This is a genomic window from Streptomyces sp. P13-3-3, from assembly GCF_050571355.1.
Lineage (GTDB): Bacteria > Actinomycetota > Actinomycetes > Streptomycetales > Streptomycetaceae > Streptomyces > Streptomyces althioticus.
The window spans coordinates 3638086-3694630 of the sequence record NZ_CP192228.1; the positions used below are offsets into that span (position 1 = coordinate 3638086).

Consider the following 56545-nt stretch of genomic DNA (forward strand, 5'->3'; position numbering starts at 1 on the left):
CTCGGAGGCGTACACCCCCTGCGCGCTGCGCAGGATGCATGCGGGGGCCGTGTCGGGCCGGTCCCCGTGAGGGGAGGGGTCGTGCTGAACGACGACGAGAGCGCCGCGCTGGCCGCGGTGGACGCCGCGGCGACCGCGCGGACGCTGATGGAGCTGATCTCCGTGCCGAGTGTCACGGGGAGCGCCGCCGAGTCGGAGCTGCAGCATCAGCTCGCCGGGCGGCTGGAGTGGCTGGGCCTCGACGTCGACCTGTGGTCGATGGACCTGCCCGCGCTGCGCGCCGAGCCGGACTTCCCCGGCACGGAGGCGCCGCGCGAGGAGGCGTGGGGACTGGTGGGGACGACACCCGACGGGGGCGACGGGCCGACGCTGATCCTCCAGGGCCACGTCGACGTCGTACCGCCGGGGGACCTGGCCGCGTGGGACGGGGATCCGTTCGTGCCGCGCGCGGAGGGGGACCTCGTGCACGGGCGCGGGGCGTGCGACATGAAGGCCGGTCTGGCGGCGCACCTCGCCGCGCTCGCCGCGATACGGGCGGCGGGGGTCCGGCTGCGCGGACGGGTCGCCGTGCACTTCGTGGTCGGCGAGGAGGACGGCGGCCTCGGCGCGTTCGGCACGCTGAAGCGCGGTCACACCGGGGACGCCTGTGTCATCGCCGAACCCACCGCCGGAACGCTGATCACCGCCAACGCGGGCGCGCTGACCTTCCGGATCGCCGTGCCGGGCAAGGCCGCGCACGGCAGCTCCCGCGACGGGGGCGTCAGCGCCGTCGACGCCTACCTCCCGCTGCACCGGGCGCTGGCCGCGCTGGAGGAGGAACGCAACCGGGACCCGGACCCGCTGCTCGCGGAGTACCCGCTGCCGTACGGCCTGTCGGTGGGCACGCTGCGGGCGGGGGACTGGGCCAGCAGCGTGCCGGACCTGCTGGTCGCGGAGGGCCGGTTCGGCGTACGGCTCGGTGAGGACCCGGCGGAGGCGCGGGCCGCGCTGGAGCGGTGCGTGGCCGAGGCGTGCGCCGCGGACCCCTGGCTGCGTGACCACCCGGCGACGGTGACCTGGCCGGGCGGGCACTTCGCGAGCGGCACGCTGCCCGAGGGGCACCCGCTGGCGGACACGGTCGGCGCCGCGCACGCCGACGCGACGGGCGGGGGCGTGCCCCGGCGGCGCGGGGCGACGTACGGCAGCGACCTGCGGCACTACACCGGCGCGGGGATACCGGCCCTGCAGTACGGGCCCGGCGACATCGCGGTGGCGCACAGCGCGCGGGAGCACGTGAGCGTGCCGGAGGTGGTGGAGACGGCGCGGACCCTGGTGCTGACGGTGCTGCGGACGGTGGGCACCAAGTGAGCGGTCGGTCTGCCCGCCGGGCCGCTCCGTGACAGACTCGACCCGTGATCATCGAACGTGCGTACGCCCATGTGGGTGCGTACGACGCGGGGGAGTGGCCCTGGTCGGTCCCGTGCGTCCGCGCGCTCCTCGACGGCGGTCTGCGGTTCACCGCCCCGGTCACCTTCGTCGTCGGCGAGAACGGCTCCGGCAAGTCGACCCTGGTCGAGGCGCTCGCCGAGGGCTTCGGCCTGGACCCGTGGGGCGGCTCGCACGAGTGGCGGTACGCGAGCCCCCGCGCCAAGTCGGTGCTGGGCGAGCACATCCGCTTCGACGCGGCGCCCCGCGGCCGCCGCATGCTCGCCTCCTGGTCCGCCCGTCAGGGCTTCTTCCTGCGTGCCGAGACCGCCCTCGACGCCCTCGGCCGGGAGGGCCTCGCGCCGGACGAGCGCAGTCACGGCGAGGGGTTCCTCGCGGCGTTCCGCGACAAGTTCCTGCGCCCCGGCCTGTACGTCATGGACGAGCCCGAGGCCGCCCTGTCCTTCTCCTCCTGCCTGGAACTGCTCGGCCACATCGACCAGCTGACACGGGCCGGCGCGCAGGTGGTGTGCGCCACCCACTCCCCGCTGCTGACCGCCCTGCCCGGCGCGGACGTCGTCGAGGTCGGCGACCACGGCATCCGGCGCACCGCCTGGCAGGACCTCGCCCTGGTCGACCACTGGCGCCGCTACCTCGCCGACCCGACGGCGTACCTGCGGCACGTACTGGGGTGACCCGGCCCCGGCGGCAGGGGCGTGTCACTCGTCCGGCTTGCGCTCCGGCGCCTCGCAGACGTAGCCGTCGGGGTCGGTGAAGGGGCCGGCCGGGCTGACGAGGGCGATGCGGTGGGAGCCGCTGCCCTCGGTGGACACGCCCGTGACCTTTCCGAGCGCCTTGCGCTTGTACAGCGACAGCTTGACGCTGCCGGGGTCGCCCTTGAACTCGACGTACTTGCCGCCGAAGCTCTTGCCGACGGTCAGCCCGCGCTCGACGTAGAACTGCCTGGTCGCCTTCACGTCCTCCACGCCGAGCAGCAGCACGATCTCGTCGATCGCCCGGGTGACCGGGCCGGTGTTCTTCTTCGTCGAGGTGACCAGCTGCCAGATCGTGCCGTCGGGCGCCTGGACGACGCCGCCGTAGCCCCACAGGGACTTCTCGGCGGGCTTCAGCCGGGTGGCGCCCGCGTCGAGGGCGGCGCGGTGCAGGGCGTCGACGTCACCGGGCTGGGACACGACCAGCGAGAGGGTGAAGCCGCGGAAGCCGCTCGTGGGCTCGTCGGACGGGCGCAGGCGCACCCGCTCCCGGTCCAGGCCGAAGGCGTCGGAGTAGAAGCGCGCGGCGGCCGTGGGGTCGGCCACCTCCAGCGTGACGGAGTCGATGGAGTTCATGCGGTCGACGGTAGGACCGCCCCGGCCGCCGGCGCTTCTCGGAAACTGACCGGTTGCCGGGACGGCCCGAGCCGTCGGGTCAGCCGCCGGCGAGTTCGCCGCTGAGCGTCTTGTGCATCCGCGCGCTGGGCTCGTTCAGCCCGACGATCTCGACGGTCTTGCCGCGCTGGGCGTACTTCGTCTCGACGGCGTCGAGCGCGGCCACCGAGGAGGCGTCCCAGATGTGCGCGGCGGACAGGTCGATCACCACGCGGTCGGGGTCGGTGCCGTACGAGAACTGGCCGACCAACTCGTTGGAGGAGGCGAAGAACAGCTCCCCCGTGACCCGGTAGACCACAGTGCCACCGTCCGGGTCGGTGACCGCGGTGACCTCGGCCAGCCGCGCGACGCGCCGCGCGAACACCACCATCGCGGTGATCGAGCCGACGACGACGCCGATGGCGAGGTTGTGGGTGGCGACCACGCAGACGACGGTGACCAGCATGACGACGGTCTCGCCGAGCGGCATCCGCCGCAGCGTCCTCGGGGCGATCGAGTGCCAGTCGAAGGTGGCCACGGACACCATCACCATGACCGCGACCAGCGCCGCCATCGGGATGTCGGAGACGACCGGCCCGAAGACGATGCACAGCACCATCAGGAACGCGCCCGCGAGGAACGTCGACAGCCGGGTCCGCGCCCCCGACACCCGCACGTTGATCATCGTCTGGCCGATCATCGCGCAGCCGCCCATGCCGCCGAAGAAGCCGGTGACGATGTTGGCGACGCCCTGTCCGACGGACTCACGGGTCTTGGAGGAGCGGGTGTCGGTGATGTCGTCGACCAGCTTGGCCGTCATCAGCGACTCCATCAGGCCGACCAGCGCCATGGCGAACGCGAACGGCGCGACGGTCGTGAGGGTGTCCAGGGTGAACGGCACGTCCGGCAGCCCCGGCACCGGCAGCGACGACGGCAGGTCCCCCTTGTCACCGACCGTCGGCACGGCGATCCCGGCGGCGACGGTGATCACGGTGAGGATCACGATCGACACCAGCGGCGCCGGGACCACGGTGGTGAGCTTCGGGAAGAACACCATCATCGCCAGGCCCGCCGCGATCAGCGGATAGACCGGCCACGGCACGTCCGTCATCTCCGGCACCTGCGCCATGAAGATCAGGATGGCGAGGGAGTTCACGAAGCCGACCATCACGCTGCGCGGCACGAACCGCATCAGCTTCGCCACGCCGAGCGCGCCCAGCACGATCTGGAACACACCCGCGAGGATCACGGCGGTCACCAGGTACCCGAAGCCGTGCTCGCGGTTGAGCGGCGCGATGACCAGGGCGACAGCGCCGGTCGCCGCCGAGATCATGGCGGGCCGGCCGCCGACGAGCGCGATCGTCACGGCCATGGTGAACGAGGCGAACAGACCGACCGCCGGGTCGACCCCGGCGATGACCGAGAAGGAGATCGCCTCGGGGATCAGCGCCAGCGCCACGACCAGACCGCCGAGCACCTCGGTGCGCAGCACCTTCGGGTCGGAGAGCCAGGACGGGCGCCGGGAGCCGCGCAGCCAGGCGGACGGGGACAGTGCGGAGGGCATGGACAAGGGAGGGAGAACCTGTCGTCGTTGCTCGGGCGCACCCGGGACGGGGCGAGCGGGAGGGGCGTGGGGCGACCCCGTGCGGAGGGGGTCCGGGCCGGGATCAGTGGGCGTGGGGCCCGGGAGCCACGGCGGCGCGGCGCGGAGGGACTCCCGACGCCGGCCGGGGGCGAAGGGTCACGGCGGGAAGGCAGCGGCGCGGGTCGTCACGGACATGCGCTCGCTCTTTCCTGCGGACTGCGGTCTTCGCCGGGGGCTTCGTCGGCCCCGACACGGCTGACCCGACCACTTTACCCGCCGCCCGCGCCCGCCCGACTGCCGTGCGCCCCGCCCGACTGCCGTGCGTACGGCCGCCCCCAGGCTGTGGACGGCCGGACGCAGTGGCGCCTTCCCGTGCACCCGGCGCCCGTGCGTACGGCGCCCGGGGACCGCCGACGGACGCGGGCGCCGACTGCGGGGCGGGACTCAGTGGTGGGCGTGGACCACCGCGTGGCCCTTGCCCCGGCCGATCATCCACTTGTTGACCGGGGTGGTGACGAGGAAGGCGACGGCGAAGCCGCCGAGCAGCGCGTACCAGAACAGGCCCTCGGACAACTGGGCGTCCATCGCCCCCGGCGTCAGCGCGATGATGGCGTTGTCGACCAGCTCCATCACCGCGATGGAGACGGTGTCGGCGGCCAGCGCGATCTTCACTGCGGCCTTCGGCGACACCCCGGCGCGCACCACGGCGAAGAGGGTGAAGGAGTAGCCGAAGACGAAGGCCAGGCCGATGGCCAGGATCATCGTCGGGACGTTGCCCCACAGCAGGGCCGTGCCGATGGCCATGCCGAGGATCTCGCCGACGGCGCAGCCGAGCAGGCAGTGCAGCGTCGCCCGGATCGCCGTCGGCCAGGTCGCGCCGGGTGCGGCGCCGGTGTGGTGGTGCATGGCGTGGTCCATGACCTCATCCCCCTTCGAGGCGTCACGGGGACGGTGCCGTCCCCACGCACACCTCGAACGGTATACCCCCCAGGGGTATTCCGGCCAGGGCTGATTCCTCTCACCCCGGTCCCGTCACCGGGTCAACAGGTCCCGGATCGCCGCCGTCACCTCCTCGGGCGCCTCCTCGGCCATGAAGTGCCCGGCCTCGGTCAGCCGGTGGTCCAGGTCCGGCGCCCAGGCCCGCCACACCGCCGAGGCGTCGTACCCCAGCTGGGCGCCCCAGTCCTGCTGGAGGACCGTCACCGGCATCGTGAGCCGGGTACCCGCGTCCAGGTCGGCCCGGTCGTGCTCGATGTCCACGGTCGCCGAGGCCCGGTAGTCGGCGACGATCGACGGCACCGCGGCGCGGCTCGCCTCCAGATACGCGGCCCGCACCTTGGGAGGCAGCGCGTCCGGTCCGGTGGACCAGACGTCGAGGAACGACCCGAAGAAGGTGTCCGCGCTGCCCGCGATCATCGCCTCCGGCAGGCCGGGCGGCTGCGCCATCAGATACAGGTGGAAGGCGACCGCCGCGGAGACGCCGTGCAGGACGTCCCACATGTCGAGCGTCGGCACGACGTCGAGGATGCCGAGGTGCGTGACCGTCTCCGGGTGGTCGAGCCCGGCACGGAAGGCGACGAGGGCACCCCGGTCGTGCCCGACGAGGGCGAAACGGTCGTGGCCGAGCGCGGCGGCCAGCGCCACGACGTCGGCCGCCATGGTGCGCTTGGCGTACACGCCGGAACCGTCGGCGGCCGGCTTGCCGCTGGCGCCGTAGCCGCGCAGGTCGGGGCAGATCACGGTGTGGTCGGCGGCGAGCCGCGCGGCGACGTGCCGCCACATGAGATGCGTCTGCGGGAACCCGTGCAGCAGCACGACGGGACTGCCGTGCCCGCCGACGGCTGCCGCCAGCTCGACGCCGTCCACGCCGGGAAGGCGGAGGTGCTCGAAACCGGGGATGGTGGGGGTCATGGGGGTGCGTCCGTTCTCCAGGGTGCGGGGACGGGAGCAGCGTGGGGGAGGCCGATGAGCAGCGGATCAGCAACAACCCGTCCGGCGTTCGAGGACGAGGCCCGAAGGGCCGAAAAGGGGGGCTGAGGGCGCAGCCCCCGGGGACGGGAAGGGAAGGGGCGGCGGGGCGACCCGAACCAACCCGCACCCGCACCGCGAGGATGGACCGATGCGCATCGAGGTCCTCGGCTCGATCCGAGCCACCCAGGACGACGGCACCCCCGCCCCCCTCGGCGGCCCCCGGCACCGTGAGGTCCTCGGGCGTCTCGTCGCCGCCGAGGGGCGGATGGTCACCACCGAGACGCTCGTCGACGATCTGTGGGCCGAGCGGCCGCCGGCCCGTGCCGTCGGCGCCCTGCGGACGTTCGTCGCCGCGCTGCGCCGCGCCCTCGAACCGGACCGCCCGCCCCGCACCCCGCCCCGCCTCCTCGTCACCGAGGGCCCCGGCTACGCCCTGCGCCTGCCACGCGAGGACGTCGACGCGCACCGCTTCCAGGACGCCCTGGCCCGCGCCCGGCGCACCCCCGGTGAGGTGGCCGCGCTCGGTGAGGCCCTCGCGGCCTGGCGCGGTCCCGCCTACGCCGACGTGACCGGCTCCGCGTGGGCGGACCGCGAGCGCGCCCGGCTGGAGGAGCTGCGGGCGGAGGCGGTCGAACTGCGCGCCCGCCTCCTCCTCGACCGGGGCGACGGCGCCGGCCTGGTGTCCGATCTGCGCGACCACGTCGCCGCGCACCCGTGGCGCGAGCCCGCCTGGACGCTCCTCGCCCGCGCCCTGCACCACGCGGGCCGCCGCGCCGACGCGTTGGACACCCTCCGCCGCGCCCGCGCGACCCTCGCCGACCAGCTCGGGCTCGACCCGGGCACCGAGTTGCTGCGCCTGGAGACGGACCTCCTCAACGGGGCGCCCCCGTCCGCTGCCCCGGCCGCCACCTGGACCGGCCCCGGCGTCCTGCTCGGCCCGCGCACCACCGTGGACGTGGCCCGCACCCTCGCCCTGGCGGGCGGCGACGCGCTGGTCCGCTCCCGCAGCGACCGCCTCGCCGCGATCACGGCGGCGGAACGCTCCGGCGACCTCGCCCTCACCGCCCGGATCATCGGCGCGTACGACGTGCCCGCCCTGTGGAGCCGGGCCGACGACCCCGCGCAGTCCCGGGCGGTCGTCGAGGCCGCCGTCCGCACCCTCGCCGCGCTCGGCCCCGGCGCCCCCGCCGATCTGACCGTCCGGCTGCTGGCGACGGTCGCGGTCGAGAGCCGCAGCGCCGATCTCACCCCGACGGAGCGGGACCGCGCCCGGGACGCGGCCCGGCGGGCGGAGGCACTGGCCCGGGACCTGGGCGACCCCGCCCTCCTGGTGTTCGCCCTGAACGGGGTGTTCCTGCAGTCCTTCACCCGCCCCGGACTCGCGGCGGCCCGCGACCGCACCGGCGCCGAGATCCTCGACCTGGCCACCGCGCACGACCTGCCCGCCTTCGCCGTGCTCGGCCGGCTCGTACGCCTCCAGTCCGCCTCCGCCCTCGGCGACCTGGACGCCGCGTCCGCGCACGCGGAGGCAGCCGAACGGCTCGCCGCCGCCACCGAGGCGCCCCTCGTCCCCGTCCTCACGGCGTGGTTCCGGGCCCGGGCCGCGGCGGCCCGCAGCACCGAGCCGGGCGGACCGTCCCCCGCCACGGTCGCCGCGCACTACCGCACCGCCGACGAGGCCCTCCGCACCGCGGGCATGCCGGGCCTGCACCGGGGCCTGCTCCCGCTCGCCCTGCTGGGCCTGCGCCTGCTGCACGGCCGGCCCGCGCCCGCCGACCCCCGCCTCGACCGGGGCCCGTACCGCCCCTGGACGCAGCCCCTCCTCCTGCTGGACCAGGGCCGTGACGCCCAGGCCCGCACCGCCCTCGCCGCGGCCCCCGCACCACCGCCCGACCACATGCAGGAAGCCCTGTGGTGCCTGACCGCCCGCGCCGCCGTCCGCCTGGGCGACCGCGACACCGCGGCGCGCGCGGCGACCGCCCTCCGCGATGCCCGTACGGAACACGCGGGCGCCGCCTCCGGCCTGCTGACCCTGGGCCCGGTGGCGGCGTACCTGGAGGAGGCGGAGGAGTGCGCGGGCGCGCGCTGATCCCGCCCGCGTCAGGACGCCCGCGAGCGCCGCGTCCTGTCCAGCCACCTGACCCGGCCCCCCAACTGCCCCCACCCGGCGCCCGTATGCTGCTCCGCATGGGGGCCATCACCGAGGACGAGACCGAACACTCCTGGGCCTCCACCCGCGCCTGGGTGGAGAAGGCCCTGTCCGCCGGGGAGCGCGTCGAGCGGGTGGACCGGCTGCGCGGCGGCTGGACGTCGGAGATGCGCCGCCTGGACGTCACCGGTCCGGACGGCCCCCGCTCCCTCGTGCTGCGCTCCTTCGTCAAGCCGTTCTTCGTGCGGCACGCCGAGGGCCTGCTGACCCGCGAGGCGGACATCCTGCGCCTGCTCGCCCCGACGGACGTCCCGGCGGCCACGCTCGTCGCGGTGGACGCGACCGCCCGGCACTGCGACCACCCGTCCCTGCTGATGACCCGGCTCCCCGGCGCCGTCCGCCTGCACGACGAAGGCGCGGACACCCGGGCCGACGAGCTGGCCCGCCTCCTCGTCCGCATCCACCGCCTGCCCGTGCCCCCGCACCGGCGCCCCCGCGCCTACCAGGCGTGGGCCTCCCCCGACGGGGTGACCCCGCCCGCGGCCGCCCGCCGCCCCGAGCTGTGGCACCGGGCCGCCGACGTCATCCGCCGCGACCCACCGCCGTACGAGGGCCGCTTCCTGCACCGGGACTTCCACCCCGGCAACGTCCTCCTCACCGGGCCCGACGACGCCCCGCGCGTCAGCGGTGTCGTCGACTGGGTGGAGACCTCCTGGGGGCCGGCCGACCTGGACGTGGCGCACTGCTCGACCGCCCTCGCCCTGCTGCACGGCGCCCGGGCGGGCATGGACTTCGCCGACCGCTACACCGCCGCCGGCGGCACCCTCGCCACGGACGCCCCCGCCCACCTCTACTGGCGCCTCCTGGACACCCTGGGCTACGGCGACGCGGAGAAGGTCGCGGGTCCCTGGCGCGACCTCGGCCGCGCGGACCTGACCCCGGAGATCCTCGCCGGCCGCCTGGAGGACTACCTGGACGCCCTGTTCACGCGGTACGGCTGAACACGAAGAAGGGGCGGGTTCCGGGAACCCGCCCCACCACGTCGACCCGTCCGGATCAGGGCCACACCAGGCAGTACGCCTGATGCCCCGCATCGTGCAGCCGGTGCGAGAAGTCCTGCCACTCGTGCAGCAGCTGGTAGACGTTGAACGCGTCGCGCGGGCCGCCGCGGTCCGGGACCGTCGACCAGATGAAGGCCGCCGCGCCGACCGCTTCCTCGCCTATGTCCCGCAGGGGGTCCACCACCGTCATGGGCAGCTTCACGACCGCGTAGTCCGGGTGCAGGACGACCAGTTCGAGCGGCGGCACCTTGTGCAGGGGAACGCCCTCGATGCCCGTGAGCACCATGGCGGCCATGGTCTCCGGCTTGATCTTGGTGAACATGCCGCCCATGCCCAGCTCGTCCCCGCCGAGCTCCTCGGGGCGCATGGAGATCGGGACGCGGGCCGCGGTGGCGCCGTCCGGCGCGCCGAAGTACTTGTACGTCACCCCCACCCGACCACCATTCCTGCTCCCCGCCCCGCTCAGTGGGCCGATCCGCTCCGGCTCGTCGTGTGCACGACGCGTCTGATCCGCTTCCTCCGCTTCGCGTCGGTGCCTTCCCCGCCGGGCACGTCGAGGACCCAGGTCGTCGGTCCCCTCGCCCAGTCCGCCACCGCGATGCATATCTCCACCCGACTGCTTTTCTAGGACGCGTGGCCCCCGCCGCGCAACCCGATCATCGTGACAGTGACCTCCCCCACGGCCGCCCGCCGAAACGTGCGGTGAACCATCGGTCCGCGAGATTGTCGCGGGGCCCGGCCGCCCCGGCCGTGCGAGCTGAGTGCACCGGGGATCAGTTTCGCAGATCACGGCCGGTCCGGGGCCCGGATCGGCAGGTCGTCGGGGCGCGGACACCGCCGGGGGCCCCTGGCCTACCCTGAAACGAGTCACAGCAGCCGCAGCCCGGCGAGATACCCGGGACGTCGGAAAAGGTCGGAGAAGTCGCAGGTCATGAGCGAACTGCCATATTCGTACGAAGCCCCAGCCTCGCAGGCGCTGTTCGATCGTGCCGCGGCCGTCACGCCCGGTGGTGTGAACTCACCGGTGCGTGCCTTCCGCGCCGTCGGCGGCACGCCCCGGTTCATGGTCTCCGGCTCCGGGCCGTACCTGACCGACTCCGACGGGCGGGAGTACGTCGACCTGGTGTGCTCGTGGGGTCCGATGATCCTCGGGCACGCGCACCCCGAGGTGATCGCCGCCGTCCAGGAGGCCGTCGCGCGCGGCACCTCCTTCGGCACGCCCGGTGAGGGCGAGGTCGCGCTCGCCGAGGAGATGGTCGCCCGGATCGAGCCGCTGGAGCAGGTGCGGCTGGTGTCCAGCGGTACCGAGGCCACCATGTCGGCGATCCGTCTCGCCCGCGGTTTCACGCAGCGCAGCAAGGTGATCAAGTTCGCCGGCTGCTACCACGGCCACGTGGACGCGCTGCTCGCCTCCGCCGGCTCCGGCGTGGCGACGTTCGCGCTGCCGGACACCCCCGGTGTGACGGGCGCGCAGGCCGGCGACACCATCGTGCTGCCGTACAACGACCTGGACGCCGTGCGCGCCGCGTTTGCCGCGCATCCCGGCGAGATCGCCTGCGTGATCACGGAGGCGTCCCCGGGCAACATGGGCGTCGTCCCGCCGCTGCCCGGTTTCAACCAGGGACTGAAGGACGCGTGCGCCGCGAACGGCGCGCTGTACATCTCCGACGAGGTCATGACCGGCTTCCGCACCAGCCGCGCCGGCTGGTACGGCGTCGACGGCGTGCGCCCCGACCTGATGACCTTCGGCAAGGTGATGGGCGGCGGCTTCCCGGCCGCCGCGTTCGGCGGGCGCGCCGACGTCATGGCGCACCTCGCCCCGGCCGGCCCCGTCTACCAGGCGGGCACCCTCTCCGGAAACCCGGTCGCCACGGCCGCCGGGCTCGCCCAGCTGCGGCTGCTCGACGACGCCGCGTACGAGAAGGTGAACGCGGTCTCCGCGCAGATCCAGTCCCTCGTCACGGAGGCGCTGACCAAGGAGGGCGTCGCGCACACGCTGCAGAACGCCTCCAACATGTTCTCCGTCTTCTTCACCGAGAACCCGGTCCGCGACTACGACGACGCCAAGCAGCAGGAGTCGTTCCGCTTCACCGCGTTCTTCCACTCGCTGCTGGCGAACGGCGTCTACCTGCCGCCGTCGTCCTTCGAGTCCTGGTTCGTGTCCACGGCCCACGACGAGCGGGCCGTCCAGCGCATCGCCGACGCCCTCCCGGCGGCGGCCCGAGCAGCGGCGGAGGCCACCGCGTGAGCTCCGAGAAGAAGCCCGAGGACGTCACTGTCGTCCACCTGATGCGGCACGGCGAGGTCGAGAACCCGGACGGCGTCCTCTACGGCCGCCTCCCCGGCTACCACCTCTCCGAGCTGGGCCGCCGGATGGCCGACCGGGTCGGCGAGCACCTCGCGTCGCGCGACATCGTGCACGTCTGCGCGTCCCCGCTGGAGCGGGCGCAGGAGACGGCCGAGCCCATCGCCAAGGCGCACGGCCTGGACATCGCCACCGACCGGCGGCTGATCGAGGCGGAGAACGTCTTCCAGGGCAAGACCTTCGGCATCGGCGACGGCGCGCTGCGCCGCCCGGCCAACTGGAAGCACGTCGTCAACCCGTTCAAGCCGTCCTGGGGCGAGCCGTACGTCGACCAGGTGGTGCGCATGATGGGCGCGCTGGAGGCGGCGAAGGACGCGGCGCGCGGCCACGAGGCGGTGCTGGTGAGCCACCAGCTGCCGATCTGGATCGTGCGGTCCTACGTGGAGAAGCGCCGGCTGTGGCACGACCCGCGCCGCCGCCAGTGCACCCTGGCCTCGCTGACCACGTTCACCTACCGCGGCGACAAGATCGTCTCCGTGGGCTACAGCGAGCCCGCCCTCGACCTGGTGCCCGCGCATCTGCGGGCGGGCGCCAAGCCGGCGAAGGGCGCCGGCAAGGCCTACGGCGCGTGACACCCGTGTGAGGGCGGTGCGCCGCCCGCACGGGGGTTTCGTTGCGAAACCTCCGCATCCGACGGGAACCTCCCCCTTCGTCAAGTCCTCTGAATGGGTGACCACTCAGGGACATGACGAAGGGGGTCGCCATGCGCGCTCTCTCCCGCAGGGGAATGCTCGGGCTCGGCGCGGGGGCCGCTGCCGCCGTCTCCTTGGCCGGCTGCGGCGGCCACACAGGCTCCGACGGACCGGCCCCCGCGGGCGGTTCCCGTCCGGAGCCCGGCGACCGCCCCGCGTCGCCGAAGCCGACCGCGACGGTCCGTCCGATCGGTGACGGCTCCACCTCCTTCACCGGGAAGCAGCCCCACCAGCCCGAGCGGCCCGTGCCGCTGGAGCCGGGTCAGAAGCCCCCGCAGTTCGTGGTGTTCTCCTGGGACGGCGCCGGCGAGGTCGGCAACGGGCTGTTCCCGCGCTTCCTGGACCTGGCCAAGGAGCACGGCGCCTCCATGACCTTCTTCCTCTCGGGGCTGTACCTGCTGCCCGAGTCGAAGAAGCGGCTCTACGACCCGCCGAACAACCCGCGCGGCGCCTCCGACATCGGCTACCTCACCGACGCGCACATCAAGGACACGCTGAGGAACCTGCGCCGCGCCTGGCTCGAGGGCCACGAGATCGGCACCCACTTCAACGGGCACTTCTGCGCCGGCTCCGGCAGTGTCGGCAACTGGACGCCGAAGCAGTGGCGCGACGAGATCGAGCAGGCGAAGTCGTTCGTGAAGGAGTGGCGCACCAACTCCGGGTGGACCGACGTGGAGCCGCTGCCGTTCGACTACGACAAGGAGCTGGTCGGCGGCCGTACGCCCTGTCTGCTGGGGCAGGACCGGCTGCTGCCCACCGCCCGTGAGCTGGGCTGGCGCTACGACGCCTCCTCACCCGGCGGACGCCAGGTCTGGCCCTCCAAGAAAAAGGGCATATGGGACCTTCCGCTCCAGCAGATGCCTTTCCCCGGACGGTCTTTCGAGGTCCTCTCGATGGACTACAACATGCTCGCCAACCAGTCGCTCAACTCCACCAACGCCCCGGCGCACAACTACCCGGGCTGGCGGAAGCAGTCGGCGCAGGCGTACATATCCGGCTTCCAGCGGGCATACGAGACCAATCGGGCGCCCTTCTTCGTCGGCAACCACTTCGAGCAGTGGAACGGCGGCATTTACATGGACGCCGTCGAGGAGGCCCTGAGGCACATCGCGCGGGCGAAGGAGAAGGGCGACGACGTGAGGATCGTCTCCTTCCGGCAGTTCTGCGACTGGCTCGACGTGCAGAAGCCCGAGATGCTCGACCGACTGCGCACCCTGGACGTCGGCCAGGAACCCACCGGCGGCTGGCAGGCGTTCACCCGCGACCTCGCCGGTGCGCCGTCCACGGGAGCCGCCGACCCCGCCTGAGATGCGGGTTTCGGCCCGGGACGGGGTGCGCAGGGGGGTGCGCAAGATCCCCAGAACGGGCATGCGAAACTTTTCACATGAGTGCCGCCAGCCGCGCCCCCCAGCGCTCGAACCGAGCCGCGCAGAGCTCGTACCGCGCCGCCCGTGCCGTGCGCGCCCGCCGTCGTGCCGCCCTGGCCGCCGGCGCCGCCGCGGCCGCACTGCTCCTCACCGCCTGCGGTGACGGGGGCACCTCCGGCGGAGGCGGCGACACCGGCTTCGTCACCGGCACCGACGGCATCTCCACCGTCCCCGCGGGCCAGCGCGTCGCCGCGCCCGACCTGTCCGGGGAGACCCTGGAGGGCGAGCAGTTCGACGTCGGCGACTACAAGGGCAAGGTCGTCGTCCTCAACGTCTGGGGCTCCTGGTGCAACCCGTGCCGCGCGGAGGCCAAGTACTTCGCGAAGGTGTCGAAGGAGTACGAGGGCAAGGACGTCCAGTTCGTCGGCATCAACACCCGCGACGGCAGCACCACCGCCGCGCTCGCCTTCGAGAAGGACTTCGGCATCGCCTACCCGAGCCTGTACGACCCCACGGGCAAGCTGATGCTCCGCTTCGAGAAGGGCACGCTCAACCCGCAGGCCATCCCCTCCACGCTGGTGCTGGACCGGGAGGGCCGTGTCGCCGCCCGCTCGCTGACCGCCCTCGACGAGGAACGGCTGCGGAAGATGCTCGAACCGGTCGTCGCGGAGAAGTGACGTGACGGCCCTGCACACGCTCGCCGCGGAGACGGGCTACAACGGCACGGTGCTCAACGGCGCCCTGCTGGTGGCCCTGCCCATCGCCGTGCTCGGCGGGCTCGTCTCCTTCTTCTCGCCCTGCGTCCTGCCGCTCGTCCCCGGCTACCTCTCCTACGTCACCGGCGTCTCCGGCACCGACCTGGCCGAGGCCCGGCGCGGCCGCATGGTCGCCGGCGCCTCCCTGTTCGTGCTCGGCTTCACCGTCGTGTTCGTCTCGGGCGGCGCCTTCTTCGGCTACTTCGGGCAGACCCTCCAGGAGCAGTCGGGCGTCCTGACCAAGATCCTCGGCGTCTTCATGATCCTCATGGGCGTCTTCTTCATGGGCCTGATGCCCTGGCTCACCCAGCGGGAGTTCCGCTTCCACAAGCGGCCCGCCACCGGTCTGGTCGGCGCGCCCGTGCTCGGCGCCCTCTTCGGCATCGGCTGGACCCCCTGCATCGGGCCCACCCTCGCCTCCGTCCTCACCCTGTCCGCGCAGCAGGAGAGCGCCGGACGGGGCGCGGTGCTGACCGTCGCGTACTGTCTCGGACTGGGCGTGCCCTTCGTGCTCGCCGCCGTGGCCTTCCGCAAGGCCCTCGGCGCCTTCGGCTGGGTCAAGCGGCACTACGCCTGGGTGATGCGCATCGGCGGCACGATGATGATCGTGACCGGTGTGCTGCTGCTGACCGGCGCCTGGGACACCCTCGTGACGGAGATGCAGACCTGGTCCAACGGCTTCACGGTGGGGATCTGACCCGATGAGCGACACCACGACGGACAACTCCACGCAGACCGGCGACGACCAGGACCTCGGCGCCGCCGGGTCCCAGCTGTCCACCGCTCCCGTGGAGGACAGCCCCTCGCCCAACCTGCCCTCCCTCGGCGTGATCGGCTGGGCCCGCTGGTTCTGGCGGCAGCTCACCTCGATGCGGGTGGCGCTGCTGCTCCTGCTGCTGCTGTCGCTCGCCGCGATCCCCGGCTCGCTCATCCCGCAGACCGGCATCGACGAGACGCGGGTCGCCGACTTCCGCGACCGCCACGACGTCCTCGCGCCGGTCTACGACAAGCTCGGGCTGTTCAACGTCTACAGCTCGGTGTGGTTCTCCGCGATCTACATCCTGCTGTTCGTCTCCCTCATCGGCTGCATCGTCCCCCGCACCTGGCAGTTCGTCGGCCAGCTGCGCGGCCGCCCGCCGGGCGCGCCCCGCCGGCTGACCCGGCTGCCCGCGCACACCACCTGGCGCACCTCGGCCGCCCCCGAGGAGGTCCGCGAGACCGCCCTCGCGCTGCTGAAGAAGCGCCGCTTCCGCGCGCACGCCGTCGGGGACGCCGTCGCCGCCGAGAAGGGCTATCTACGTGAGCTCGGCAACCTGGCGTTCCACCTCGCGCTGATCGTCATGCTGATCGCGTTCGCCTGGGGCCAGCTCTTCAAGTCCGAGGGCAACAAGATCGTCGTCGAGGGCGACGGCTTCTCCAACACGCTCACCCAGTACGACGACTTCAAGTCCGGCAACCTCTTCACCAACGACGACCTGGAGCCGTTCAGCTTCGACGTCAAGGAGTTCACCGGCACCTACGAGCGCTCCGGCCCCAACCGCGGCACCCCGCGCACCTACGAGACCGAGGTGACGTACACCGAGGGCGCGGACGGCGAGGAGAAGAACGCCGTCATCAAGGTGAACAAGCCGCTGGAGATCGGCGACGCCAAGGTCTACCTCGTCAGCCACGGCTACGCGCCCGTGGTGACCGTCCGCGACGGCAAGGGCGAGATCGTCTACCAGGACGCCGTGCCGCTGCTGCCGCTCGACAACAACGTCACCTCCAACGGCGTCGTCAAGGTCCTCGACGGCTACCGCAACCCGCAGGGCGAGAAGGAGCAGCTCGGCTTCCAGGCCTTCTTCGTGCCGACCTTCGGCGGGTCCGCGAGCGGCACGATGCTCTCCCAGTTCCCGGCGCTGGACTACCCGGTGCTCGCGCTCAACGCCTACCACGGCGACCTGAAGGCCGACTCCGGCATTCCGCAGAGCGTGTACCAGATGGACAAGACGAAGATGAAGGAGTTCAAGGACGCCGACGGGGAGCTGCTGAAGAAGCTGCTCACCCCCGGCGAGACCATGACGCTCCCCGGCGGCGCCGGCTCGATCACCCTCGAGAAGGACATCAAGGAGTGGGCCGGCTTCCAGGTCGTCCAGGAGCCGGGCGGCGGCTGGGCGCTCGGCGGCGCTCTCGCCGCGATCGGCGGACTGGCCGCCTCCCTGTTCGTCCAGCGGCGCCGCGTGTGGGTGCGCGCGGTGCGCGGCGACGACGGCGTGACCGTCGTCGAGATGGCGGGCCTCGGCCGCAGCGAGTCCGCGAAGGTGCCCGAGGAGCTCGGCGACCTCGCCGGGATTCTCTACGAGCGGGCGCCGGGCGCGCCGGACGCCGAACCGGACGGCGCACCCGAACCGGACGGCGCACCCCCCGAAGACCCCGGAACGCCCGACGCGTCCGGCACCACCACGTCCACCGACACCGACTCTCAAGCCGTGCCTGCCGAAGGGGCTGAGCAGCAGTGACTCTCGCCGCCGCGACCAACGAGAACCTCGCGGAGATCAGCAACGTGCTGATCTACTCCGCGATGGCGGTCTACACCCTCGCTTTCTTCGCGTACATCGCCGAGTGGCTCCTCGGCAGCCGCAGCAAGGTCGCCCGCACGGCGGCCGCGCTCACGCCGAAGAAGGCGACGGCGGGCACGGCGCCGGCCGTGACCGTGAAGCAGGGCGGCGGCACCGCCGTGCTCGAGCGGCCCAAGGTCACCGTCCGCGCCGCGTCCGGCTCGCGTGACGTGCCCGACGGTCCCGGTGCGCACGGCGGCGACGAGAAGGGCGACCTGTACGGGCGGATCGCCATCTCCCTCACCGTGCTCGCGTTCGTGCTGGCCTTCGGCGGGGTGCTCACCCGCGCGCTGTCCGTGGAGCGGGCGCCGTGGGGCAACATGTACGAGTTCAACATCACCTTCTCCACGACCGCGGTGGGCGTGTACCTCCTGCTGCTGGCGCTGAAGAAGAACGTGCGCTGGCTCGGCCTGTTCCTCACCACCTCGGTCCTCCTCGACCTCGGTCTCGCCGTCACCGTGCTGTACACCGCCAGCGACCAGCTGGTCCCCGCCCTGCACTCGTACTGGCTGTACATCCACGTCTCCACCGCGATCCTGTGCGGCGCGGTGTTCTACGTCGGCGCGTTCACGACGGTCATGTACCTCTTCAAGGACTCGTACGAGAACAAGCTGGCAGGCGGCGGCAAGCCGGGCAGCTTCGCCACGTCGTTCCTGGAGCGGCTGCCCGCGGCGGCCTCGCTGGACAAGTTCGCCTACCGCGTCAACGCGGCGGTCTTCCCGCTGTGGACGTTCACGATCATCGCGGGCGCCATCTGGGCGGGCGACGCGTGGGGCCGCTACTGGGGCTGGGACCCCAAGGAGACCTGGTCCTTCATCACCTGGGTCGCCTACGCCGGCTACCTGCACGCCCGCGCCACGGCCGGCTGGAAGGGCCGCAAGGCCGCCTACCTGGCCCTGCTCGCCTTCGGCTGCTGGCTGTTCAACTACTACGGCGTCAACATCTTCGTCAACGGCAAGCACTCCTACGCCGACGTCGGCCTCGGCGTGCTCCAGGCGGCCGGCTTCTGACCGGCCCCGCCCCGCAACCTACGGAGGCCGCCCCGGACGACAGTCCCGGGGCGGCCTCCGCCGCGTTCACTCCCCGATGTCCTCGCCCCACAGCTCCGGGTGCCGGGCGGTGAACTCCCGCATCATCGCCACGCACTCCGGGTCGTCGAGCACCACGACCTCCACGCCGTGCTCCGCCAGCCAGTCGTGCCCTCCGCGGAAGGTGACGGCCTCGCCGATCACCACCCGCGAGATCCCGAACTGCCGCACCAGCCCCGAGCAGTACCAGCAGGGCGAGAGCGTGGTCACCATCGTCGTCCCCCGGTACGACCGCTGCCGCCCCGCCGCCCGGAAGGCCGCCGTCTCCGCGTGCGTCGACGGATCCCCGTCCTGCACCCGCCGGTTCCGCCCCCGCCCCAGCAGCGCCCCGTCCGCCCCGTACAGCGCGGCCCCGACCGGGACGCCCCCTTCCGCCATCCCGGCCCGCGCCTCGTCCAGCGCGGTGACCAGCCAGGCGCGGGCGGTCGCCTCGTCCAGCGGCCTCATCCGGGGATCAGCCGCCGATCAGGGCGAGGACGCTGTTCACGGCCTCGACGACGGGCTGGCCGACCGCTCCCACGGTGGCGGCGATGCCCGCCACCGCCAGCAGGGCGCGGTGGCGCTGCTGCGGCTCGACGGCGGGCGAGGCGATGTCCGGCAGGGCCTCGTCGAGGGACTGGGCCCGGGCCGGCGGCACCTGCGCGCGCAGCTCGGTGAGGAGTTCGACGAGCTGCCGGAGGGCCGCCTCCAGCTCGGGAGACGTCTGCGCCGGGGCGGCCTGGTTCTTGACGATGCCCGTGTTCCCCAGCCCGCCGTGCATGGAGACGCTGTCGCCGAAGTAGTAGTTGTCGCCGCTCATGAGTGACCCACTCCCACGTTGCCGGATCCGCCGTACATGTTGACGTTGTCGCCGAAGTGATAGTTCTTGGGATTGACGAACAGCTGCTCCACCTTGACCTGGAACTCCGCCTCGGGGTTCTCGATGGCCTGCACGATGGGCGCGACGAGCTGGTCGAGCTGCCGCGGGTCGGAACTGGTCACCATCGCGATGGACGGACCCGAGGTCTCCACCGCCAGCACGTACTGGGGCGGAGCCCCCACCACGGAGAACATCTCCACCAGGCTGAACACGAAGGCCCCGACGGCGCCCAGCCAGGTGAACATGAGAATGCCGCCGGCCAGGGACTGGTTGCCGATCGCCGACAGCGCCGCGAGGATCGTCAGCCCGAACGCCACCGCGAGGGTCAGCGCCGCCCGCTTGAGGAACAGCATCGTGGCGTCCTTGCGGCGGGGCGTCAGGGTGAAGGTGTAGACGCGGGTGATGTTCTGCAGCGGGTACGCGGCCGCGCCGACCCACAGCAGCCGTTTGCCGACCCTCAGGTCGAGGGAGCGCATGCTCCGTGGCGGCGCGACGGGCGGTGGCGGTACGTCGTGATGCCCCGGCGGCCCGGTCCGCTGCGCCGGAGGCGGGAACGCCGGGTACGGCTGGGAAGCCGGACCGGGCGGTGGAACGCCAGGAACGGGCGGTGGGGCGCTCTCTGTGCTCACCAGGTCTCCGTCATGTCAGAGGGCTTCAGGGGGTGACCCATTAACCACGCTCGGTGTCCACGGGCGCAAGTCAGTTACATGCATGCACCGCCAACGGCTGACGGTGTTTCACCATACGTATACACAGCGTCACTTGGGGCTGCCGGGCGTGAAGATGTAACGTCCCGTCAGTGGTCGAAGGGGGGCCACGGGTGCACGGGGGTGTCAGTGGAACGGGGACAGAGTTGAGCGGGGACGACGTGACCGGCCTCACGGGAAGCGGGGCCGAGCCGCTGCGGGACGAGGACCCGCGCCGGATCGGGCCGGGAGCACTCCAGGCCGAGCGGCATGATCATGGTCCGGGTCTGCGAGGGCACGGCGACCCAGAACTGGACGCGGACGTGAGCCCGTTCACCCGGTGAGCATCGGCCGCGCCCGCACGACGTGCCACAGCTGCTCCTGGTAGGCGTCGGGCCGGGACGCGAGGTCCGCGCGTGCGGACAGCGCCAGCGGATCGGCGTCCGCGCCCCGCAGCAGGTCGATCGACGTCTGAAGGAAACTCAGCCACCGTCCCGAGCGTTCGGCCTCCGCCACCAGCTCCCGCAGCCGGCGGACGGCCGCCCGCGCGTCCGCACGCCCCTCGTGGTCCGTGACGAGCAGGAGCCGCAGCTCGGCGGCGGGCCGGGCGGTGACCAGATGCCGGTCGAGTTCGGGGATGAGCCGCCCGGCCTCCTCCACCGCCCTGCGCGCCTCGGGCCCCGCCTGCACCAGCACGCGCAGCGCGGTCAGCAGCCGATCCGCTTCCGGCCCGGTCAGGCCGGCGTCCAGCCGCACCCAGGTGTCCTCGCCCACCTCGTCGGCCCGGCGCCGGGCCGCCGACCACACCTTCTCCGCCGTGCGCCGCCCGAGTCCCGTCGTGTCCGCGAGGCCCCACGCCCCGGCGTCCAGCACGTCCCGCACCGTGCGGAAGCCGTGCCGTCGCAGCTCCGCCACCGGCAGGAGGGGGGTGGTGGACCACCGCAGCATGCCGACCGGGACCGCGGCCAGTTCCTCCCGTACGCGCGCGTCGTGCAGCGGCTGCCACGCGTCCCGTACCGCCCGCACCGCACGCTCTTGCTCGCGGACCGCCCCGCGGGCCGCCTCGCGGAGACGCTCCGCCCGCCGGACGGTGAGCGGGGCCCACACGGTCGGCCGGACGAACCTGAGCAGGGTCCGGACGCCGCCGCAGACGAGGCCGGCGAAAGCGATCAGCACCCCGGGGACCGTCAGCGCGTCGGAGACCGACACCGCCCGGTCGGCGGCCGTCTCCACGTCCGGGTCGTACAGCTCGCCCTTGAGGTCACCCTCGGCCACCACGTGGCCGACATCCCAGCCCAAGGAGCCCCACTCGAACTGGGTGGTGTCCTTCAGCAGCGGATCCCGGTCGGGATCGCACCGGTAGGGCCCCGTCCGCTGCCCCCCGCCGTACGGATCGGTCCAGCGGACCGCGCAGGTGCCGTCGGGCTCCTCCTCCAGAACGGTGAGCTCCACCAGCTCCAGCTCCAGCTCCGGATAGTCCGGGCCGGTCTCCCAGACCACGAACCCGAGGACGACCAACAGCAGCCCCGCTGCCGTGACCCACCGGAAGATCGGCCTGTGCCGCACCGCCCGCCCCCTGCCCGCCGCACCACGTCGTGGCTCAGTGTGGCGGGGGGTGTACGGCAGGGTCAGCGGCCGGAACCGGCAGTCGCGGCGCCCCGAAGCTTCCGGAGCCCGGCAGCGTCAGTCGTGCCGGGGGTCCTCGTCCGGGTCACGCTTGCGGTCGGTGTCCTTGTCCTCGTCGAGCGACTTCAGGAAGTCCGGGTTGTCGTCCGGGGCGACCCACTGGCCGCCGCGGCCGCCGCCCCAGGCGGAGCCGCCCGCGCCGGCGGGGTGGCGCTTCTTGCCGGCGATGAGCCAGGAGATCGAGCCGACCAGCGGGAACAGCAGCACGAGGATCGCCCACAGCGGCTTGGGCATGTGCCGGATGTCCTCGTCCTTCGTGCTGATGCAGTCGATGAACGCGTAGACGCTCAGGGCCAGTGGCACGAGGAACATGAGCACCCGAAGCATGGGCCTCTCCAGCGAAAGAGGTGGGCGGTACCAGTCCAGCGTAGCCGCTCGGGGATACTGGACCCCATGGCTTACGACGATCTTCGCTCCCTGCTCAGGGCGCTGGAGCGCGAGGGCGACCTCAAGCGCATCAAGGCCGAGGTCGACCCGCATCTGGAGGTCGGTGAGATCGTCGACCGGGTGAACAAGGCCGGCGGTCCCGCCCTGCTCTTCGAGAACGTGCGCGGCTCCTCGATGCCCCTCGCCATGAACGTCTACGGCACCGACCGCCGGCTGCTGAAGGCGCTCGGCCTGAAGTCGTACGCGGAGATCGGGGAGAAGATCGCCGGGCTGCTCAAGCCCGAACTGCCGCACGGCTTCGTCGGGGTGCGCGAGGCGTTCGGGAAGCTCGGCGCGATGACGCACGTCCCGCCGAAGAAGGTGAAGTCGTCCGACGCGCCCGTGCACGAGGTCGTGCTGATCGGCGACGACGTGGATCTGGAGCAGCTCCCGGCGCTGTTCACCTGGCCCAAGGACGGCGGCTCCTTCTTCAACCTGGGGCTCACCCACACCAAGGACCCGGAGAGCGGCGTCCGCAACCTCGGCCTGTACCGCCTCCAGCGCCACGACAAGCGCACCATCGGCATGCACTGGCAGATCCACAAGGACAGCCGCAACCACTACCAGGTGGCCGCGCGACGCGGTGAGCGGCTGCCGGTCGCCATCGCCTTCGGCTGCCCGCCCGCCGTGACGTACGCCTCGACCGCGCCGCTGCCCGGCGACATCGACGAGTACCTGTTCGCCGGGTTCCTCCAGGGCAAGCGGATCGAGATGGTCGACTGCAAGACCGTCCCGCTCCAGGTGCCCGCGCAGGCGGAGGTCGTCATCGAGGGCTGGCTGGAGCCCGGCGAGATGCTGCCCGAGGGCCCCTTCGGCGATCACACCGGCTTCTACACCCCGCAGGAGCCGTTCCCCGCGCTGACGATCGACTGCGTGACGATGCGGAAGCGTCCGCTGCTCCAGTCGATCGTGGTCGGCCGCCCGCCGACGGAGGACGGCCCGCTGGGCCGCGCCACGGAGCGGTTCTTCCTGCCGCTGCTGAAGATCATCGTCCCGGACATCGTGGACTACCACCTGCCCGAGGCCGGCGGCTTCCACAACTGCGCGATCGTCTCGATCGACAAGAAGTACCCGAAGCACGCGCAGAAGGTCATGCACGCCATCTGGGGCGCGCACATGATGTCGCTGACCAAGCTGATCGTGGTCGTCGACTCCGACTGCGACGTGCACGACCTGCACGAGGTGGCCTGGCGGGCGCTGGGCAACACGGACTACTCCCGTGACCTCACGGTCGTCGAGGGTCCCGTCGACCATCTCGACCACGCGTCGTACCAGCAGTTCTGGGGCGGCAAGGCGGGCATCGACGCGACGAAGAAGTGGCCCGAGGAGGGGTACACGCGCGACGGCGGCTGGCCCGACATGGTCGAGTCCGACCCGGAGACCGCCGCGAAGGTCGACCGCCGCTGGAAGGAGTACGGACTGTGACCTCGGCCTCCGCCGCCCTCCCGCAGCAGCCGGGACGCACCAAGGCGTTCCTGCGGCTGGTGATGATCGAGCACTCGGTGTTCGCGCTGCCCTTCGCCTACATCGCCGCGCTCACGGCGATGTACGAGTGGGACGCGAACATCCACTGGGGGCGGCTGTTCCTCGTCACCCTCGCCATGGTCGGCCTGCGCACGTTCGCGATGGCCGCCAACCGGATCATCGACCGCGAGATCGACGCCCGGAACCCGCGCACCGCGCACCGCGAGCTGGTCACCGGGGCGATGTCGGTCAAGCACGCCTGGACCGGCGCGCTGATCGCCCTCGCCGTGTTCCTCGGCGCGGCCGCCCTGCTCAACCCGCTGTGCCTGGCCCTCGCGCCCGTCGCGGTGATCCCCATGGTGGTGTACCCGTACGGCAAGCGGTTCACCAACTTCCCGCAGGCCATCCTCGGTATGGCGCAGGCGATGGGCCCGGTCGGCGGCTGGCTGGCGATCACCGGCTCGTGGTCCTGGGAGGCGGTCGTCCTCGGCCTCGCGGTCGGCATCTGGATCGGCGGCTTCGACCTGATCTACGCCTGCCAGGACGTGGAGACCGACCGGGAGGTCGGCGTGAAGTCCGTCCCGGCCCGCTTCGGCATCCCCGCGGCGATCTGGGGCGCCCGCGCCTGCCACACCGTGACGACGGCCCTGTTCGTCTGGTACGCGGTGCTCACCGACGCCGGCGCCTTCTTCTGGCTCGGCCTGCTGATCGTGGCCGCCGCGTTCGTCTACGAGCACACCATCGTCCGCCCGCACGACCTGACCCGCCTCAACCGCGCGTTCTTCAGCGTCAACGGCTTCATCGGCATCGCCCTGTTCGTGTGCGCGCTGCTGGATCTGCTGGTGCGCGGGCTGACCGTCTGACCGAGGGCCGGGCCGGCTATCTGACCGGGGGCCGGGCGGGCTAGAGGACCGGCACGCTGCGTTCCGTCGGGTGGCGGCGGCGGAGGAGGAAGGCCGCTGCGACGCCCGCGGCCAGGCCGATCAGGTGGCCCTGCCAGCTGACGCCGGACTGGGTGGGCGCGAGGCCCGCGAGGATCGAGCCGCCCCAGACCGCCGCCACCAGGACGCCGGCCACGATGCCCAGCGGGCGCCGCTCGACGAAGCCGCTGACCAGCAGGTAGCCGAACAGGCCGAAGATCAGGCCGGACGCGCCCGCGGTGTTGGTGCCCGCCGGGGATATCAGCCATACGCCCAGGCCGTCCGCGACGACGATCAGCGCGCACACGGCGAGGAACCGGCGGATCCCGCCGAGCGCGGCGAGGAAGCCCAGCACCAGCAGCGGCACGCTGTTCGCCGCCACATGGGAGAAGCCGAAGTGGATGAACGCCGACGGGACCACGTCCACCAGCTCGGACGGGGTACGCGGCACGACGCCGTAGCCGTCGAGCGCGTGCCCGGTGGCGACGTCGACGACCTCGAGCACCCACAGCAGCGCCACCCAGCCGGCCATCAGCACGGCGGCGGCCCGCACCCGCTCGCCCCGTGACCACGCAGGACGCGTGTCCGTCATCGTCCACCCCCCGTCGCCGGGCCGTTGTGAGGGAGAACGCCCGGGCACCCTGGCCCGGTTCCCGTCCTGCGACTTTGGATAGGCTCGGTCCCGTGAACCCAGCCAAGCCAGGAGAGACGCGGCGATCGCCTTGGATCGTAGGGGTCTCGGGCGCCTCCGGCACCCCCTACGCCGCCGCCGTGCTGCGCGCGCTGCTCGCGGCGGGGGAGAGCGTCGACCTCGTCGTCAGCCGGGCCTCGCGGCTCACCCTGCTGGACGAGACCAAGATCGCCTTCCGTGACGCCCATTGGCGCGACGACCTGCGGGAATGGCTGTCCCGTGGGGCGGACGGAAAGCCGGACACCTTCTCCGTCGACCTCGACGGCGTGCGGTACTGGGCCGCCGGCGACCTCGCGGCCGGACCGTCCTCGGGGTCGTACCCGAGCAAGGGCATGCTGATCGTGCCCGCCTCCACGGCGAGCGTCGCCGGAGTCGCGCTCGGGCTGTCCAAGGACCTGCTGCAGCGTGCGGCGAGCGTGACCCTCAAGGAGGGCCGCCCGCTGGTCGTGGCCGTGCGGGAGACCCCGCTGAACGGCCAGACGCTGCGGCACCTGGTGACGCTGGACGACGCGGGCGCGACCGTGCTGCCCGCCTCACCGGCCTTCTACGCGGGCGCGACGCACATCCAGGACCTGGTGGACTTCGTCGCCGGACGCGTACTCGACGCGGCGGGCGTCCCCCACACCCTGTACCGCCGCTGGGAGGGCGAACTCGGCGGAGGATCCCGCGCGGACGACTGACCCACCCGACCGCGGCCGGCGCCCCCGCCGGCCGCGACGGCACCACACGGCACCACCTCTCGGAAACTTCGTACCTCTTCAGTGGAAGGCATCGATTCGATGGACGCGGTGGACAGGCAGCTCATCCAGGCCCTGCGGGAGAACGGCCGGGCCTCCTACGCGGAGCTGGGGCGCCTCGTCGGTCTGTCGGGACCCAGCGTCACCGACCGCATCAACCGGCTGGAGGCGGCCGGCGTCATCACCGGCTACCGCGCCACGGTGGACGCCCCCTCGCTCGGCCTGGGCGTCACCGCCCTCATCGGCATCTCCCTCTCCGACGCCGCCGACCACGAGGACGTGGCGCAGCGGCTGAAGGACCTCCAGGAGATCGAGGACTGCTGGTTCATCGCCGGCGACGACTCGTTCATGCTCAAGGTGCGCGCCACCGACGTGGACGGCCTGGAGAGCATCATCCGCCGGCTGTCCGGCACCAAGGGCGTCTCCCGCACCCGCACCACGATCGTGCTCTCCACCAAGTGGGAGAACCGCGTCGGTGAGCTGCCCGAAGAGGTCGGCTGACCGGGGCGTACGGTGGGACGGTCTGTCTTCTGGGAAAGAGGTAACGGCATGGACGTCGGGCTCAAGCGCGAGCTGGAGGAGAAGGTCCGCTCCGGTGAGCGGCTGACCCGCGAGGACGGCATCGCGCTCTACGAGTCGGACGACCTGGCGTGGCTGGGCGGCCTCGCCCACGAGGTGCGCACCCGGCTCAACGGCGACGTCGTGCACTTCAACGTCAACCGCCACCTCAACATGACCAACGTGTGCACCGCGTCGTGCGCGTACTGCTCCTTCCAGCGCAAGCCGGGGGAGAAGGACGCGTACACGATGCGCATCGAGGAGGCGGTGAAGCTCGCCGAGGAGATGCGCTCGGAGAACCTCACCGAGCTGCACATCGTCAACGGCCTGCACCCGAACCTGCCGTGGCGCTACTACCCGCGCTCGCTGCGCGAGCTGAAGGCGGCGCTGCCGGAGGTGTCGCTGAAGGCGTTCACCGCCACGGAGATCCACCACTTCGAGACGATCTCCGGGCTGAGCGCGAGCGAGATCCTCGACGAACTCATCGACGCGGGGCTCGAATCCCTTACGGGTGGCGGCGCGGAGATCTTCGACTGGGAGGTCCGGCAGCACATCGTGGACCACCGCACCCACTGGGAGGACTGGTCGCGGATCCACCGCCTGGCGCACGAGAAGGGCCTCAAGACGCCCTGCACGATGCTCTACGGCCACATCGAGGAGCCCCGCCACCGGGTCGACCACGTGCTGCGTCTGCGCGAGCTGCAGGACGAGACCGGCGGGTTCCAGGTCTTCATCCCGCTGCGGTACCAGCACGACTTCGTCGACATGCAGGACGGCAAGATCCGCAACCGGCTCCAGGCGCGGACGCAGATGGCGACGGGCGCGGAGGCGCTGAAGACGTTCGCGGTGTCGCGGCTCCTCTTCGACAACGTGCCGCACGTCAAGGTGTTCTGGGTGATGCACGGCGTGCAGACGGCGCAGCTGGCGCTGCAGCACGGGGCGGACGACATGGACGGGTCGGTGGTCGAGTACAAGATCACGCACGACGCGGACAACTTCGGCACGCCGAACAAGCTGACGCGGGAGGATCTGCTGGATCTGATCCGCGACGCGGGGTTCCGGCCGGTGGAGCGGAACACGCGGTACGAGATCATCCGCGAGTACGAGGGTGCGGATCCGGCGCGGCGGGAGTCGCCGCAGCCGATGCGGGTCTGACTCCGTCGGGGGCTGGGGGCCGGGGGCTGGGGGCTGAGGGCTTCTGGTCGTCGCCGTCCGCGGCGGGGTGGGTGGCTGACCGCGCAGTTCCCCGCGCCCCTGAGATTCGACCGCGGGACGGTGGGGGCTTGGCGCGCAGTTCCCCGCGCCCCTGAGGCCGCTGCGCTGAACGCGCCCCGAAAGGGGCGCGGGGAACTGCGCAAGTGACCCACGACCACCCGCACCCGCATCCCAGGGCCGCGGGAACTGCGCGGTCCGTCGGTGGGTACCCGCCCCCCATGCCCCCCGAGGACGCCTACACCGCAACCCCCTTCCTCCCCGCCCGCGGCGGCCTCCCCGCCCTGGGGAAGGCCGCCGCAGCCTGCCGCGGCTGCCCCCTCCACCGCGACGCCACGCAAACCGTGTTCGGCACCGGCAAGGCGACCGCCCGCGTCATGCTCGTCGGCGAGCAGCCGGGCGATCAGGAGGACCGCCAGGGCACCCCCTTCGTCGGCCCGGCGGGCCACCTCCTCGACCGTGCCCTCGCCGACGCCGGCATCGACCCCGCCGAGGCGTACCTCACCAACGCCGTGAAGCACTTCAAGTTCACCCGCGCCGAGCCCCGCAAGCGCCGCATCCACAAGGCGCCCACCCTCCGCGAGGCGACCGCCTGCTCCCCCTGGCTCGCCGCGGAGCTGAAGACCGTGAAGCCCGAACTCCTCGTGGTCCTCGGCGCGACCGCCGGCAAGGCCCTGCTCGGCTCCTCCTTCCGTGTCACGCGGGTACGCGGCACCCTGCTGGAGGAGGAGATCCACGGCCGCCCCCAGCGGCTGGTCGCGACCGTGCACCCCTCCGCGGTCCTCCGCTCCGACGACCGCGAGGCCGCGTACCAGGGACTGGTCTCCGACCTGAAAACAGCTGCGCGAGCCTTGGAGTAAGGGTTAGCATCCAAGCATGCCCCTTACCTTCACCGTGGACCCCCACGTCACCCCCGCTCTCCGCGACGGCATCCTCGACGTCTGGACCGACGTCAGCAACGCCGGCGGAGCCGTGGGATTCGTCGCGCCCGTGACGCCGGAGGACATCCGCCCCGCCCTGCTGCGGCAGTTCACGGACATGGCGGAGGGCCGGTCCCGTCTGGTCGTGGGGCACGACGAGGACGGCCGCGTCGCGGCCACCGCGTTCCTCACCCGCAACACCCACCCCCTGATGACCCACTGGATCTGGCTCTACACGGTGATGGTCCACCCCCGCCACCAGGGCAAGGGCTACGGCCGTGACCTGCTCGCCGAGGCCGGGCGCGCCGCCCGCGCCATGGACGGCGTCGAGGCCATCCGCCTCGGCTGCCGCGGCGGTCTCGGCCTGGAGCGCTTCTACGCCTCCTGCGGCTACAAGGAGGTCGGCCGCGTCCCGGACGCGATCCGCGTGGCGCCCGGCGACGACCGCGACGACGTGATCATGCATCTCGCCCTGACGTGAAACACGTACGCCCCGCACCCCGTTGAAAGATCGGCCGCCGGTCGTGCTTCACTGGACGTCGTCCCCTTAGGGGATGTTTCTGACCGTACGCACGGAAGAGTGGATGAGATGCTCCGCTACACGCTGATGCGCCTCGGGATCTTCGCGGGCTGCCTCGTTGTCGTCTGGGCCCTCGTCTACTCCGGTGTCGCGCCGCGCGGTCTCGGCGACTCCAACGGCCTGTGGATCGTGCTGCTCGCGCTGCTGATCTCCGCGCCGATCAGCTTCGTCGTGCTGCGCAACGAACGGGACCGGGCCTCCGAGCGCATCGTGCTCCGGGTGGAGCGCGCCAAGGCCAACCTCGCCGCCAACCGCTCCCAGGAGGACGCGGCCGACGACACCGCCCGCGCGCAGAGCCAGGCCTCGGGTCAGGCGCAGACCTCGGGTCAGGCGCAGACCTCGTAACGTCCGCCACACCCCCGCACCGCACGTCGGCGCCCCGGTCTCCCCCTCACCAGGGGAGACCGGGGCGCTTTGCGTTCTATGAGTGTGTTTGCGGTCACGCCTTCCAAAGAAAGGCTTTGAGGATCCCAAAGCTCAGGTGTTACGGTCATCGGGTGAAGTCAGCAGCCGTGTTCCCCACGCCCCGGAGTGTTCCGCTCGTGGCGCGCCTGCACGTGGATCTCTGCCGGGTCACCGCCGCGAACTGTCAGCCCTGACAGCGCGCCCACCCGAGCCTTCCCGTCACATCCCTCACGCGTCCCCCCTCACCGGAGCATGTCCGTGTCCTCGAACACGCAGTTGAAGCGGTCTGTCCGCGTGCCCTTCTGGGCCCAGATACTCATCGGCCTCGCCCTCGGCGTCCTGCTCGGCTGGATCGCCCGCAGCCAGGACCTGTCGTGGCTGGTCACCACCCTGGAGAAGGTCGGCGGCACCTTCGTCGGCCTGCTGAAGCTGGCCGTCGCCCCGCTGGTCTTCTTCGCGATCCTCGTCTCCATCACCAACCTCAGGAAGGTCAACAATGCGGCCCGGCTGGCCTCGCGGACCCTCCTGTGGTTCATGATCACCTCGCTGATCGCGGTGGCGATCGGCCTGGTCATCGGCCTGGTCACCAACCCCGGCGCGGGCACCGGCCTCAGCCCGGCCGACGGTGAGGCCCCGGAGAAGACCGGCTCCTGGATCGACTTCCTCACCGGCATCGTGCCGACCGACGTGATCACGCCGTTCACCGAGCTGAACGTGCTGCAGATCGTCTTCATGGCCGCCGTCGCCGGCATCGCCGCACTCCAGCTCGGTGAGAAGGCCCAGCCCATCCTCACCCTGAGCGAGTCCGTCCTCGAGCTGCTGCAGAAGGCCCTGTGGTGGGTCATCCGCCTGGCCCCGCTCGGCACCGTCGGCCTCATCGGCAACGCCATCGCCACCTACGGCTGGAACCTGATCGGCAAGTACGCCACGTTCACCGTCGACATCTACGTCGGCTGCCTGATCGTCCTCTTCGGCGTCTACCCGGCGCTGCTGGCGACGGTCGCCAAGGTCGGCCCGGTGCAGTTCTTCAAGGGCGCCTGGCCCGCGATCCAGCTGGCCTTCGTCTCCCGCTCCTCCGTCGGCACCATGCCCCTGACCCAGAAGGTCACCGAGCGCCTGGGCGTGCCCAAGGAGTACGCGAGCTTCGCGGTGCCGTTCGGCGCGACCACGAAGATGGACGGCTGCGCCGCGATCTACCCGGCCATCGCCGCGATCTTCGTCGCGCAGATCTTCGACGTCCCGCTCGGCGTCGGCGACTACCTGCTGATCGCGTTCGTCTCGGTGGTGGGCTCCGCCGCCACGGCCGGCCTCACCGGCGCCACGGTCATGCTGACCCTCACCCTCTCCACCCTCGGCCTGCCGATGGAGGGCGTGGGCCTGCTGCTGGCCATCGACCCCATCCTGGACATGATCCGCACCGCGACGAACGTCGCCGGCCAGGCCCTGGTCCCGGTCGTGGTCTCCGCCCGCGAGGGCCTGCTCGACCACGACAAGTACAACGCGGTCCACGCCTCCCCGGTCGACGAGACCCCCGAGCCGGAGGACACCCACCCGGTCCCCGCGACGGCCTGACTCCTTCGCAACCGCGCCGAGGGGCGCATTCCGGCAACGAGACACGGGTGACCGTTGCTGGGGTGCGCCCCTTACGTGTGTGCGCCTTCGTGGTGTGTGATCACTGGACCACACGATTCCCCGCGGCCAAGTGCGGGGAGGGCACCACAGGCGAAGGGGGACCCCGTGGCACGTACGCGGGCGCAAAGCCTACGCAACGTCGCACAGTCGGTCGCGAGCGGCGCGGATCCGCGCGCCGCGGCCCGGGACGAACTGCTCCGGCGCACCGGAGGCGGCGGCGCGCCGTCGTCGGGCGGCAGGAGCGGGGACACGGGCGAGGACGAGCGGTTCGAGACGGGCGAGGGCATGGATCCGGCCGACTTCCCGGCCGCCCGGGAGCAGGACGGCAGCTCCGTCGACACCGTGATGCGGCAGAAGTCCGTGTCGCTGGACGAGGCCGGCGAGGCGCTGAGCCGCAGCGAGCAGCTGCGGGAGGACGGCGAGGCCGTGCACGCCATCTACCCGATGGTGATGCCCAAGGGCCGCTCGCTGCTGTCCATGCTGCCGGTGCTGTCGCTGCTGGTGATCGGGCTGATCGGCACGTCGATCACCTCCGCGGCCGGCGGCTGGAGCGTGACCTCGCCGCTGTTCGGGCTGCACTTCTGGCTGATCGCGGTGGCTGCCGTCGCGTTCGTGTGGTGGCGGCAGGGCCTCGTCATGGTGCCGGACGGCTGCCAGGCGATGATCACCCGCTTCGGCAAGCTGGAGAAGGTTGTCGGCCCGGGCCGGGTCACCCTGCTCAGCCCCTGGAAGCGGGTGTCGTACATCGTCAACACCACCCGCGAGTACCCGTTCAACGCGCCGGTGCGGGAGGCCCCCACCAAGGGCGGCGTGAAGGCGTCCATCGATCTGTTCATCCAGTTCCGGATCAGCGACCCGGTGGAGTTCGTCTACACCCTCGGCGCGGTGCGCGGATTCGAGGAGAAGCTCGGCAACGCCGTCAGCGAGACCATCCGCAGCCTGATCTACGAGCAGGAGGCGGCCGGCATCTACGACATGGTCGGCGAGGACAGCGGCCGGCTGCTCGAGCAGCTGAACCAGCAGTTCCGTCCCGCCGTGGAGCTGACCAACGCCAACATCACGCACGCCGAGCCCTCGGACCGCCGCTACCGGATGGACCTGGCCGCGCCCGAGATGGTCCGCATGGCCAAGGAGGCGTACACGCACGAGTACGCGCTCCAGCTGCGCAAGGAGCAGGACGAGGGCGACCTCAACCGCGAGCTGGCCTCCAGCCAGGAGACGCTGTCCGCGATCCAGGCGGACATCGCCCAGTACCAGGCGCAGATGGACACCGCCGTGGAGCGCGAGACCAACCGCGCCGAGGCGCTGGCCCGCCAGCGCTACGTGCAGGCCGAGTCGGAGGCCAAGGCCAACGCGGCCCTGCTGGAGGCGCAGGCCCTCGACATCCGCGCGGTGACCGCCGCGGAGGCGCCGGAGATCCTGGAGTACCGCTACCAGCAGCAGGTGCTCGACACCCTGGAGCAGGTCGCCGACCACCTGCCGCGCCTGGTGCGCATCGGCGGCGGCGACGGCGACGGGGCCGCCGGCATCGACTTCCTGGAGCTGGCCCGCGAGCTGGTCGGCGAGCGCGGCGCGGAGCTGTTCGACGACGCCGAGATGGCCGCCGTACGGGAGCGGCTGGCGGAGGTGTCGGCGCGGATCGCCGGCCGTCAGGAGGAGATCACGGCGCTGCTGGAGGCCGACCGGCCGACCGTCGTGCCGCAGATGCCCGACGAGCCCGCCGAGGGCGTCACGGACGAGGCGCCCGACGGCGCCGCAGCAGGCGAGAAGTCCGGGGCCTCTGAGTCCATGTCCCCCGCGTCCGTGTCCGCCGAGGAGGTCCAGCCGTGAGCAGCGTCCGCAGTCACCGTCGTTCGGTCATCTCCGAGGCCGTCGCGCCCTGGGGCGACATCGCCCGCCTGCTGCGCGGCGGCGAGGCCGGCACCCTGCTGCCGGTCATCATCCCCAAGCACCGCCGCCGCCTGTGGTGGATGCTCCCCCTCTGGGTCGGCGGGTACGCCCTGCTCTCGGGCGTGATGCTCACCCTGAAGGAGTCCGGCTCCGACGGGCTCGGCGGCATGGCCGCCGGCGCCCTGGCCACCCTCTCCTACGTCGTCGGCGTGCTGCTGCTGGTGACCGGCGGCCTGTGGTGGTGGCGCTCCTCGATCGTCGAGATCGAGCAGGGCACCCACGGTGTGCTCACCCGGTACGGCGCCGTCGTGCGCACCCTGGACGCGGGCCGGCACTACCTGTGGCACCCGTGGTCGCGGGTCGACTTCGTCGTCGACACGGCCACCGAGATCCCGTACTCGGCGCCCGTCATGGCCTGCCCCACGCAGGAGAACGTGCCGCTGCGCTCCATCGAGTTCTTCCTGAAGTTCCGCATCACCGACGCGGTGCTCTTCGTCCGCACCATCGGCGCGGGCAACTTCGACCTGGTGCTGTCCAGCGCCGTGCAGGACGCGATCCGGCAGCGGGCCCGCCGGGTGCGCACCGAGCGCGCCTACGACCTGCGCGGCTCGGACGTCGCCGACATGCAGGACCTGCTCAACCGCCAGCTGGACCGCTACGGCGTGCGCATCACCGGCTGCAACATCCCGGACGTGCAGCTCCCGGCGCAGTACCAGCAGCACCTGGCCACCCGCGAGCAGGTCGCCAAGGAGCGCACGGCCTACGAGCAGGAGTGGGGCCTGATCCGCAAGCGCCGCATCGACAGCCTGGGCATGGACATCGAGCGGGCGAAGAAGACCCGCGACGCCCGGATCGTCGAGGTGCGGGCCGCGCTGAACCGGGCCCGTGAGGAGGTCGCCCAGCTGCTGGAGCGGCAGGAGACCGAGGCCCAGCGGGTGCGCTTCGAGATCGAGACGCGCGGCCGCAGCGGACTGATCGCCGCCGAGAACGAGGCCCGCGCCCAGCAGGCCCTCGCCAAGGCGTACCGGGACAACCGGGCGGTGCTCCAGTACGAGCTGGCGCGCAGGCGGCTTGAGGTGGGCTCCCGGCTGGCCGGGAAGGCGCCGCGTCCGGTGGTGGTGCGCACCGACGGCGGCACCGACACCTCGGCGCTGTCCACGCTGTTCACCGCGCAGATGCTGCCCCGGCTCACCTCGGGCGACCGGGTGCTGAACGGGAGCGCGCTCCTGCCGGGCGAGGACGGTGGCCACGAGGAGCGGTAGCGGCTGACCGTACGCTGTGTCCTATGGGTGCCGTGAAGACGAAGCGGATGCCGCGTGCGGTCCGTGAACAGCAGATGCTGGACGCAGCCGTACGGACCTTCGGGAACCGGGGGTACATGGCCGCGTCGATGGACGAGATCGCCGAACTGGCGGGCGTGTCCAAGCCGTTGGTGTATCTGTACCTCAACTCCAAGGAGGACCTGTTCACCGCGTGCATCCGCCGTGAGGCCAGGGCGCTCACCGAGGCGGTGCGCGTAGGGGCCCGGCCCGAGCTGCCGGCGGACCGGCAGCTCTGGTCGGGCCTGACCGCGTTCTTCACGCACACCGCCCGGCACCCCGACGGCTGGGCGGTGCTGCACCTCCAGGCGCGCACCCACGGTGAGGTGTTCGCCGCGGAGGTGGCCGCGATGCGCGCGGAGATCGTCGCGTTCGTGACGCAGCTCATCCTGGCCGCCGCGCGGGAGGCCCACCGCGACCCCGACCTGCGGGAGGCGGAGGTCTCCGGGCTGGCGGAGGCGCTGGTCGGGGCCGCCGAGTCGCTCGCCGACTGGGCCAACGCCACGCCCGGCGTCACCGCCCGGCAGGCGGCGACCACGCTGATGAACTTCGCGTGGGCGGGGCTCGGCGACCTGATGGCCGGGCGGCACTGGACGCCGCCCGACGACAGCGGGGACGTGGACGCCCCGGCGGCTCAGATCGAGGTCACCTCGCCGGTGGGGTGACTGCGGCCGTCGGGCCCCGTAGCGGGCCGGTCCGTCGGCGGGCGACCGCGGCCCCCTCGGATCTCAGGGCGGGCCGGTCCGGCGGCGGCTGACCGCGCCCTCCCCGGATTTCAGAGCGGGGTGACCTCGCCGGTGAGGTGGACCCGGCCTTCGGGCCCCGTAGCGGGCCGGTCCGTCGGCGGGCGACCGCGCCCTCCCCGGATTTCAGAGCGGGCTGACCTCGCCGGTGAGGTGGACCCGGCCTTCGGGCCCCGTAGCGGGCCGGTCCGTCGGCGGGCGACCGCGCCCCCCTCGGATCTCAGAGCGGGCGGGTCCGGCGGCGGCTGACCGCGCCCTCCCCGGATCTCAGAGCGGGGTGACCTCGCCGGTGAGGTGGACCCGGCCGTGGCCCCCGCGCAGGGCGAACCGCCCGCCGTCGGCCGCGTACGTGACCGTGCCGGGCAGCAGCACCGGCGCCCGGAACTCCGCCCGGACCTCGGCCGCGTCCGGGACGCCGTGGGCGGCCAGACAGCGGGCGACGGTCCACATGCCGTGCGCGATGGCGCGCGGGAAGCCGAAGAGGCGCGCGGTGAGCGGGTGCAGGTGGATCGGGTTGCGGTCGCCGGACGCGGCGCCGTAGCGGCGGCCCAGGTCACCGGGGAGCTGCCACTCCTCGACGGCGGGCAGCTCGGGGTCCCCGGTCCGTTCCGAAGCCTGGGCGTGCGTGGTCCGGTGCCGGGCCAGGTACGTGCTGCGTGACTCCCACACCAGCTCGTCCCCGGAGCGCAGTTCCGTGACCACGGCCGCCTCGGTGCCGCGCCGGTGCGGGGCCAGCCCCTCGACGTGCACGGCGAGGTCGTAGAAGGCGGCCGACGGGGTGGCGCGGTGGCGGGTGACGGAGATCGACGTGTGCACGAGCCCGAGCAGCGGCAGCGGGAAGTCCCGGGCGCTCATCAGCCGCATCGCCAGCGGGAAGCCCAGCACGTGCGGATAGGTCACCGGCAGCGTGTCCGCGGCGGCGGGGAAGCCGCACACCTTCGCGTACGCGGCCAGCCCGGCCGGGTCCGGGCGCAGGCCGGGCAGCACCAGCCGGGTGCGGGGGTGCGCGGCGGCCGGGTCCGGGCGGCGGAACGGTGACAGGACCGCGCCGCGGGCGAGCAGCGGGGCGAGGGACGGGGAGCGGGTGAGGACGGACTCCGTCCGCTCCGGCGGGGTCGGCGCCATGTCAGGCCCCCAGCAGGCTCTGGCCGCAGACGCGCACGACCTGGCCGTTGACCGCGCCCGAGCCGGGGTGGGCGAACCAGGCGGTGGTCTCGGCGACGTCGACGGGCAGACCGCCCTGCGCGAGGGAGTTCATCCGGCGTCCGGCCTCCCGGATGAACAGGGGGACGGCGGCCGTCATCTTCGTCTCGATGAAGCCGGGCGCGACCGCGTTCACCGTCACCCCGTGCTCGGCGAGCGCGCGGGGCGCGAGGGCGCGGACCAGGCCGGTGACGCCGGCCTTGCTCGCGCCGTAGTTGGTCTGCCCCGCGTTCCCGGCGATGCCCGCGATGGAGGCGGTGGTGACGATCCGGCCGTCGCGGCGCAGCGCCCCGGCCTCCAGGAGCGCGTCGGTGGTGCGCAGCACGCTGCCGAGGTTCACGTCCAGCACCGAACTCCAGCGGTCCTTCGCCATGTTGACCAGGCGGCGGTCGCGGGTGATGCCGGCGTTGTGGACGAGTACGTCGAGTCCGCCGGGGAGCGCCTCGGCGATGCGGGCGCCCGCGTCGGCGGCGGTCATGTCGAGCAGCAGCACGCTCCCGCCGATCCGTTCGGCGACCCGGCGGGCGTCCTCCTCGGCCTGCGGCACGTCGAGGACGACGACCTCGGCGCCGTCCCGGGCCAGGGTCGCGGCGACGGCCTCGCCGATGCCCCGCGCGGCGCCGGTGACCAGGGCGGTGCGGCCGGTCAGGGGGCGGTCGGCGTCCTCGGGGGCGGGGCTCTCCTGGCCGCCGACGGCGATCACCTGGCCGCTGACGTAGGCGGACTTGGGGGAGAGCAGGAAGCGCAGGGTGGACTCGGCGGCGGAGGCGTCGGTGAGCCGGACGAGGTTGACGGTCCTGCCGCCGCCGGTCTCCTTGCCGAGGGAGCGGGTGAAGCCCTCCAGCGCCTGCTGGGCGGCGGCCTGGTGGTGGTCGGCCGTGTCGAGCGGGGCGCCGAGCACGACGATCCGGCCGCTCTCGGCGACGGACCGGACGACGGGGTGGAGGGCGGCGTGCACCTCGTCGAGGTCCTCCACGGTGCGCACCCCGGTGGCGTCCAGGACGACCGCGGCGGGCTTCCCGGCGGCCTCGTCCGTGGGGAGTCCGGTGCGGGCGAGGACGGGCGCGAGGTCGAGGCGGGAGGCGCCCGCGGTGAGGTGGAGCAGCCCGCCGTCCAGCGCCGGACGCTCCTGTGACCAGCGGCGCAGCGGGGCGGGCCGGGGCAGGCCCAGACGGCGCGTGAGGAAGCGGCCCGGCGCGGTGCCGGTGAAGCTCAGATAGCGGTCGGCCATCGGGGACTCCCAGGTGTGCGGGCGAGGGGCTCACTCGGTGCTTACTCTGGAGTAAGGTTACCGGAGGTAAGCCTATGTCACGGTTGAGGAGCAGGTCGAGATGAGCACCCTGAAGCCGGCCGCCGTGCGGCGCGTCGCGGTCATCGGCGGCAGCCGCGTCCCCTTCGCCCGCTCCGACGGGCCCTACGCCACCGCCTCCAACCAGGAGATGCTCACCGCCGCCCTGGACGGCCTCGTCGACCGCTACGGACTCGAACAGCCCGGCGCGGTGGACGAGTTCGTGGCCGGCGCGGTCCTCAAGCACAGCCGCGACTTCAACCTCGCCCGGGAGACCGTCCTCGGCTCCCGCCTCGACGCCCGCACCCCCGCCTACGACATCCAGCAGGCGTGCGGCACCGGACTCCAGGCGGTCGTCGCCGCCGCCAACAAGATCGCCCTCGGCCAGACCGAGGCCGCGGTCGCCGGCGGCTCCGACACCGCGAGCGACGCGCCCCTCGGCGTCAACGACGACCTGCGCAAGGTGCTCCTGGAGGCGCGCCGCGCCAAGTCCCTCGGCGCCCGCCTCAAGGCCCTCGCCAAGGTGCGCCCCGGCCACCTCGTCCCCGACATCCCGCGCAACGCCGAGCCGCGCACCGGACTCTCCATGGGCGAGCACGCCGCCGTCACCGCCCGCGCCTGGGGCGTCACCCGCGAGGCGCAGGACGAACTCGCCGCCACCAGCCACCAGCGGCTCGCCGCCGCCTACGAACGGGGCTTCTTCCAGGACCTGGTGGTGCCCTTCCGCGGCCTGGCCCGCGACCAGAACCTGCGCCCCGGCTCGACGGTGGAGAAACTCGCCACGCTCAAGCCGGTGTTCGGCGTCGACGGGCCCGCACCCACGATGACGGCGGGCAACTCCACCCCGCTCACCGACGGCGCCGCCGTCGTGCTGCTGGCGAGCGAGGAGTGGGCCGAGGCGCGCGGCCTGGAACCGCTGGCGTACCTCACCGCGTACGAGACCGCCGCCGTCGACTTCGTGCACGGCGACGTCGCCGACGGCGAGGACGGCCTGCTGATGGCGCCCGCGTACGCCGTCCCGCGGCTGCTGGAGCGGGCGGGTCTCGGCCTGGACGACTTCGATCTCGTCGAGGTGCACGAGGCGTTCGCCTCCCAGGTGCTCGCCACCCTGGCGGCCTGGGAGAAGCGCGGACTGCCGCCCGTCGACCGGACCCGGCTGAACGTGGCCGGCTCCTCGCTCGCCACCGGCCACCCCTTCGCCGCCACCGGCGCCCGCATCGTGGCCACCCTCGCCAAGCTGCTCGCCGAGCGGGACACCCCCGGCCGCGGTCTGATCTCGATCTGCGCCGCCGGCGGACAGGGCGTCACGGCCGTTCTGGAACGGCCCTGAGCAGCGCGATCCCGGCCTCCTGGGGCGCCGTACCTGAGTGACCCTCACGTAACCCCCGACACTGCACACGCTTGATCCCGCTCCACCCCCGAACCGGCACGAACCCCTCACGCCAGAGCCGTACGATCCCCGCACCGACCGGTGGCGTCCCGAGCCGCGGACGCCCCGGTGAGCGCCTCGGCGTGCGAGGCACGTACGTCGTGGCACCCCGCAGTTCGCCTGCACGCCCCAGGAGCCGCCCGTGTCCACCCCGCACCACGCCACCGCTCTCGACGCCGCCGTCCACGGGGCGCCCGTCCTCGTCCCGCCGGCCACCCGCCGGCTGGACGGGGCCGTCCGCGAGGCGTCGGTCCCGCCGTTCGCGCAGCCGGTGCGGCACGGGTCCCTCGCCGACCTGCCGTTCGAGAACGCGGGCGTCGCGCCCGGCGACGTCGTCCTCAGCCGGAAGACCGGGGACGGCTCCTGGCGCGACGTGACCGCGCAGCGGTTCGCCGCCGAGGTCCTCGCCGCCGCGAAGGGACTCGTCGCCGAGGGACTGGCGCCGGGCGACCGCGTCGCGATCATGGCCCGCACCGTCTACGAGTGGACCGTCCTCGACTTCGCCGCCTGGGCCGCGGGACTGGTCACCGTCCCCGTCTACCCGACCTCGTCCGCCTACCAGGCCCGCTGGATCCTCCAGGACTCCGGCGCCGTCGCCCTGATCACCGAGACCGCCGGCCAGGCCGCCGCCATGGGCCCGGAGCTGCCGCACCTGCCCGACCTGCGGCACGTGTGGGTCATGGAGAAGGGACACGTCGACGCCCTCGCGGACGCCGGCGCGCACATACCCGACCACGAGATCGAGGTGCGCCGGGGCATGCTCGGCCCCGACACCCTCGCCACCCTCGTCTACACCTCCGGCACCACCGGCCGCCCCAAGGGCTGCGCCCTCACCCACGGCAACTTCTTCGCCGAGGTGGACAACGCCATCGAGCTGCTCTACCCGGTCTTCCGGGACCGCACGGACGACGAGGCGTCCGTCCTGCTCTTCCTCCCCATGTCGCACGTCTTCGGCCGCATGGTCGCCGTGGCCTGCGTCCGCGCCCGGGTACGCCTCGGCCACGCGCCCAGCCTGGCCGCCGAGGACCTGCTGCCCGACCTGGCGAGCTTCCGGCCCACCTGCCTGCTCACCATCCCGTACATGCTGGAGAAGGTGTTCAACACCGCCCGCGCCAAGGCCGAGGCGGGCGGCCGGCAGTCCACCTTCGACCGTGCCGCCACGGTGGCCCGCCGCTACGGCGAGGCCCTGGAGGCCCGTCAGACCGGCACCGGCGGCGGCCCCTCCCGCTCCCTGAAGACGGCCCGCGCCTTCTACGACCCGCTGGTCTACCGCAAGATCCGCAACGCCATGGGCGGCAGGGTCCGCTACGCCATCTGCGGCGGATCCCCCCTGGGCGCCGGCCTCGCCGCCTTCTTCGCCGGAGTCGGCATCGAGATCTTCGAGGGCTACGGCCTCACCGAGACCACCGGCGCCTCGACCGTCACACCCCCGCTGAAGCCCCGCCTCGGCACCGTCGGCTGGCCCCTGCCCGGCACGAAGATCCGGATCGCGGCGGACGGCGAGGTCCTGGTCTCCGGCGAGCACGTGCTGCGCGGCTACTGGGACCCGCAGGCGGGCGGCGTCGTGCCCGCCACCCGGGACGGCTGGTTCGCCACCGGCGACGTCGGCGAGCTGGACGACGAGGGCTATCTGACCATCACCGGCCGCAAGAAGGAGCTGATCATCACGGCGGGCGGCAAGAGCGTCGCCCCGGCCCCGCTGGAGAACTGGCTCCGCTCCCACCCCCTGATCTCCCAGGTGATGATCCTCGGCGACCACCGCCCCTACGTGACCGCCCTGATCACCCTCGACCTCGACGGCATCACCCACTGGCGCCGGATGAACGGCAAGCACCCCGTCCCCGCGAAACTCCTCGTCGACGACGAGGAGCTGCGGGCGATCCTGCAGCGCGCCGTCGACGAGGCCAACAAGATGCTGTCCCGCCCCGAGTCCATCCGGCGCTTCGCCGTCCTCCCGGAGGACTTCACCGAGGAGGCCGGCCACCTCACGCCGTCCATGAAGCTGCGCCGCGAGGCGATCCTCAGGGACTTCGCGGACGAGGTGGAGGCGCTGTACACGAGGTAGCGGCCCGGCGGCGTCAGGAGGCCTGGCGCTCCCCGGGCACGCGGGCGATCAGGGACGCCTGAGGCGTGGGCTCGCCCTGCCGGGCGTCGGGCTCCCGGACGGTGCGCTGCACCAGGGCGAAACCGGCTTCCTCCAGCAGCTCCGCGACCTGCTCAGGCCGCATCCGCCGGAAGTCGAGGCTGACCGGGTGACCCCAGGGGTGCACGTGCCGCCGCGGCTCGTCACCCATCTGGAAGGCGACCAGCAGATGGCCTCCGGGCGCCAGCACCCGGCGGAACTCGGCGTACACGGCGGGCAGGTCCTCCGGCGGGGTGTGGATCGTGGAGTACCAGGACACGAGCCCGGCGAGGGAGCCGTCGGGCAGGTCCAGGGCGAACATCGAGCCCTGCTCGAAGCGCAGCCCCGGATTCTCCCGGCGGGCGATCGCCAGCATCGACTCCGACAGGTCCACGCCGTGGACGTCCAGACCGCGCGAGGCGAGGAAGCCGGTCACCCGGCCGGGCCCGCACCCCACGTCGGCCACCGGCGCGCCCTCGCCGACCAGCTCGGCGAACCCGGCCAGCAAGGCCCGGTCCAGCGGCATGGCGGCGGAAAGGTCCCGGAACGTCTCGGCGTAGTCCTCGGCGATCGCGTCGTAGAAGGCGCGGGTCGTGCGGACGTGCTCCGGCTGGTCGGCGTGCGCGGGTCGGCTCGTGGTCATGGACGGGACGCTACCTGCGGCCACTGACAGCCCCTCAGGGGCCGCCACTCGAGCATGGACGATCTGCCTCACCGCTACGAGCGCGGGAGCCGGGCACGGAATTCCGCGCCGATCATGCGGCACGTCCGAGAGGAGAAGGCGTTCGGCGGAATTCACCGAAATTTCTCCGGCTGTGTTCGCCCGGGTGTGTTCCTCCGGGCGGTCCGCCGCCCCCCCGCCCCCCCCGCCCCGGGGAAAAAGGCAGGAGCCCCGTTCGCCTCGCGGCGTGGGGCTCCTTGGGTACTGCTAGTCGTTCCCGGATCGGAGGATCAGGGTCAGGCCGGGGTGACGTTCTCCGCCTGCGGGCCCTTCGGGCCCTGCGTGACGTCGAAGGTGACCTGCTGGTTCTCCTCGAGGGACCGGAAGCCGGTCGCGTTGATCGCGGAGTAGTGGACGAAGACGTCGGGGCCGCCGCCCTCCTGGGCGATGAATCCGAAGCCCTTTTCGGCGTTGAACCACTTCACGGTTCCGGTAGCCATAAGCCCTCCTTGGGCTCAAAGGGTTGCCCTGCTCCAGAACCAGCAAGTGTGAAGACAATTCCGCACAACTGCATCCGTCTGAGAACGACAAGAGCCCGCGGTCACATGCTCCGCAGGCTCTGTACTGCAAGGGAAACCAAACTGCAACTTGCGATGAGCCTAGCACGCAGGGGCCCGTTCGCAATAGAGGTCAAGATCACGTCACCCGAATGTTTCAACGCCCCGTTCGTCACGCGCGTGCGTTCGAACCGGTGGGGGCGACCGCTGCCCCGCCCGGCGCAAGGTCTAGCCTCACGATGTGGACAATCCTCGCACCCGGCCGCGCGTCGGCCACATCCAGTTCCTGAACTGCCTGCCTCTGTACTGGGGGCTCGCGAGAACGGGCACGCTCCTCGACTTCGAGCTGACGAAGGACACCCCCGAGAAGCTCAGCGAGCAGCTGGTGCAGGGCGACCTCGACATCGGGCCCATCACCCTGGTCGAGTACCTCAAGCACGCGGACCAGCTCGTCGCCTTCCCCGACATCGCCGTCGGCTGCGACGGCCCGGTGATGTCCTGCGTGATCGTCTCGCAGGTCCCGCTGGACCGGCTGGACGGGGCGCGGGTCGCCCTCGGGTCGACCTCCCGCACCTCCGTACGGCTCGCGCAGCTCCTTCTCGCCGAGCGGTACGGCGTGCAGCCGGACTACTACACCTGCCCGCCCGACCTGAGCCTGATGATGCAGGAGGCGGAGGCGGCCGTCCTGATCGGTGACGCGGCCCTGCGCGCCAACATGGTCGACGGCCCGCGCTTCGGCCTCGAGGTGCACGACCTGGGCGCCCTGTGGAAGCAGTGGACGGGCCTGCCGTTCGTCTTCGCCGTCTGGGCGGCCCGCAAGGAGTACGCGGAGCGCGAGCCCGTGCTCACCCGCAAGGTGCACGAGGCCTTCCTCGCCTCCCGCAACCTCTCTCTGGAAGAGGTCGACAAGGTGGCCGAGCAGGCGGCCCGCTGGGAGGCCTTCGACGAGAAGACCCTGGCCCAGTACTTCACCACCCTCGACTTCCGCTTCGGCGCCCCGCAGCTGGAGGCGGTCGCGGAGTTCGCCCGCAGGGTGGGGCCGACGACGGGGTTCGCGGCGGACGTGAAGGTGGACCTGCTGACGCCGTAGCGCGCGGGGGCCCGGGCGGCCGTACGCGGCCCGGGTCCGTGGCGCACGCGGCGACCCGGGCGGTCGCGCAGCCCGGGTCCGTGGCGCACGCGGCGACCCAGGCGGTCGCGGAGCCCGGGTCCGTGGCGCACGGTGCTACCCGGGCGGCCGTACGCGACCCGGGCGGCCGTACGCGGCCCGGGTCCCCCGACCGGTCCGGCCACTACGCTGCTGGGTGGCAACGGCGTACCGGTGCGACGGGGGAGGGGTGGCGCCATGCGGCCGCTCGACACGGACGAACCCACGGTCGTGGGGCCGTACCGGCTGCTCGGCCGGCTCGGCTCGGGCGGCATGGGCCGGGTCTACCTGGGCCGCAGCGCCGGAGGCCGGACGGTCGCGGTGAAGATCGTGCACCCCCACTTCGCGCTCGACGAGGAGTTCCGCGCCCGCTTCCGGCGCGAGGTGGACGCGGCCCGCCGGGTCGGCGGCGCCTGGACCGCGCCCGTGCTGGACGCCGACCCCGACGCCCGCGTCCCCTGGGTCGCCACCGCGTACGCGGCCGGCCCCTCCCTCACGGCCGCCGTCACCGAGCTGGGCCCCCTGCCCGAACACACCGTGCGCACGCTGGGCGCGGGCCTCGCCGAGGCGCTGACGGCGGTGCACGGGCTGGGCCTGGTGCACCGGGACGTGAAGCCGTCCAACGTGCTCCTCACGCTCGACGGCCCCCTGCTGATCGACTTCGGCATCGCGCGGGCGACGGACGGGACGGCGTCCTTGACCTCGACCGGCGTGTCGATCGGCTCGCCCGGCTACATGTCCCCCGAGCAGATTCTCGGCAAGGGCGTGACCGGCGCGGCGGACGTCTTCTCCCTCGGCGCGGTCCTCGCGTACGCGGCGACCGGCGCGCCGCCCTTCCCCGGCGACTCCTCGGCGGCGCTGCTCTACCGCGTGGTGCACGAGCCGCCCGAGCTGGACGGGCTGACCGGCGATCTGCGCGAGGTGACCGAGGCGTGTCTCGACAAGGACCCCTCCGCCCGCCCGTCCCCGGCCGACATCACCGGCCGTCTCGCCCCCGAGGGCGGCGCGGCCCGCCTGGTGTCGGGCGGCTGGCTGCCGGGCGCCCTGGTGGAGCAGGTGAGCCGGGCCGCGGTGAACCTGCTGAACCTGGAGACGACCGGGAGAGGACCGGCGGACGGCGCGGCGGCCTCGGGGCCGGTGGGCTTCAGCAGTCCGTCGGTGGGGGAGGGGACGGAGCCGGGGGCCACAGGGGCTGCGGGCGCGGATGCCGCGACCTCCGGGCCGTCGGTCTCCGGGCCCGCCCCGTCCGGGGTGGCCGGCGGTGGGTTCGGGCCGCCGCCCGTCATGCCGTCGTCGGGCGGTGGGCCGGGCGGCGCGGTCGTACCGGAGCCCCGGCACGCCACGGGGACGTCCGCCCCGCATCCGCCGACGCAACCGGGGAACCGGGACGGTTCCGCGCCCGGCCGGCTGTCCCTCTCCGTCTCCGCGGCCTCGACGCCCGGCACGGGGGGACGGGGCCGGCGGGTCAGCTGCACGGTGGCCCTGGCGGTGGCGGGCGCGCTGGCCGCGGTGACCGTCGGCTCGGCGTTCGTGTTCGACCTGCTGCCGGGCTCCTCGGGGGACGCGGGAGCCGACCAGGGCCCGAGCGGCGAGCAGCCCGAACCCGGCACCGTGCCCGCCGCCTACGTCGGCACGTGGGAGGGGCAGGCCAGCTCCCGCGAGAGCATCACCATCCCGCTCGGGACGTTCCGCGTCACCCTCAAGGAGGCACGGGTCGGCGAGCGGGTCGGCACGCTGCGGCACACGGACATCTTCGGCGGGATCTGCGACGACGTCCTGACCCTCAAGAAGGTCACCGCCAAGCGCATCGTCACGACCTCCGTGGGCGCGCCCACCAACCGCGACGTCTGCAACCAGGCCCGCCACACCGTCCTGCTCACCCCGGTCGGCGACGACCTGCTCTACGAGTCGGACAGCAAGGACTCGGGACGGCCGGAGGCCCGGCTGTCGAAGATCGAGTAGCCGGGCCTCCGGGGAGCCCGGCTGCCGAAGACAGGGTGACCGCTTTCGGTTCCTCCCGGTCGCTGTCGGTCCCCCGGCACTCACTAATGTGTCTGCGTCGGTGAACGACACCAGGCGCAGCGCGTGCCGCACGGGCATCACAACGGGGAAGGCCACCATGGAGACATTGCAGCCGGATGATCCTCGCGAGCTGGGCGGTTACCGCCTGCTGCGAAGGCTCGGTGCCGGCGGCATGGGACGCGTGTACCTCGCACGTTCGCCTGGTGGCCGTACCGTCGCCGTGAAGGTGGTACGTCCCGACCTCGCGGCGGACGCCGGCTTCCGGGAGCGTTTCCGGCACGAGGCGGAGATAGCCAGGGCGGTGTCCGGCCGCTACACCGCACCGGTCGTGGACGCCGACCCCGATGCGCCGCTGCCCTGGCTGGCGACGTCGTACGTGCTTGGCCCGGACCTCACGGACGTGGTCGCCGCGCACGGAGCGCTGCCCGAGCGCACGGTCCGCGCCCTCGCCGTCGGCCTCGCCGCGGCACTGCAGGAGGTGCACGCGGCGGGCCTGATCCACCGCGACCTCAAGCCGTCCAACGTGCTGCTCGCCGCCGACGGCCCGCGAGTCATCGACTTCGGCATCGCGCGGGCGGTGGACGGAAGTCGCCTGACACAGACAGGAGTTGTGGTCGGATCGCCCGGCTTCATGTCGCCCGAGCAGGCTCAGGGCAAGGATGTCGGTACGGCGAGCGACGTCTTCTCTCTGGGTGCGGTGCTCGCCTTCGCGGCGACCGGCCGGGGGGCTTTCGGAGACGGCGCTTCCTCGCATGCTGCGCTGCTCTACCAGATCGTGCACGGCGATCCTGACCTCACCGGCGTACCGCAGTCACTGCTGGGTCTGGTCCGCGCCTGCCTGATGAAAGATCCCGCGCAGCGCCCGGCACCGGCGCAGATCGTCACGTCGCTGGCGCCGCAGGGTGTCGAGCCCGTCCTGACCGACTGGCTGCCGTCCGCGGTCGCGTCCACGATCGCGACGCACGCCGCGGGGATACTCGACCTCGAGGCGCCGGAAGAGGCCCCGGCCGTGGCGTCCTTCGGGCCTGCCCCGACCATGACGTCGGGCCAGGGCACGGGCAACCCGGCCCAGGCGTACGGCGGTCACCCCGCCGGACCGCCGACTCCCGGATACGGGGCCATGCCTTCACCGGGTCATGGCACTCCTGCTCACGGAGGTGCACCGGGCGAGCCTCTGAACGGCACCGTGCGGCTCGGCGAGCAGGGCGCCGGCACCGGCCGGTCCCGTCGCCGCGTGCTCGGCCTGGTGGTCGGCGCCGCCGCCGGTGTCGCCGTGGCCGGAGGCGGAGTGGCCTGGTGGCTGGCGCAGGACGGGGGTGACTCCCCGTCCTCGAAGGACGAGGCGGGCCAGGGCGGGCAGGCCGAACCGGCAGGGGAGCGGTTCACCACACCGCCCCCCGGGGTGGCGCCGCAGCCCTTGTGGCACAAGTCCGTGGCGGAGGACAGCACCAGTTCGCTCGTGCCGCTCCTCATCCACGAGGACCTTCTGCTGATCAGCGGCGATCCGCTCGTGGCGTACGACGTGAAGACGGGCAAGGCCCGCTGGTCGAAGAAGGAGGCCTGTCGTCCGGGAGAGCCCCTTCTCTTCCACGACGGCAAGGTGTTCCTGGCCGACGGCGGCTACGACGGAGTGCTCGTCGCCCTCGACGTCGAGACCGGTGAGGAAGTCTGGCGGAGCCGACTGGGCAAGTCCCTGTCGGTCGACTCCGCCATCGCCGTCGACGACGAGAACGTCTACGTAACGGCCAAGGACCTGGGCGAGTCCAGGAGCGCGACGGAGTACCGCACCGCTGTGGCCGCCGTCAGCCACAGCAGCGGCACGAAGACGTGGCTGCAGCGACGGGACTGGGGCACCAAGGACTACGACGTCCAGGGCAGCGTGTCCGGCAAGTACCTGGTGTACGCCGACTCCAACTACAACCTGACGGTGCGGGACACCGCGACGGGCGCGCAGTTGTGGACCAGGAAGATCGGTGAGGACTGGACCTGGCAGCCCACGGTCGCGGGCGACCTCGTCTTCCTGCCGGGTGATGAGCTCAAGGCCCTCGACGCCGACACGGGCGACACCCGCTGGACCTTGTCCTCCAACGGCCGACGGGCCTTCCGCAACCCGTCAGTGATCGACGGCGTGTTGTACGTCAGTGACTACGACGACGGCGTCTGGGCGGTGGACGCCAAGACGGGAAAGCGGACCTGGCTCTGCGACGACCTGGACGTCAACGGACCGGAGACGTTCGTGCGCGCCGGCTCCTCCCTGTACGGGGCGACCGGCGGCCTGCCCGGTGGCGGCGTCGTCGCACTGGAGGCCCGGACGGGCAAGGTCCGCTGGACCTTCGACGACAACAAGGACAACGGCGAACCGTGGCAGGTGGCCCTCTCCGGCAACCGACTGCTGGTCACCCACGGGCCGGAGGTCTACGCGCTGCCGGCCGTCTGACTCCCGGCCACCGGGGGAAGGGGACCGGCCGTACGGGGGGACTGCGACCAGCCCCGTAAGCCAGAGCAACGAACGGGCCGCAGGGCCGAGCGGGAGGACGAAGCGCCATGCAGATGCTGGTCACGGTTGTGCGGGAGGGCGGCGAGCCGCAGGACGTCGTCCTCACCACGGACGACACGGCAACGGCGGGCGACGTCGCGCAGGCACTGGCGGCATCCCTTGACCGGCCGGGTCAGCCGGGGAGCGTGCCGGACAACGTGGTCGCCATGGGTCGTACGCCGCAGGCGCTCCAGCACACCGGCGGGGCGATCGGCGGAGCACCGCTCACTCTGTGGGCCGACGGCGAGCGCTGTGATCCCTCCGCACCGGTGGCGGCCGTCCTGCAGGACGGCATGCGGGTCTCCGTCGACGACTCGGTGGGCCCGCTGCTGCGCCGCGGCGAGCCGGTAGGGCAGTACGAACTGAGGGTGGCAGGCGGCCCCGCCTCCGGCCGGGTGGTCCGTCTGGGTGTCGGCGTGGCCACGGTCGGCACCGCGCCGACGTGTTCGCTGCACCTGACCGACACGTCTCTGCCGCAGGTCGCTCTCAGAGTCACGATCGACCTGAAAGGCGGGATCACGCTCGCCCCGGAGAGCGGCGCCGCGGTCCTGCTCGACGACGACGCGGTGACGGCGGACAGCCCCTGGCCGCTCGGCGGCGTCGTCCAGGTCGGTGACTCGCTGCTCGTGCTCGACCGGGTGACCGAGCCGGACGCCCACCTGTCCGCGATGAGCGAAGGGGGCCTCGCCTACAACCGCCCGCCCCGTCTGTCGCCGCTGCGCCCCCGGCGACGACTGGTGGTACCGGTGGCGCCCACCAAGGCGGACCGGGCACGCTTCCAGTTCGTCATGGCCTTCATGCCCATGCTCTTCGGTATCGGCATGTGGCTTCTCACCAAGCAGATCTACATGCTGCTGTTCTGTTTGATGAGCCCGCTCATGATGGCCGCCCAGTGGATCAGCGACAACCGGGAGGGCAAGAAGCAGCACAAGACCTCCGTCAAGCAGTACAAGAAGGACCTCGCCGCTCACAAGGCGGAGCTCGTCGCCCTCGGCAAGGAGGAGCAGCGAGCCCGCCGTGCGGACAGTCCCGACCCGGCGGAGGTCCTGCTATTCGCCACGGGGCCGCGCCGCCGTCTGTGGGAGCGCCGCCTCACCGACCCGGACGCTCTTCAACTGCGCGTCGGCTCCGGCAGCCTCCCCTCGGACGTCGAGCTCGTCCTGGGACGAGGCGGCTCCCTGTACGACGACGAGCGTCCCGAACCGCCTCTCCTGCCGAACGTTCCGGTCACGCTGCCCTTCAGCGAGCTCGGCGTGGTCGGCGTCGCCGGGGACCGGGCCCGTGCGCTGTCCACAGCCCGTTGGCTCGGCGTGCAGGCGGCGGTACTGCACAGCCCCCGGGACCTTTCCCTCGTGACGCTCGCCTCGGCCCCCACCGCCGGCGCCGACTGGCATTGGGTGCACTGGCTGCCCCACACCAGTCCCGACCAGGGACAGGACTGTGTCGCGCTGGTCGGCTTCGACTCCGAGAGCATCACCCGCCGCGTCAACGAACTGCTCAACGAACTGGCCCGGCGCAAGGCGTCCCGCGAGCAGAACACCATGACGGGACAGCTGTACCCGGACCCGAGTGTTCTGCTGGTCCTCGACGGAGCCCGCCTGCTGCGTCGTGTGCCCGGCGTGCCCCAACTGCTCGCCGAAGGACCTCGGTACGGCATTCTCGCCCTGTGTATCGACGAGGACGAGCGCCTCCTGCCCGAGGAGTGCAAGGCGGTCGTCGCCTGGTCCCCCGACTCCGCGCATCACGTCCGGGTCCGAGGCCATGGACTGGAGGCCGCGGGGGAGATCCTCGCCGACCAGGTCACCTCACAGTGGTGCGAATTGCTCGCCCGCTGCCTCGCTCCCGTCCGGGACGTCAGCCGGGACGACGCGGGTGCAGCCCTGCCCACTTCCGCACGGCTGCTCACCCTGTTGGGCATGCCGGACCCCACCGGGGCCGACGTAGAGCGGATCTGGCGCTCGGGCGGATCCACCACGGCGGCACCCGTCGGCATCGCCGCGGACGGCCCCTTCTTCCTGGACATCCGGCGGGACGGACCGCACGCGCTGGTCGCGGGAACCACGGGCGCAGGCAAGTCGGAGCTGCTCCAGACGATCATCACCTCGCTGGCCGTCGCCAACCGGCCGGACGCCCTGAACTACGTGCTGATCGACTACAAGGGCGGCAGCGCGTTCATGGACTGCGCCCGGTTGCCACACACGGTAGGCATGGTCAGCGACCTCGACGCCCACCTGACCGAGCGGGCCCTCGCCTCGCTCGCCGCCGAGCTGCACCGCCGGGAGAGGATCCTCCTCGACGCCGCCGCCAAGGACATCGAGGACTACGACGACACCCGCAAGCTCCGCCCCGAACTGGAGCCGATGCCCCGACTGGTGCTGGTGATCGACGAGTTCGCTTCCCTGGTCGCCGAACTGCCGGACTTCATCGCCGGTCTGGTCGACATCGCCCGACGAGGCCGCTCCCTGGGCGTGCACCTGATCCTGGCCACCCAGCGGCCCGCGGGCGTCGTCAGCGCGGACATCCGCGCCAACACCAACTTGCGCATCGCGCTGCGGGTGACGGACGCCTCGGAGTCCATCGACGTCATCGAGGCCCCGGACTCGGGCGCCATCGCCAAGTCCACACCGGGCCGCATGTTCGTGCGCTCCGGAGCGCAGTCCCTGGTCGGGGTGCAGTCGGCCCGCATCGGTGGACGCCGCCCCGCCACAGGCGGTACCGGCCCCAAGGCCACCCTGCTGCCCCTGCCCTGGAACGCCTACGGCCGTCCGCTGCCCAAGCGGACCGAGGCCGAGGACGACGGCACCATGGTCACGGACCTCGCGGTCCTCGTCGACGCGGTACGCGACGGCGCGCGAAGCATGGGATTCGGCGAGCAGCGCAGCCCTTGGCTGCCGCCCCTGGCCGAACAGGTCGCCCTGGACGACCTCACCGCGTACGCCGGGCAGCCGGCAAGGGGAGGGGCGGCGGACGTACCTCCGATCCCTTACGGCCTGATCGACCTCCCGGCGCGGCAGTCCCGTACGCCGCTCCACCTCGACCTGGTGCACGGCGAGCACACCATGCTGGTGGGTGGCGCCCGCTCCGGCCGCTCGACCGCCCTGCGCACCCTGGCGGGATCGCTCGCCCGCTCCACCTCACCGCACGACGTGCATCTGTACGCCATCGACTGCGGCTCGAACGCGTTGCTGCCGCTGATGCGTCTGCCGCACATAGGCGCCGTGGTGACGCGCGACGAGCCGGACCGCGTCCGGCGCCTCATCGATCGCCTGCTGAAGGAGATCGCCCGCCGACAGCAACTGCTCGCCATGGAAGGCGCCTCCAGCGCGGCCGAACAACGGGCGACGGCCGCCCCGGAGGACCGCCTGCCCTGGATGGTGCTTCTGCTTGACAGCTGGGAGGGGTTCGCCTCCACCTTCGAGAGCTACAACTACGGCCAGTTGCTCGAGGCGGCCCAGCGCATCTTCCGCGAGGGCTCGGCCGTGGGGCTCAAGGTCGTGATGACCGCCGACCGCAGCGGACTGAGCGGTCATGTCTCGTCCGCCTTCGCCGACCGGCTGGTGCTGCGCTTCGCCGACCCGAACGACTACTCCACGGCCGGGCTGCAGGCCCGGGAGGTACCCAAGAACATGCCTCCGGGACGCGCTCTGCGCATCACCGACGTGGGCGTGGACGAAACCCAGATCGCACTGCTCACGGGCGACCCGGCCGGCCAGGCGCAGGTCCGGGCCCTGCGCGAGATCGCCGAGGAGGTGACGACCCGCCACGGCCGAGTGCCTGCTGGACGACGTCCGATGCGGGTGGACGCTCTTCCGTCGCGCATCACGGTGTCCGAGGCGCTCGCCCTCGACCCGGACTTCGCCCCGCCGTCCCCGCTCTGGGCGCTCATCGGCGTCGGCGGCGACGAGCTCCAGCCCGTCGGCATCGACTTGGAGGAGAACGGTCCCGGTTTCGTCATCGCGGGCCCGCCGAAGTCGGGCCGCTCCACCCTCCTCACGGCCGCCACGGAAACGCTGTTGCGCTCGGGCACACCCGTGGTGCTGGTCGCCCCGCGCCGCTCGCCGCTGCGTGAACTGGAGGGCCGGGAGGGCGTCCTCGGTCTCCTGAACGCGGACAGCCGCGAGGAGGACCTCGAGGAACTGGTGGACAAGGCGTCGGGCGGCTCGTATGTCGTAGTCGTCGACGACGCCGAGCTCCTCTATGACACTCGCCTCGACGAGGCCTTGGAGACCGTCGTCCGCAAGGGCGCGGACGGCGGTATCGGCCTCATCGCGGCCGGCTCCACCGACAGCCTCTCGGGCCAGTACCGAGGCTTCGCAGTGGAAGCCCGCAAGTCGCGGAACGGCCTGCTGCTGACCCCGCAGAGCCCGTCGGAGGGTGAACTCTTCGGCATCCGCCTCCCGTCGAGCAGCGGCGGTGGGGCTGCGGGCAGCGGACTGTTCGTGGCTGGAGGGTCGTTCATGCCGGTCCAGGCGGTGATGAACGGCTGACGAAGCCGGCGGTGTCACGTCGGGCCCCAGCCGTGACGGCTGGGGCCCGACGGGGTTGTGCCGCAGCGGCGACTATGACTTGGTGAGGCGAACGGCCGTGGATGTACCGAGGATGCGCCGGCGGCGGACGATCCCGATGACAGCTCCCGAGAAGAGAAACAAGGCGATCGCTGAACTGCCGTATGCGGGAAAGTTGACTGGTGGATCGGCGACCCAGGAACGCGGGAGGCTTCGATGCGGGTTGTCGGGGTCGTAGGTGACCAGTACCGCGTCACCGGGGTCGAGGTCTGGCAGTATTCCGGCGTAATCCCATAGCTTGACTTCATTTCCCGACTCGGGCCCCTGTGTGAATTCCACCTTCACATACTTGGGCTTGTCGTCGACTGCTGTGACTTGTGCGGTGGCCGTCACCCCATGGTTGCGCAGGTCTTGGACCAGGGATCGAGGTGGAAGCCAGAAGGCAGCGGATAGGCCGGTGCATAGAACTGACAGTCCTAAAATGCCCAAAATCTGCGCGGGTCGCGGGGCAGATACACGAGGCGCCCAGGCTCGCCTCTCGGCAGCAATCCGCTGCGCTCTTCTGACATGAGGAGGTAACTGGTAATCGTCGGAACAGCGCGTCTTCTTAGTCACCGGAATTCCGCCTCACGTGAACCATTCAGTCACCCTCTCCTTGACGTCCGTGGCCGCGTCGCCGATGTCGTCACCGATTCCCTTCGCTGCTTCAGTCACCTGGTTGATCGCCCTTTTGCCTGATTCAGTCTTGGCGATGTAAGAAACGGCGTAACCAGCACCAAAACCGACCGCTACACCAGCAGCGATTCCCCAACCAACAGGACCTCCACACCACGCGACAGCCGTCATCGTTCCCATGGTGGCGGCAGACCCGGTGGCCATCCCGCCCACGTTGGCCGCGATCGCGACGTCCTTCTCCTCGCCCTGGCTGATGTCCCAGCCGATGGCGCTGACAGTGAGGGCCGTGCCGAGCAGGGGCAGCTTCCCTGCCGTGTGGAGTGTGCGGCCGAAAAGGGTGGTGGAGTTGGGCGGCCTGAGACCCGGTACCTTCCCGATCAGCCAACTGCCGCCGTCCGCGACGGAAGCTTCCATCAACCGCGAGAAGGCCCCAAGGCCGTACTTGGAGTAGACACGCTCAGCCTCCCGGGCGTACTGCCGGGCGTTTCTGGCTGCTCGCCGGGTGTCCTTCTTGAACTTCCGCCGCTCGTCCGGGGACATGCTGTTTACGCGCTGCTGGTAGAGGCGGCTCGCCTCGTCGGAGAACTGCTGCGACCGATTCCAGAAGTGACCGGCGTACTTCGCCTGCATGCCCACGACGGAGGCCAGCAGTCCTGCTGAGTCGGACCACGTGTCGGCAAGGTCGCCGAGCTTCTTCGCGGCGAGCGTCGTGTGCTTCCACGCGACGGCCCAGAGGTCCCTGTCGTCGCCTTGCATGAGTGCCCTGCTGAACAGGGCCGTGGGCTCGTCCTCGCCGATGTCGCCGTGGAACAGCGCGACTACCTTGCTGAAGCCGGGCGCGGGGGACGCTGAGGCGACCGCGGTACTGAAAGCCGAGCCGAAAACCTTCGCGTCCGCTTCGGCCGTGGACGCGCCCGCAGCGGCGACCATCACCGGCAGGATCTTCAACACTTGGGGATCGAGACCGGCGAAGAATGCTGAGGTGAAGTCGGGATCCCCCTTGTGCACGGCCAGAACTTCGGCGATCCGGTGGAACTCCGCCGCGGCCTCGTCCCGGGGAAGGGTGGCCGCCCGTTCGGTCTCCGCAGCGAGCTCCTTCCCGTCCCGTCTCGCCACGCCGATTCCCGGTACTGGCTCACGGAGCTGGACCATCGCGCCCTTGCGTCCCTTTTCATCGACCTCCAGGGCCGAGGCAAGGGCATGTCGGCGGCGCAGCATGGGGAGTTCGTCGTCGACCCAGCGGGCGATCCTACTGATCTCCGTCAGTGCCTCCGTGTCCAGGCGAAGCTTCTTAAACCGGAAAAGGTAGGAGGCTGTCGCTTCGCGTAGAGCCTTGCTGCCGGATTCGAGGTCCTTGACGGTCCGCAGCAAGTTGTCCGGGTTGATTCCCGAGAAGTTCGGATCGACCATCGTCGGCGCCCTACTCCGCGTTAACGACGAGTTGGGGATCGACCAGTACGGCGCGGGCTTCGGAGTCCCTCAGGGCATCCCCGACCTCGCCGGTTGGCAGGACAACCCATGGCTGCCGTTCGCCCATCGCCTCGACCAGTCGAGGTACTGATGTGAACGCGAGAGCGACAAGTTGCTCCTGGCCTCCTTCGCCTGCCACGGGAACAAGAGTCACATCGACGGTGTCATCGGCCGGTCCCCTCACCTCCCTCATGATGGGCAGGACGAGGAATTCCGGACCCCTTTGAGGTGTACCGCTGAAGTCCATTCGGTTAGGTTATGGGGCGTTGAGGTCGACGGCAAAAGTGAGTATGCGGAATTAAGAAGGTACTATCAATGGCTGGAGTGGGGCGTACGGTACCTAATCCCCGAATGGCGGATCTGAGGAAGCTGCGCAGTGACCTCGCCAAGGAGGCGGAAATCCTCAGGAAGGCTCTCAAAGGTCCGGCCGAGGATCTCGGAGGCGACAGGGTCTGGGTGGGGAAGAACGCCCGGGCCTGGCACCGTGAACTCGAAGGCCGTCACCGGAAACTGGGGAAACACGTGGGCAGGCTGCTGTCGGTCATCGACGCGGCCATCCGCATCGAACCCGAGGACGTGCCGACGGCGGAGGCCCGCTCGTACGATGCGCGGTCCTGAAACAGGTCCTGAAACGTTGCCGGGGCGGCGAAACCAGACCCGCAGGGTGGTCCCGGCGCCCCGGCGACGGCGAAATCCGCGTGATCCGCCCTGGGATCAGGTGGCGCGCTCGATGTTGTCGGCGCTGGTGTTCGCGGACTTGCTGGCCTCGTTCAGCGTGTCGACCCACTTCTCGAAGGTCGGCTTCACGTCGCGCCAGTCGTCCCGGAAGCGGTCGGCCTTCGGGCCCTTCCAGTAGCTGGTGCTGTCGGCCGTGGCCGTCTGGAGGTCCTTGATCAGGAGCTGAAGGTCGTGTGCCTTCCGGGCGTAAGTCTTCGACAACTCCCGGAGCCGTGTGAGATCTGCACCGCGATCCATGGCGATCCTCCCCGTGTCATCAGGAACAAGCGGACTGTCCGTTTGCAACAGTGGACGCTATCGCACCGCATCCAGTTCCGCCCGACGATGGAGAGGGTGGGAGCGCGGGGTGAACGACTCGTGTCCGCCCGAGTCGTACGGGTGGATGGGGGACCGTGCGCGCTGTGAGGAGGTGAACGTATCCTGTCCGTCGACACAGCGGGGGAGGCTGCCATGGGAAATCCTGACATACAGGAACTCAATCAGCGAGCCGGACAACTGCGGTCACTGGCCGACCATATCGAGTCACTCGTCGACAGCGCGAAAAACCACAGCACGACCGGGATGAAGACATGGTCGGGCCCCAACGCGGACGACGTGCGTGGCAAGCTCAGAAGCTGGAAGACGAAGTGCGGCACGGTCGCCAAGGCTCTGCGCGACGAAGCGCAGCAGTGTACGCAGGATGCCAAGGACCTTCAGGACCATAAGAAGTAGTCGGCGTCACCGCCGTCGACAGGAGGAACCCGACCAGTGCCCTCGTACGACAGTTCGCGTGCGCGCTTCCGGCTGGCCGACCGGCACATTGCCGTGTTCGCCCAACTGCTGGACGGCGATACGCCGCCCGAAGAGCTCTGGGAATCGTTGGCCGAGCTTCAGCGTATCGGTCTGGTCGGGACCGAAGGTGAGTTGGCGCCGCTGCTGCGTGACCTGCTCGGAGCTCTGGCGGACCCGATGGTCGTGATACAGGTGGAAATCACGGGTGAACACGGGCCGGTGAACCATGGTGTCGTGGTCGGTAGGGACGGTGTGTACTCGCACGACGGCTGGCCCGGCGAGGACGAGTCGG

Annotated in this window: 51 protein-coding genes (1 of these 51 cut by a window edge); 32 read left to right on the plus strand and 19 right to left on the minus strand. The window is 71.9% G+C overall.

Annotation, left to right across the window (positions count from 1 at the left end):
* The first annotated feature begins 81 nt into the window (after positions 1 to 81).
* The gene (locus ACQZOG_RS16670) at positions 82 to 1347 is read left to right on the plus strand and encodes an ArgE/DapE family deacylase (protein WP_261675423.1); all 1266 of its coding nucleotides are present in this window, start codon (positions 82 to 84) and stop codon (positions 1345 to 1347) included.
* Positions 1348 to 1391: 44 nt separating this feature from the next.
* Positions 1392 to 2099, plus strand: coding sequence for an AAA family ATPase (locus ACQZOG_RS16675; protein WP_033272603.1), 708 nt, complete (start codon positions 1392 to 1394; stop codon positions 2097 to 2099).
* A 24-nt stretch (positions 2100 to 2123) separates the two neighbouring features.
* Here ACQZOG_RS16675 and ACQZOG_RS16680 read toward each other — a convergent pair whose 3' ends face one another.
* From ACQZOG_RS16680 to ACQZOG_RS16695, 4 genes are all read right to left on the minus strand, one after another.
* Positions 2124 to 2753, minus strand: a complete 630-nt coding sequence (locus tag ACQZOG_RS16680; RefSeq protein WP_037640957.1) for a VOC family protein — start codon at positions 2751 to 2753, stop codon at positions 2124 to 2126.
* A 79-nt stretch (positions 2754 to 2832) separates the two neighbouring features.
* Positions 2833 to 4335 carry a SulP family inorganic anion transporter gene (locus ACQZOG_RS16685; protein WP_193469372.1) on the minus strand — a complete coding sequence of 501 codons (1503 nt, stop codon included), beginning with the start codon at positions 4333 to 4335 and terminating at the stop codon, positions 2833 to 2835.
* 465 nt (positions 4336 to 4800) lie between these two features.
* Complete coding sequence (locus ACQZOG_RS16690; protein WP_261675424.1) at positions 4801 to 5274, minus strand: DUF4396 domain-containing protein; 474 nt, start codon at positions 5272 to 5274, stop codon at positions 4801 to 4803.
* Between the two features lie 114 nt (positions 5275 to 5388).
* Positions 5389 to 6267, minus strand: coding sequence for an alpha/beta fold hydrolase (locus ACQZOG_RS16695; protein WP_203550344.1), 879 nt, complete (start codon positions 6265 to 6267; stop codon positions 5389 to 5391).
* Positions 6268 to 6475: 208 nt separating this feature from the next.
* Here ACQZOG_RS16695 and ACQZOG_RS16700 point away from each other — a divergent pair, with 208 nt between their 5' ends.
* Positions 6476 to 8416, plus strand: a complete 1941-nt coding sequence (locus ACQZOG_RS16700) for an AfsR/SARP family transcriptional regulator (RefSeq protein ID WP_203550343.1) — start codon at positions 6476 to 6478, stop codon at positions 8414 to 8416.
* 98 nt (positions 8417 to 8514) lie between these two features.
* The gene (locus tag ACQZOG_RS16705) at positions 8515 to 9477 is read left to right on the plus strand and encodes a phosphotransferase family protein (protein WP_203550342.1); all 963 of its coding nucleotides are present in this window, start codon (positions 8515 to 8517) and stop codon (positions 9475 to 9477) included.
* A 55-nt stretch (positions 9478 to 9532) separates the two neighbouring features.
* Here ACQZOG_RS16705 and ACQZOG_RS16710 read toward each other — a convergent pair whose 3' ends face one another.
* The gene (locus ACQZOG_RS16710) at positions 9533 to 9970 is read right to left on the minus strand and encodes a hypothetical protein (protein ID WP_033272597.1); all 438 of its coding nucleotides are present in this window, start codon (positions 9968 to 9970) and stop codon (positions 9533 to 9535) included.
* 498 nt (positions 9971 to 10468) lie between these two features.
* Here ACQZOG_RS16710 and hemL point away from each other — a divergent pair, with 498 nt between their 5' ends.
* The 7 genes from hemL to ccsB all read left to right on the plus strand — a co-directional run bounded on the left by hemL (position 10469) and on the right by ccsB (position 18323).
* Positions 10469 to 11785 carry a glutamate-1-semialdehyde 2,1-aminomutase gene (gene hemL, locus ACQZOG_RS16715; protein WP_037640964.1) on the plus strand — a complete coding sequence of 439 codons (1317 nt, stop codon included), beginning with the start codon at positions 10469 to 10471 and terminating at the stop codon, positions 11783 to 11785.
* A 41-nt stretch (positions 11786 to 11826) separates the two neighbouring features.
* Complete coding sequence (locus tag ACQZOG_RS16720) at positions 11827 to 12474, plus strand: histidine phosphatase family protein (protein WP_203551683.1); 648 nt, start codon at positions 11827 to 11829, stop codon at positions 12472 to 12474.
* A 155-nt stretch (positions 12475 to 12629) separates the two neighbouring features.
* On the plus strand, positions 12630 to 13901 hold the full coding sequence (locus tag ACQZOG_RS16725; protein ID WP_430741881.1) for a hypothetical protein: 1272 nt from the start codon (positions 12630 to 12632) through the stop codon (positions 13899 to 13901).
* A 77-nt stretch (positions 13902 to 13978) separates the two neighbouring features.
* The gene (locus ACQZOG_RS16730) at positions 13979 to 14638 is read left to right on the plus strand and encodes a TlpA family protein disulfide reductase (protein ID WP_430741597.1); all 660 of its coding nucleotides are present in this window, start codon (positions 13979 to 13981) and stop codon (positions 14636 to 14638) included.
* Between the two features lies 1 nt (position 14639).
* Positions 14640 to 15413 carry a cytochrome c biogenesis CcdA family protein gene (locus ACQZOG_RS16735; protein ID WP_033272593.1) on the plus strand — a complete coding sequence of 258 codons (774 nt, stop codon included), beginning with the start codon at positions 14640 to 14642 and terminating at the stop codon, positions 15411 to 15413.
* Positions 15414 to 15417: 4 nt separating this feature from the next.
* Entirely contained in the window at positions 15418 to 17214 is a 1797-nt protein-coding gene (gene resB, locus ACQZOG_RS16740) for a cytochrome c biogenesis protein ResB (RefSeq protein ID WP_430741598.1), read from the plus strand.
* Entirely contained in the window at positions 17211 to 18323 is a 1113-nt protein-coding gene (gene ccsB, locus ACQZOG_RS16745) for a c-type cytochrome biogenesis protein CcsB (RefSeq protein WP_193456024.1), read from the plus strand. The genes resB and ccsB overlap by 4 nt, the downstream gene beginning before the upstream one ends.
* Before the next feature lie 66 nt (positions 18324 to 18389).
* Here the strand turns inward: ccsB and ACQZOG_RS16750 are convergent, their stop codons facing one another.
* The 5 genes from ACQZOG_RS16750 to ACQZOG_RS16770 form a co-directional block, all read right to left on the minus strand.
* Complete coding sequence (locus ACQZOG_RS16750) at positions 18390 to 18848, minus strand: nucleoside deaminase (protein ID WP_193456025.1); 459 nt, start codon at positions 18846 to 18848, stop codon at positions 18390 to 18392.
* 7 nt (positions 18849 to 18855) lie between these two features.
* Positions 18856 to 19200, minus strand: a complete 345-nt coding sequence (locus ACQZOG_RS16755; RefSeq protein ID WP_037640970.1) for a hypothetical protein — start codon at positions 19198 to 19200, stop codon at positions 18856 to 18858.
* Positions 19197 to 19736, minus strand: a complete 540-nt coding sequence (locus tag ACQZOG_RS16760; RefSeq protein ID WP_033272588.1) for a DUF6232 family protein — start codon at positions 19734 to 19736, stop codon at positions 19197 to 19199. The genes ACQZOG_RS16755 and ACQZOG_RS16760 overlap by 4 nt, the downstream gene beginning before the upstream one ends.
* 543 nt (positions 19737 to 20279) lie before the next feature.
* Entirely contained in the window at positions 20280 to 21512 is a 1233-nt protein-coding gene (locus ACQZOG_RS16765; RefSeq protein WP_430741599.1) for a hypothetical protein, read from the minus strand.
* Between the two features lie 117 nt (positions 21513 to 21629).
* Positions 21630 to 21959 carry a PLD nuclease N-terminal domain-containing protein gene (locus ACQZOG_RS16770; RefSeq protein ID WP_033272587.1) on the minus strand — a complete coding sequence of 110 codons (330 nt, stop codon included), beginning with the start codon at positions 21957 to 21959 and terminating at the stop codon, positions 21630 to 21632.
* A 66-nt stretch (positions 21960 to 22025) separates the two neighbouring features.
* Between ACQZOG_RS16770 and ACQZOG_RS16775 the strand changes: the two genes are divergently transcribed.
* Both ACQZOG_RS16775 and mqnP read left to right on the plus strand, forming a co-directional pair.
* The gene (locus tag ACQZOG_RS16775) at positions 22026 to 23483 is read left to right on the plus strand and encodes a menaquinone biosynthesis decarboxylase (RefSeq protein WP_430741600.1); all 1458 of its coding nucleotides are present in this window, start codon (positions 22026 to 22028) and stop codon (positions 23481 to 23483) included.
* Positions 23480 to 24385 (plus strand): menaquinone biosynthesis prenyltransferase MqnP, encoded by a 906-nt coding sequence (gene mqnP / locus ACQZOG_RS16780; RefSeq protein WP_391604845.1) that lies wholly within the window; start codon positions 23480 to 23482, stop codon positions 24383 to 24385. The genes ACQZOG_RS16775 and mqnP overlap by 4 nt, the downstream gene beginning before the upstream one ends.
* A 40-nt stretch (positions 24386 to 24425) precedes the next feature.
* On the opposite strand, the gene ACQZOG_RS16785 is transcribed toward mqnP, so the two are convergent.
* Positions 24426 to 25034: a rhomboid family intramembrane serine protease gene (locus tag ACQZOG_RS16785; RefSeq protein ID WP_033272584.1), complete on the minus strand. Its 609-nt coding sequence runs from the start codon at positions 25032 to 25034 to the stop codon at positions 24426 to 24428.
* Between the two features lie 92 nt (positions 25035 to 25126).
* Between ACQZOG_RS16785 and ACQZOG_RS16790 the strand changes: the two genes are divergently transcribed.
* From ACQZOG_RS16790 to ACQZOG_RS16835, 10 genes are all read left to right on the plus strand, one after another.
* Complete coding sequence (locus ACQZOG_RS16790) at positions 25127 to 25813, plus strand: UbiX family flavin prenyltransferase (RefSeq protein ID WP_079031501.1); 687 nt, start codon at positions 25127 to 25129, stop codon at positions 25811 to 25813.
* A 99-nt stretch (positions 25814 to 25912) separates the two neighbouring features.
* Positions 25913 to 26371: an Lrp/AsnC family transcriptional regulator gene (locus ACQZOG_RS16795; protein ID WP_033272583.1), complete on the plus strand. Its 459-nt coding sequence runs from the start codon at positions 25913 to 25915 to the stop codon at positions 26369 to 26371.
* Between the two features lie 48 nt (positions 26372 to 26419).
* Complete coding sequence (gene mqnE, locus ACQZOG_RS16800; RefSeq protein WP_033272582.1) at positions 26420 to 27583, plus strand: aminofutalosine synthase MqnE; 1164 nt, start codon at positions 26420 to 26422, stop codon at positions 27581 to 27583.
* Between the two features lie 278 nt (positions 27584 to 27861).
* Positions 27862 to 28500 (plus strand): UdgX family uracil-DNA binding protein, encoded by a 639-nt coding sequence (locus ACQZOG_RS16805; RefSeq protein WP_037640974.1) that lies wholly within the window; start codon positions 27862 to 27864, stop codon positions 28498 to 28500.
* Positions 28501 to 28516: 16 nt separating this feature from the next.
* Complete coding sequence (locus ACQZOG_RS16810) at positions 28517 to 29041, plus strand: N-acetyltransferase family protein (protein ID WP_430741601.1); 525 nt, start codon at positions 28517 to 28519, stop codon at positions 29039 to 29041.
* A 108-nt stretch (positions 29042 to 29149) separates the two neighbouring features.
* Entirely contained in the window at positions 29150 to 29485 is a 336-nt protein-coding gene (locus ACQZOG_RS16815; RefSeq protein ID WP_354793234.1) for a DUF4229 domain-containing protein, read from the plus strand.
* Positions 29486 to 29797: 312 nt separating this feature from the next.
* The gene (locus tag ACQZOG_RS16820) at positions 29798 to 31117 is read left to right on the plus strand and encodes a dicarboxylate/amino acid:cation symporter (protein ID WP_033272578.1); all 1320 of its coding nucleotides are present in this window, start codon (positions 29798 to 29800) and stop codon (positions 31115 to 31117) included.
* Positions 31118 to 31282: 165 nt separating this feature from the next.
* On the plus strand, positions 31283 to 33007 hold the full coding sequence (locus ACQZOG_RS16825; RefSeq protein WP_051724335.1) for an SPFH domain-containing protein: 1725 nt from the start codon (positions 31283 to 31285) through the stop codon (positions 33005 to 33007).
* Positions 33004 to 34329 (plus strand): SPFH domain-containing protein, encoded by a 1326-nt coding sequence (locus tag ACQZOG_RS16830; protein WP_033272577.1) that lies wholly within the window; start codon positions 33004 to 33006, stop codon positions 34327 to 34329. Before ACQZOG_RS16825 ends, ACQZOG_RS16830 begins: the two co-directional genes overlap by 4 nt.
* Before the next feature lie 23 nt (positions 34330 to 34352).
* Positions 34353 to 35051 carry a TetR/AcrR family transcriptional regulator gene (locus tag ACQZOG_RS16835; protein ID WP_037640977.1) on the plus strand — a complete coding sequence of 233 codons (699 nt, stop codon included), beginning with the start codon at positions 34353 to 34355 and terminating at the stop codon, positions 35049 to 35051.
* 345 nt (positions 35052 to 35396) lie between these two features.
* Here the strand turns inward: ACQZOG_RS16835 and ACQZOG_RS16840 are convergent, their stop codons facing one another.
* Together ACQZOG_RS16840 and ACQZOG_RS16845 are read right to left on the minus strand one after the other, a co-directional pair.
* The gene (locus tag ACQZOG_RS16840; RefSeq protein WP_261675427.1) at positions 35397 to 36254 is read right to left on the minus strand and encodes a MaoC/PaaZ C-terminal domain-containing protein; all 858 of its coding nucleotides are present in this window, start codon (positions 36252 to 36254) and stop codon (positions 35397 to 35399) included.
* A 1-nt stretch (position 36255) separates the two neighbouring features.
* Positions 36256 to 37563, minus strand: a complete 1308-nt coding sequence (locus ACQZOG_RS16845; protein WP_261675428.1) for a 3-oxoacyl-ACP reductase — start codon at positions 37561 to 37563, stop codon at positions 36256 to 36258.
* Positions 37564 to 37663: 100 nt separating this feature from the next.
* Between ACQZOG_RS16845 and ACQZOG_RS16850 the strand changes: the two genes are divergently transcribed.
* Entirely contained in the window at positions 37664 to 38950 is a 1287-nt protein-coding gene (locus tag ACQZOG_RS16850) for an acetyl-CoA C-acetyltransferase (RefSeq protein ID WP_261675429.1), read from the plus strand.
* A gap of 241 nt (positions 38951 to 39191) precedes the next feature.
* Positions 39192 to 41114 (plus strand): AMP-dependent synthetase/ligase, encoded by a 1923-nt coding sequence (locus tag ACQZOG_RS16855; protein WP_037640981.1) that lies wholly within the window; start codon positions 39192 to 39194, stop codon positions 41112 to 41114.
* Between the two features lie 13 nt (positions 41115 to 41127).
* Here ACQZOG_RS16855 and ACQZOG_RS16860 read toward each other — a convergent pair whose 3' ends face one another.
* The gene (locus tag ACQZOG_RS16860; RefSeq protein WP_193456032.1) at positions 41128 to 41814 is read right to left on the minus strand and encodes a class I SAM-dependent DNA methyltransferase; all 687 of its coding nucleotides are present in this window, start codon (positions 41812 to 41814) and stop codon (positions 41128 to 41130) included.
* Positions 41815 to 42128: 314 nt separating this feature from the next.
* Positions 42129 to 42332 carry a cold-shock protein gene (locus tag ACQZOG_RS16865; RefSeq protein ID WP_006133199.1) on the minus strand — a complete coding sequence of 68 codons (204 nt, stop codon included), beginning with the start codon at positions 42330 to 42332 and terminating at the stop codon, positions 42129 to 42131.
* Between the two features lie 298 nt (positions 42333 to 42630).
* Here ACQZOG_RS16865 and ACQZOG_RS16870 point away from each other — a divergent pair, with 298 nt between their 5' ends.
* The 4 genes from ACQZOG_RS16870 (at position 42631) to ACQZOG_RS16885 (ending at position 52581) form a co-directional block, all read left to right on the plus strand.
* Positions 42631 to 43479: a menaquinone biosynthetic enzyme MqnA/MqnD family protein gene (locus tag ACQZOG_RS16870; RefSeq protein ID WP_033272570.1), complete on the plus strand. Its 849-nt coding sequence runs from the start codon at positions 42631 to 42633 to the stop codon at positions 43477 to 43479.
* Between the two features lie 255 nt (positions 43480 to 43734).
* Positions 43735 to 45498, plus strand: coding sequence for a serine/threonine-protein kinase (locus ACQZOG_RS16875; protein ID WP_261675430.1), 1764 nt, complete (start codon positions 43735 to 43737; stop codon positions 45496 to 45498).
* Positions 45499 to 45655: 157 nt separating this feature from the next.
* The gene (locus ACQZOG_RS16880; RefSeq protein WP_430741602.1) at positions 45656 to 47995 is read left to right on the plus strand and encodes a protein kinase domain-containing protein; all 2340 of its coding nucleotides are present in this window, start codon (positions 45656 to 45658) and stop codon (positions 47993 to 47995) included.
* Positions 47996 to 48102: 107 nt separating this feature from the next.
* On the plus strand, positions 48103 to 52581 hold the full coding sequence (locus ACQZOG_RS16885) for an FtsK/SpoIIIE domain-containing protein (protein ID WP_430741603.1): 4479 nt from the start codon (positions 48103 to 48105) through the stop codon (positions 52579 to 52581).
* 72 nt (positions 52582 to 52653) lie between these two features.
* Here the strand turns inward: ACQZOG_RS16885 and ACQZOG_RS16890 are convergent, their stop codons facing one another.
* From ACQZOG_RS16890 to ACQZOG_RS16900, 3 genes are all read right to left on the minus strand, one after another.
* Positions 52654 to 52992, minus strand: coding sequence for a hypothetical protein (locus ACQZOG_RS16890; RefSeq protein WP_430741604.1), 339 nt, complete (start codon positions 52990 to 52992; stop codon positions 52654 to 52656).
* A 234-nt stretch (positions 52993 to 53226) separates the two neighbouring features.
* Complete coding sequence (locus ACQZOG_RS16895; protein ID WP_430741605.1) at positions 53227 to 54684, minus strand: hypothetical protein; 1458 nt, start codon at positions 54682 to 54684, stop codon at positions 53227 to 53229.
* 10 nt (positions 54685 to 54694) lie between these two features.
* Positions 54695 to 54991, minus strand: coding sequence for an SAV_915 family protein (locus ACQZOG_RS16900; protein ID WP_430741606.1), 297 nt, complete (start codon positions 54989 to 54991; stop codon positions 54695 to 54697).
* Positions 54992 to 55095: 104 nt separating this feature from the next.
* Here ACQZOG_RS16900 and ACQZOG_RS16905 point away from each other — a divergent pair, with 104 nt between their 5' ends.
* A complete protein-coding gene (locus ACQZOG_RS16905) occupies positions 55096 to 55362 on the plus strand; it encodes a hypothetical protein (protein ID WP_430741607.1) in 267 nt (88 codons plus the stop codon).
* Between the two features lie 96 nt (positions 55363 to 55458).
* Here ACQZOG_RS16905 and ACQZOG_RS16910 read toward each other — a convergent pair whose 3' ends face one another.
* A complete protein-coding gene (locus tag ACQZOG_RS16910; RefSeq protein ID WP_430741608.1) occupies positions 55459 to 55719 on the minus strand; it encodes a WXG100 family type VII secretion target in 261 nt (86 codons plus the stop codon).
* A gap of 213 nt (positions 55720 to 55932) precedes the next feature.
* Between ACQZOG_RS16910 and ACQZOG_RS16915 the strand changes: the two genes are divergently transcribed.
* Both ACQZOG_RS16915 and ACQZOG_RS16920 read left to right on the plus strand, forming a co-directional pair.
* Positions 55933 to 56193 (plus strand): WXG100 family type VII secretion target, encoded by a 261-nt coding sequence (locus ACQZOG_RS16915; RefSeq protein ID WP_430741609.1) that lies wholly within the window; start codon positions 55933 to 55935, stop codon positions 56191 to 56193.
* 36 nt (positions 56194 to 56229) lie between these two features.
* Positions 56230 to 56545, plus strand: partial view of a hypothetical protein gene (locus ACQZOG_RS16920; RefSeq protein WP_430741610.1) — the start only. It continues 524 nt past the right edge of the window; 316 of the gene's 840 nt are visible here — the first part of the coding sequence; it begins with the start codon at positions 56230 to 56232; the stop codon falls past the right edge of the window.

Excerpts from the sequence above, each read along its gene's own strand:
- ACQZOG_RS16680 (WP_037640957.1), bottom strand. The coding sequence starts at position 2,753 with ATGAACTCCATCGACTCCGTCACGCTGGAGGTGGCCGACCCCACGGCC.
- ACQZOG_RS16685 (WP_193469372.1), bottom strand. The coding sequence starts at position 4,335 with ATGCCCTCCGCACTGTCCCCGTCCGCCTGGCTGCGCGGCTCCCGGCGC.
- ACQZOG_RS16690 (WP_261675424.1), bottom strand. The coding sequence starts at position 5,274 with ATGGACCACGCCATGCACCACCACACCGGCGCCGCACCCGGCGCGACC.
- ACQZOG_RS16695 (WP_203550344.1), bottom strand. The coding sequence starts at position 6,267 with ATGACCCCCACCATCCCCGGTTTCGAGCACCTCCGCCTTCCCGGCGTG.
- ACQZOG_RS16700 (WP_203550343.1), top strand. The coding sequence starts at position 6,476 with ATGCGCATCGAGGTCCTCGGCTCGATCCGAGCCACCCAGGACGACGGC.
- ACQZOG_RS16705 (WP_203550342.1), top strand. The coding sequence starts at position 8,515 with ATGGGGGCCATCACCGAGGACGAGACCGAACACTCCTGGGCCTCCACC.
- hemL (WP_037640964.1), top strand. The coding sequence starts at position 10,469 with ATGAGCGAACTGCCATATTCGTACGAAGCCCCAGCCTCGCAGGCGCTG.
- ACQZOG_RS16720 (WP_203551683.1), top strand. The coding sequence starts at position 11,827 with ATGCGGCACGGCGAGGTCGAGAACCCGGACGGCGTCCTCTACGGCCGC.
- ACQZOG_RS16725 (WP_430741881.1), top strand. The coding sequence starts at position 12,630 with ATGCTCGGGCTCGGCGCGGGGGCCGCTGCCGCCGTCTCCTTGGCCGGC.
- ACQZOG_RS16730 (WP_430741597.1), top strand. The coding sequence starts at position 13,979 with ATGAGTGCCGCCAGCCGCGCCCCCCAGCGCTCGAACCGAGCCGCGCAG.
- resB (WP_430741598.1), top strand. The coding sequence starts at position 15,418 with ATGAGCGACACCACGACGGACAACTCCACGCAGACCGGCGACGACCAG.
- ACQZOG_RS16750 (WP_193456025.1), bottom strand. The coding sequence starts at position 18,848 with ATGAGGCCGCTGGACGAGGCGACCGCCCGCGCCTGGCTGGTCACCGCG.
- ACQZOG_RS16755 (WP_037640970.1), bottom strand. The coding sequence starts at position 19,200 with ATGAGCGGCGACAACTACTACTTCGGCGACAGCGTCTCCATGCACGGC.
- ACQZOG_RS16760 (WP_033272588.1), bottom strand. The coding sequence starts at position 19,736 with ATGCGCTCCCTCGACCTGAGGGTCGGCAAACGGCTGCTGTGGGTCGGC.
- ACQZOG_RS16770 (WP_033272587.1), bottom strand. The coding sequence starts at position 21,959 with ATGCTTCGGGTGCTCATGTTCCTCGTGCCACTGGCCCTGAGCGTCTAC.
- ACQZOG_RS16775 (WP_430741600.1), top strand. The coding sequence starts at position 22,026 with ATGGCTTACGACGATCTTCGCTCCCTGCTCAGGGCGCTGGAGCGCGAG.
- ACQZOG_RS16785 (WP_033272584.1), bottom strand. The coding sequence starts at position 25,034 with ATGACGGACACGCGTCCTGCGTGGTCACGGGGCGAGCGGGTGCGGGCC.
- ACQZOG_RS16795 (WP_033272583.1), top strand. The coding sequence starts at position 25,913 with ATGGACGCGGTGGACAGGCAGCTCATCCAGGCCCTGCGGGAGAACGGC.
- mqnE (WP_033272582.1), top strand. The coding sequence starts at position 26,420 with ATGGACGTCGGGCTCAAGCGCGAGCTGGAGGAGAAGGTCCGCTCCGGT.
- ACQZOG_RS16805 (WP_037640974.1), top strand. The coding sequence starts at position 27,862 with ATGCCCCCCGAGGACGCCTACACCGCAACCCCCTTCCTCCCCGCCCGC.
- ACQZOG_RS16810 (WP_430741601.1), top strand. The coding sequence starts at position 28,517 with ATGCCCCTTACCTTCACCGTGGACCCCCACGTCACCCCCGCTCTCCGC.
- ACQZOG_RS16815 (WP_354793234.1), top strand. The coding sequence starts at position 29,150 with ATGCTCCGCTACACGCTGATGCGCCTCGGGATCTTCGCGGGCTGCCTC.
- ACQZOG_RS16820 (WP_033272578.1), top strand. The coding sequence starts at position 29,798 with ATGTCCGTGTCCTCGAACACGCAGTTGAAGCGGTCTGTCCGCGTGCCC.
- ACQZOG_RS16835 (WP_037640977.1), top strand. The coding sequence starts at position 34,353 with ATGGGTGCCGTGAAGACGAAGCGGATGCCGCGTGCGGTCCGTGAACAG.
- ACQZOG_RS16840 (WP_261675427.1), bottom strand. The coding sequence starts at position 36,254 with ATGGCGCCGACCCCGCCGGAGCGGACGGAGTCCGTCCTCACCCGCTCC.
- ACQZOG_RS16845 (WP_261675428.1), bottom strand. The coding sequence starts at position 37,563 with ATGGCCGACCGCTATCTGAGCTTCACCGGCACCGCGCCGGGCCGCTTC.
- ACQZOG_RS16850 (WP_261675429.1), top strand. The coding sequence starts at position 37,664 with ATGAGCACCCTGAAGCCGGCCGCCGTGCGGCGCGTCGCGGTCATCGGC.
- ACQZOG_RS16860 (WP_193456032.1), bottom strand. The coding sequence starts at position 41,814 with ATGACCACGAGCCGACCCGCGCACGCCGACCAGCCGGAGCACGTCCGC.
- ACQZOG_RS16865 (WP_006133199.1), bottom strand. The coding sequence starts at position 42,332 with ATGGCTACCGGAACCGTGAAGTGGTTCAACGCCGAAAAGGGCTTCGGA.
- ACQZOG_RS16875 (WP_261675430.1), top strand. The coding sequence starts at position 43,735 with ATGCGGCCGCTCGACACGGACGAACCCACGGTCGTGGGGCCGTACCGG.
- ACQZOG_RS16880 (WP_430741602.1), top strand. The coding sequence starts at position 45,656 with ATGGAGACATTGCAGCCGGATGATCCTCGCGAGCTGGGCGGTTACCGC.
- ACQZOG_RS16885 (WP_430741603.1), top strand. The coding sequence starts at position 48,103 with ATGCAGATGCTGGTCACGGTTGTGCGGGAGGGCGGCGAGCCGCAGGAC.
- ACQZOG_RS16895 (WP_430741605.1), bottom strand. The coding sequence starts at position 54,684 with ATGGTCGATCCGAACTTCTCGGGAATCAACCCGGACAACTTGCTGCGG.
- ACQZOG_RS16900 (WP_430741606.1), bottom strand. The coding sequence starts at position 54,991 with ATGGACTTCAGCGGTACACCTCAAAGGGGTCCGGAATTCCTCGTCCTG.
- ACQZOG_RS16905 (WP_430741607.1), top strand. The coding sequence starts at position 55,096 with ATGGCGGATCTGAGGAAGCTGCGCAGTGACCTCGCCAAGGAGGCGGAA.
- ACQZOG_RS16910 (WP_430741608.1), bottom strand. The coding sequence starts at position 55,719 with ATGGATCGCGGTGCAGATCTCACACGGCTCCGGGAGTTGTCGAAGACT.
- ACQZOG_RS16915 (WP_430741609.1), top strand. The coding sequence starts at position 55,933 with ATGGGAAATCCTGACATACAGGAACTCAATCAGCGAGCCGGACAACTG.